A 56399-nucleotide genomic window follows, 5' to 3' on the forward strand; every position below is an offset into this window, starting at 1 on the left:
CGTCGTGGTGGACGCCCTGTTCGGCATCGGCGCCCGCCCCGGGCTCGAGGGCGCGGCCGCGCACTGGGCGGCCTGGATCGAGCGTGAGCGGCCCGTGGTCGTCGCCGTCGACGTGCCGTCGGGGATCGGCGTCGACGACGGGCGCCTCGACGGACCGGCCGTGCGCGCGGACCACACCGTCACGTTCGGGACCGCCAAGTACGGGCTGCTGCTCGGTCCCGCCGCAGCGCTCGCGGGACGGGTCGACGTCGCCGACATCGGCCTGGACCTGTCGAGGGAGCCGGCGCTGGAGTCCCTCCAGCTGGCCGACGGGGCACGGTTCCGCGAGCAGATCGTCCCGGGAGCGGCCGATCACAAGTACAGCCGCGGGGTGCTGGGCATCCGCGCCGGCTCGCCGCAGTACGCCGGTGCCGCGCACCTGTGCGTCGCCGGGGCCCAGGCGGGCCCGGCGGGGATGGTCCGCTTCGTCGGCGAGCCGGAGCTGTCGCGCCGCGTCGTGGACCGGGCTCCCGAGGTCGTGGCCGCCGACGGCCGTGTCCAGGCCTGGGTGGTCGGACCGGGCGGGCAGGACTCGCCCGAGCCGCTGGCGGCCGCGCTGGCCGACGGGGTCCCGGTCGTCGTCGACGCCACTGCGCTCGGACACCTGCCCGACACCTTCGCCACCGACGCCCTGCTGACGCCCCATGCCGGCGAGCTGGCGGCGATGCTGGGCAGCGACCGCGACGACGTCGAGGCCGACCCGCTCACGCACGCCCGGCGCGCCGCCGAGCGCTGGTCCGCGACCGTCCTGCTCAAGGGGCCGCGCACGCTCGTCGTGTCCGCCGACGGCAGGGTGAGGGTCAACACCTCGGGCACGCCCTGGCTGGGCACCGCCGGGGCCGGCGACGTCCTGGCCGGCTTTGCCGGATCGCTGTTGGCCCGGGGCCTCGATGCCTTCGACGCCGGATCCATCGCCGCGCTCGTGCACGGGCTCGCGGCCGAGCGGCTGGGCGGCCCGTTCGTCGCCTCGGACGTCGCCCGCGCGATGCCGCGGCTGTTGCAGCAGTTCTGTGCCGGACCCGGCCAGGACCACCGAACCGGAGACCTGACATGAACGCCGACCTCCTCGTCGACCTCGACCAGTACCGCGCGAACCTCGCGGCGCTGCGGGCGTACGCCCCCGACGCGCTGCAGATGGCGGTCGTCAAGGCCAACGCCTACGGCCACGGCATGGTGCCGATGGCGCGCGCGGCGCGTCAGGGCGGGGCCGACTGGCTGGGCGTCGCCACCCCGGCGGAGGCACTGGAGCTGCGTGCGGCCGGCGACCGCGGCCCGCTGCTGTGCTGGTTGGCGGTGCCCGGGGCGCCGTTCGCCGAGCTGGTCGCCGCGGATGTCGAGGTCACCGCCTCGGGGGTCGACCAGTTGCAGGCGATCGCCGCCGCCGGCGACCGGCCCCGCGTCCAGCTGAAGGTCGACACCGGCCTGTCGCGCAATGGGGCGTTCGGACCCCAGTGGGACGAGCTCGTCGCGGCCGCGGCCCGGCTCCAGGAGGCCGGCAGCATCGAGGTGTCGGGCATCTGGTCCCACTTCGCCAGCGCCGACGACCCCGACAACCCGTCGAACGACCACCAGGAGTCGGTCTTCCGCGCGGCCGTCGACCAGCTGGCGTCCGCCGGCGTCGATCCGGGCGTGCGGCACCTGGCCAACTCGGCGGCGGCGGTCACCCGGCCGTCGTCGCACTTCGACCTCGTCCGGATGGGCATCGCCTCCTACGGCATCGACCCGGACCCGGCCGTCCACGTGCCCGAGGTCCGTCCCGTGCTGACGGCGCGCACGGTCCTGGCGAACGTCAAGCGGGTCCCGGCGGGTGCCTCCGTGTCGTACGGCTGGCGCTGGACCGCCGACCGCGAGACGACCCTGGGGCTCGTCCCGGTCGGATACGGCGAGGGCATCCACCGCACGGCCTCGAACCGGGCCGAGGTGGGGTTCGACGGGAAGCGTGCACCCGTCCGTGGGACGATCTGCATGGACCAGTTGGTCGTCGACCTGGGCGACCGACCCGCCCGGATCGGTGATCCGGTCACGGTGTTCGGGCCCGGAGACGACGGCGAGCCGACCGCTCAGGACTGGGCGGACGCCGCGGGGACGATCGCCTACGAGATCGTGACGCGGCTGGCCGGACGCTGGTCCCGCACCTACCGAGGAGAACGATGACGTCGGTCGCAGGACGGGTCGCCGCCACCGCGGGTGCCTTCGCGGCGGCGGGCGTCGCGGGTGCCGCCGCGACGGTGTTGAAGAACCGCAAGACCCACCAACGACGGCTGTCGCGCGGTGACGACGTCGAGTTCGGCACGGTCCGGGGCGACTCCTACTACGTCTCGGCCTCCGACGACGTCCCCATCCACGTCGAGATCGACGAAGGGCCCGGGCCGACGATCGTGTTCGTGCACGGGTGGATGTGCGACCTCGACACGTGGCACTTCCAGCGACTGGCCCTGCGCGGCCACGCCCGGCTGGTCTTCATGGAGTTGCGCTCGCACGGCCGGTCCGGCCGCAGCGGGCCCCGGAACTCGTCGCTGCACGACATGGCCGACGACCTCCACCGGGTGATCGACGCCCACGCCCCCGAGGGGCCGGTCGTGCTGGTCGGCCACTCGATGGGCGGCATGGCGGTCATGCAGCTGGCCCAACTGGCTCCCGAGCTGTTCGAGGACCGCGTCGCCGGGGTGGTGCTGGTCAGCACCAGCGCGGGCAAGCTCATGCGCCGCAGTCCGGCGCTGCGCTTCGTCGTGCCCATGATCAAGGCCGCCACCCCGCTGTTGGACTGGGGCCGCGAGTTCAACAGCTACGCCATCATCCGGCGGTGGGCCTTCGGCCCGCACGCGCAAGCGGCCCGGGTCGACATGGCCGACGAGATGATCCTGCGCGCCCCCACCACCGTGATCCTGAACTTCTACGACAACTTCGTCGAGCTCGACCTCGGGGCCGGGCTGGACGCGATCTCGCAGTGCCGCACGTCGGTGGTGTGCGGCACGAAGGACGTCATGACGCCGCTGAGCCACAGTCGCTGGCTGGCCCGGCACATCGCCGGTGCCGAGCTCGTTCCCGTCAACGACGCGGGGCACATGGTGATGCTCGAGGAGTGCGAGCAGGTGACGGAGGCGATCGAGCGCGTCCTCAAGGACATCGCATGAGCAGCGCGGACATGGAGGAGCAGCGGTGAGCACCGAGCTGGACGTCGAGCTGGTCGGGGCCGATCGGGCGGCGGAGGTGCTCCAGGTCATCCACCGCGCCTTCGCGACGCGGCCGGCGCTCGACCCGCCCGCCACGGCGGGGGACGAGACGCTCGAGACCGTGGCCGCGACGCTCGAACGCGACGGTGGGCTGCTGGCCACGCGCCGCGGGCTGCCCATGGGCGCGATCTTGTTCGACCGGAGCCGGCCGGGGATGCTCGGCCTCAAGCGCGTCAGCGTCGATCCCCTCGGACGCGACCGGGGTGTGGCCTCGGTGATGGTCGGTGTCGCCGAGGACGTCGCCGAGGAGGGGGAGATGGACGGCATCTGGCTGCACGTCCGCGAGGAGCTGCCCGACAACATCCGCTTCTGGAGCCACCGGCACTACCTGCCGGTGCGCCAGGACGGTCGCACGATCGAGATGGGCAAGACGCTGTGGCTGGCGCGCGAGGTGCCCGACGCCGATGCGATGCGCGACCTCGCGGCGCGGGTGGCGACGCTCCTGCGTGCCGGTGACCTGCTCGTCCTGACCGGCGATCTCGGCGCGGGCAAGACGACCTTCACCCAGGGCCTCGGCGAGGCGCTGGGCGTGCGCGGCCCGGTCACGTCGCCGACGTTCGTCATCGCGCGGACCCATCCCAGCGAGGTCGGTGGACCGGCGCTGGTGCACGTCGACGCCTACCGGCTGGGCAGTGCCGCCGAGATCGACGACATCGACCTGGACGCCACGACCGACGAGTCGGTCACGGTCGTCGAGTGGGGTGCCGGCATGGCCGAGCAGCTCTCGGACAGCTGGCTGTCCGTCGCCATCGAGACGCGGCTCGCCGGCCCCGGCGATCCCCTGGGCACGGCGTCGGGCGTCGAGTCCGACGAGATGCGCGTCGTGACGATCCGTCCGCGCGGCCGGCGCTGGCTGGAAGTCCCGCTGCGCAGCACGCTGCTGGGCTGACGCTGCGGCCGGTGCCTGGCGTGGTCCCCGTTCGGCCCGCAACTACGCTGGTGTCGTGCTGCTGCTCGCGTTCGACACCGCCACCCCGGCGATCTCCGTCGCCGTTCATGACGGCTCCTCCGTCGTCGCCGAGGCGACGGGCGAGGGGACCATGGCCCACGGAGAGCTGCTGGCCCCCGCGATCAGCGAGGCGCTCCAGCGAGCCGGTGCGACCGCCGCCGACCTGACCGACGTCGCCGTCGGAGTGGGCCCGGGTCCGTTCACCGGCCTGCGCGTCGGCGTCGTCACGGCGCTGACGCTCGGCCAGACGCTGGGCCTCACGACCCACGGCGTGTGCTCGCTCGACATCCTCGCCGCCGAGGCCGCCTCGCTGTTCGACTCCGAATTCGTCGTGGCCACGGATGCGCGGCGCAAGGAGGTCTACTGGGGGCGCTTCACGGCCGAGGGGGTCCGGGTCGCCGGACCCGAGGTCGACTTCGCCGAGACCGTCGCCGCCCTGGGGCTCCCGGTCGTCGGCCGCGGTGGACAGCTGTACGCCGATCGTCTGGACTGGTTCGAGGACGCGCCGCTGGACCCGTCCGCCGCCGCGCTGGCCACCCTGGTCGCCGGCGGGGGAGCGGTCCAGCTGCCGCTGGAGCCGCTGTACCTGCGCCGACCCGACGCGACACCCCAGGTCGCCCCCAAGCTCGTATGATCCGCGCGGCCGGCCTCCGCGACCTGGACACCCTCGAGTCGATCGAGAAGGCCAGCTTCGGTCCCGACGCCTGGACGGCCGCCCAGGTCCGCGACGAGCTCGTCGCGGACCGGATCGTGCTGGCACTGGTCGACGAGTTCGGGGTTCGCGGCTATGCCTCGCTGCGACTCTTCGCCCCCGACGCCGAGCTGATGCGGATCGCGGTCGGCCTGGGCTCGCGCCGTGAGGGCGTGGGCTCGCGGCTGCTCGCCGCGGTCCAGGACACGGCGCGGGCGCGCGGCGCCGAGCGGTTGCTGCTCGAGGTCGCCGACGACAACGAGGCGGCCCTGGCGATGTACCGCGGTGCGGGGTACGACGAGATCGGCCGCCGTCGCGCCTACTACCGGTCCGGGGCCGACGCCGTGCTGATGGAGCTGCGGCTGTCATGAGTGACGTGATGGAGTCCATCCGCTCGTGGCCGTGGGCCTGGGCGTGGCTCGCCTTCTTCGTGATCGTCCTGCTGCGCGCGGGCGGCACCTACGGGATCGGCCGGGCCGTCGCGGCCGGCCTCCTGCGCGATCGTCGCCCGGGGCCCCGCGTGCGCCTGGCGATGGCGCAGGTCGAGCGCTGGGGTCCGCCGGCCGTCACCGTGAGCTTCTTCACGGTGGGCGCCCAGACCGCCGTCAACCTCGGCGCGGGCCTGGCCAAGATGACGTTTCCCCGCTATCTGACGGGCCTGGTGCCCGGCGCCGTGATCTGGGCGACGATCTGGTCGACGATCGGCATGAGTGCCTTCCTGGCGGTCTTCACCGGGGGTGCCGAGCGTGCCTCATGGCTCCTCGTCCTGGTCGTGGCGGTCGTCCTCGTCGTGCTCCTGCGCCGGTCGATACGGCACTCGACACCCGCGGCGGAGCGCTTCCGGGACTGACCTCGAGCCCGCTGCGAGCCCTTTAACGCCATGGCATGGTGGAGGTATGAGTGATCCGCGTAATCCTGCCCCGGCACCTGCCCAGTACCCGACCCAGCAGCAGAACGACGACACGCTCATGAACCGTGAGCCGTTCGATCCGTTGGACGAGGGCATCAGCCCGCCCGAGCGCTGGTCCCCCGGCGAGGGTTTCGGCACGACGGTCGAAGAACAGCTCGAGGGGGAGTCCTTCGACCTGCGGCTCTCGCAGGAGGTGCCCGACGTCGATCCCGATGCCGAGTGGAGCGAGGAGAACCTCGACGACGGCGAGGTCGGCGGAGCCCGCTCCGGCCGTCTGGTGGACCCCGACGGCGGCATCGGCGAGGACCGGGTGGCCGAGCTCGTCGGTGAGGACGTCGGCATCGACGGTGCCGCTGCGAGCGCCGAGGAGGCTGCCGTCCACGTCGTCGAGGACGAGTGACGAGACCCCGGCCGGGTGAACGCGCGTGCACTAGGGTTCTGGCATGCGCGACCTGACGTATCCGCCGGTCATCGGCACGGCCAAGACGCTGTTCCGCGTGCTGGGAATGAAGTTCCAGACCTCCGGCACCGAGCACATCCCGCGCGAGGGCGGAGCCATCCTGGCCTCCAACCACGTCAGCTACGTCGACTTCATCTTCAACGGGCTGGCGGCGGTGCCCTCGGGGCGCCTCGTGCGCTTCATGGCGAAGAAGGAGGCCTTCGACCACAAGGTCTCCGGCCCGCTGATGCGCTCGATGCACCACATCCCCGTCGATCGCGCGCAGGGCGAGGGCTCGCTGCACGCGGCGGCCGACTACGCCCGCGCCGGTGAGATCGTCGGGATCTTCCCCGAGGCGACCATCAGCCGCTCGATGGAGGTCAAGGAGATCAAGACCGGCGCCGTCCGTGCGGCCGCCGAGGCCGGGGTCCCCCTGATCCCGATGGTCGTGTGGGGCACCCAGCTGCTCAAGACCAAGGACCACGAGGCCGACCTGTGGGGTCGCGGCAAGACCGTCGCGCTCCACGTCGGTGCGCCGATCCCGGTCACGGGCGAGGATCCCGTCGCCGAGACCGAGCAGTTGCACGCGGCGCTGGCCGCCCTGCTCGACAAGGCCATCCGCGAGTACCCGATCTCGCCCGAGGGTCAGTGGTGGGCTCCGGCCCGGTACGGCGGCACCGCCCCGACGCCCGAGGAGGCCCGCCGCCTCGATCTCGAGGAGAAGGCGGCTCGCGAGGCCAAGCGCGCCCAGCGCAGTTGAGTCTTCGCCCGCCTGAGAGAATGGGCGGGTGAGTGAGCCGCTGGTGCTGGGCATCGAGTCCTCCTGTGACGAGACCGGCGTGGGCATCGTGCGGGGCACCACCCTGCTGGCCCACGCGGTCGCCTCGAGCGTGGAGGAGCACGTGCGCTTCGGTGGCGTCGTGCCCGAGGTCGCCAGCCGCGCCCATCTCGAGGCGATGGTGCCCACGCTCGAGCAGGCCTACGAGCAGGCCGGGGTCGACGTCCGCGACGTCGACGCGATCGCCGTCACGAGCGGCCCGGGGCTGACCGGCGCACTGCTGGTGGGCGTCGCCGCCGCCAAGGCCCTCGCGCTGGCCCACGACAAGCCCCTCTACGGCGTCAATCACCTGGCCGCGCACGTCGCGGTCGACCAGCTCGAGCACGGCCGGTACACCGAGCCGGCCATCGCGCTGCTGGTCAGCGGCGGTCACACCGAGCTGCTGCTGGTCAACGACATCGCCACCGACATCACCTTGCTGGGCGGCACGATCGACGATGCCGCCGGCGAAGCCTTCGACAAGGTCGCGCGCCTGCTGGGCCTGCCGTACCCCGGGGGACCCGAGATCGACCGGGTCGCCCGCGACGGCGACCCCAAGGCGATCGCCTTCCCGCGCGGCCTCACCACCGGCCGTGACCTCGACCGTTACCGGTGGGACTTCTCGTTCTCCGGTCTCAAGAGCGCCGTGGCGCGCCACGTGCAGCACGAGCAGCGGATGGGCCGCCCGGTCGCCGTCGCCGACGTGGCCGCCTCGTTCCAGGACGCGGTCTGCGATGTCCTCAGCCGCAAGGCGATCAAGGCGTGCGTCGACCACGACGTGCCGCGCCTGATCATGGGCGGCGGCGTCGCGGCCAACGGCCGGCTGCGCCACTTCGTGCTGGAGCGGGCCGCGAAGGCCGGTGTCGAGGTCCGCATCCCCCCGCCGTCGCTGTGCACCGACAACGGCGCCATGGTCGCTGCGCTCGGCGCTGAGGTCGTCCGCCGCGGCATCGCGCCCTCGCCGCTGGACCTGCCGGTCGACTCGAGCCTGCCGGTCACCCGCATCGTCGCCTGACCCGCTGGCGAATCCTCGCCCCCCGGCCCCGAGATTTGCTCCCCTTCCGACGTTTCAGGCCCGTTGAAACGTCGAAAAGAGAGCAAATCTCGGGAGGAGGGCGGGCGGTCAGGGTCGGCGGCGGTGGAACCGCACGAGGTCGCCGGGGCGCACCTGGGCCAGGGCATCGGTGTCGACGACGACGCCGATGACGGGGTAGCCGCCCGTCACGGGGTGGTCCGGCCCCAGCACCACGGGGCGGCCCGAGCTGGTCACCTGGATGCTGCCGCGCACGACGGGCTCGCTCTCGAGTTCACCAAGGCGGGCACGCTCGAGCAGAGGACCCTCGAGCCGGACGCCGATGCGATCCGAGACCGGGTCGACCCGCCACGGGCAGGACAGCAGGGTGGTGATCGCCGCGGGGGTGAACCAGTCGTCGCGCGGGCCGAGGACCACGCCGACGCCGACGTCCGCGGCGGCGAGGTAGGCGGGCACGCTCTCCAGCGAGACCGCGCCATGGGGTGGGCCGACGACCAGCTCGTCACCCGGTGACAGCGGCGCCGGACCCAGCGCGGCCATCGTGTCGAAGGAGCGGCTGCCCAGCACGGGCTCGGGCACGAAGCCCCCGCCGACGCCGACGGTCCAGCGCATCCCGACGGTGGGTGCACCCAGCCGCAGGACGTCGCCACGGCGCAGCGAGAGCACGCGACCGGAGGCGACGGGCCGCCCGTCGACGGACACGGGCCCCACGGCACCGGTCACGGCGACGACGTGGGGTGCGGTGGCGACGACGGCCAGGCCACCGCCGACGGCCTCGAGCACGGCACAGCCCTCCGGGTTGCCCACCAGGCGGTTGGCCGCGTGGAGAGCGCGCTGGTCGAAGGCCCCCGACGGGCCGACGCCCAGGTCGGCCAGCCCGGGGCGCCCCCGGTCCTGCACCAGCGTCAGCGGCCCCGGCTCCAGCACGCGCAGGCTCATCGGTCGACCGCCACGAATCGCACGAGGTCACCGGGACGCAGCAGGGCCGGATCGTCACGGCCGAGGTCCCACAGCGGCGCGTCCGTCCGGCCGATGAGCTGCCAGCCGCCGGGGGAGGAGCGGGGATAGATGCCGCTGAACGGCCCGGCCAGTGCGACGGAGCCCGCGTCGACCCGCGGCCGCGGCTGGTCGAGGCGTGGCACCTCGAGCCGGGGGTCACCGCCGGTCAGATAGGCGAATCCCGGCGCGAAGCCGGCGAACCCGACGGTCCAGGGCGATCCGGTGTGCCGGCGGACGACCTCGTCGACGGCCAGGCCGCAGTGGCGGCCGACGTCCGCGAGGTCGGGCCCGTCGTAGACGACCTCGACCTCCATCTCGCGCCCTCGGACGACCTCGAGGTCGGACACCTCCGTCGACGCGACCAGAGCACGCAGCTCGTCGGGCCGCCCTCGGAGCAGGACCGTGCGCGCTCCGAGCGCGGGGGCGTGTTCGCGCAGGGCCGCGTGCCAGCGGCGGGCCTCCTCGGCGTCCTCGCAGTCGAGCAGGACGGCGGCCTCGCCGCAGGGCAGGACGCGCACGTCAGCCGAACGCCCGGACGTGGACGGCGTGGTGGGCCATGAGGTCGCGGACGCGGCCGAGCAGCAGCTCAGCGCCAGGGCTGTCGCTGTGGACGCAGACCGAGTCGACGGCGTCCACGAGGGACAGCGCCTGCTGTGCGGCGGCGTCGGGGTCGGTGAGGACGGCGCCGGCCTCGCTGCGCGGGACGAGCGAGCCGTCACCGGCGTAGGCGCGGTCGGCGAATCCCTCGTGCACGGTCGCGACACCGGCCTCCCGTGCCAACTGGAGCGCCAGCGAGCCCGGCATCCCGACCAGGGGCAGTGGCAGGGCATCGCCCAGGAGGGCCTCCACGACCGCCGCGGCCTGGGCCGGGTCGTGACTGATCCGGTGGTAGAGCGCGCCATGGGGCTTGACGTAGCTGACGACGCCGCCGAACGGGGCGGCCAGCGCCCGGAGGTGGTCGATCTGTCGACGCACCTCCTCGGCCAGATCCCGCGGGGCGAGGTCCATGTCGCGCCGGCCGAAGCCCTCGCGGTCCGGGTAACCGACCTGGGCGCCGATGGCGACGCCGTGCTCGACGGCCGCGCTGCAGGTGGACGCGATCAGGTCGTCGTCGCCGGCGTACGCGCCGCAGCAGACGTTGGCACTGGTGACGAGGGCGAGCAGTCGGCGGTCCTCGCCGGAGGCCCATCGCTCGGCCGACTCGCCCAGGTCCACGTTGAGGTCGACGCTGGCGGGCATGGCCCGACGCTACCGGTCAGCGACACCGCTCGACCAGGAAGGCGCGACCCTCGCCGGCGACGCGGGTCAGCACGACCGTGGCGGACCGCGACCCCGTGAGCTTCAGTCGCGCGATGAGCCGCTCGGGGACGATGTCGACGCCGCGCTTCTTGACGGTGAGCGTCCCGATGTCGCGCTCGCGCAGGGCCGTCCGCAACTGCTTCTCGCGGAAGGGCAGCTCCGCCTCGACCCGGAACGCGCGGCCGTACGGCTCGGCCTCGGGGGAGTCCGTCGTGACCCACGCGATGTGCGGATCGAGCAGGTGTCCGCCGAGGTCGTCCGCCAGTTCGGCGACGAGCCCCGCGCGGATGACGGCGTCGTCCGGCTCGACCAGATGGGACAACACGGGACCGGTGGCGGCGACGGTGCCGCGGTCGACCATCGTCGCCCCCGACGGCAGCATCGTGGCCCGGCGTGCGGGGCCGGGACCGAAGCCCTCGCCCCACAGGCAGGCCTCGACCAGATCGCCGCCGTCGGACACCCACTCGGCCTGCACGCCGGGTGGCACCGCGTCGTGGGCGATGCCGGGCATCACCTTGGCGACGGCGCGTCCGCGCAGCAGACCGGTCACGAAGTCCCACGACGGGACGAGCGCGTCCAGCCGGAACGTGCGACCCGTGCCGTCGCGGCGGGCCGGATCGACGAATGCCACCTCGTCGGGCTCGAGCGTCGTCGTGGTGGCATCGCCCACCTCGACGGTCCCGTCGAGGTCCAGTGCCGCGAGGTTCGCCCGGGCGATCCGGGCGCGGACGGGGTCCTGCTCGATGCCGCGGACCGCAAGCCCGGCGCGCGCCAGAGCGATGAGGTCGCCACCGATCCCGCACCCGAGATCGACGACGCGCGTGCCGCCGAGCTCGACCAGGCGGGCGGCCCGGTGCGCGGCGACGGGAGAACGGGTGGACTGCTCGAGGGCGTCCGGCGTGAAGTACATCCGCGCGGCATCCTCGCCGAACTTCGCCGTCGCTCGCCGCCGCAGTGCGTGCTGCGACATGGCGGCGGCGACCAGCTCCGCAGGGTGGTCACGACGCAGCCGGGTGCCGAGCGCCAGATCGGACTCGGAGCCCGAGTGCTCGGCGATGTGCCCCAAGAGGATCTGGCCCTCGTCGTCGAGCAGTGACTCGAAGGTCGCCAGGTCCATGGGTCACATTGTCCCCGCGTCCGGCCCTCAGGTCGTCGCGGCCCGGTCCTCCTCCTCGGTGACCAACGTGGCGACCTCGTCGTCGACGGGATCGGACAGGTAGCGCTCGAGGCTGTCGTCCAGCTCCTGCAGCCACGGAGTGTGGTGGACCGAGGCCATCGTGCCGGTGAGGACGGAGGGGTAGACCTTGTCCCGGTAGGTGAGGACGTCCTCCTGCTTGTCCGCCTTCCACGCGAGGAAGATCTCGACCACGCGGTCCAGGTCGAACGCGGGGTAGTCCGTCAGGTCGATCAGGTCGCGGATGTAGTCGGCCTGGAACCGGATCTCGTCGCCGGCGGTCTGCAGGGACGCGAAGCGCTCGCGCCACGCGTCGATGTCGCGCCGCTGCTCGGCAGCATCGGGCAGGGCGATCCGGCCCATGATCACGTCGCGGACGTACCAGGCCTGCGCGTCGAACATGTTGAACGTGAACCACTGGTCCTGGGCGCCGAGGTAGAACAGCCGGTCGTTCGCCTCGGAGACCACGCCGCGGTACAGGTGGTCCGGGTACAGGCAGTTCGGCGAGTCCAGGGCGAGGTCCGACGGCAGGAACGGGTAGTGGTGCAGGTAGCCGGTGCACAGCACGACGGCGTCGAAGCGCCGCGTCTCACCGTTGGAGAAGTGCACGACCGAGCCGTCGAACCGCTCGACGAGCGGCAGCTCCTCCATGCCCTCGGGCCAGTCGAACCCCATCGGCGCGGTGCGATAGCTGAAGGTGACGGACCGGGCGCCCATCTTGAACGACTGCACGCCGATGTCCTCGGCCGAGTAGCTGGCGCCGATCAGCAGGACGTCCTGGCCGGCGAGCCCTTCGGCGCCGCGGAAGTCGTGCGCGTGGCAGAGGCGACCGGGGAACGTCTCGATGCCGGTGAAGTACGGCGTGTTCGGGGTGCTGAAGTGACCCGAGCCCACGACGACGTGGTCGAACTCCCGCGCGGACGTCGTGCCGGTCTCGAGGTCCTCGACGGTGACGGTGAACCGCTCGGTCTGCGGATCGAAGTCGACCCAGCGCACGACGGTGGAGAATTGGACGTACTTCTTCACTCCGCTGTTCTCGGCGCGGCCGTTGATGTAGTCCCAGAGCACCTCGCGAGGCGGGTACGACGAGATCGGCCGGCCGAAGTGATCGTCGAAGGTGTACTCGGCGAACTCGAGGGCCTCCTTCGGGCCGTTCGACCACAGGTGGCGATACATGCTCGAGTGGACCGGCTCGCCGTGCTCGTCCAGGCCGGTCCGCCAGGTGTAGTTCCACTGCCCGCCCCAGTCGGCTTGCTTCTCGTAACAGACGATTTCGGGGATCTCGGCGCCGGCTCGCGCCGCCGATTCGAAGGCCCTCAGTTGGGCCATCCCGCTGGGTCCTGCTCCGATGATCGCAACGCTCTGGGTCAAGTCTTCCTCTCCGGCCACGCAGGCCCGGGTTCAGGGGCGCGCGACCCGGGGGCGGCGCCGCATGGTCCGGTGCCGCGTCGATGGACCGGCACCAGGGGCCATCCATCGTAGTGGGGGCGGGTCGTCGGTCGGCCGGGGTGCTGCGTGGACCCTCGGCGCGGCGTGCCTCTGTCGGGGCTAAATCAAAGTTGAATTCATGTTTGACTAAATCGGGAACGGCCCCCAGAATGCGGTGAGACCCAGATCACACGACCGAAGGACATGCCGTGCACCAGAAGACCATTTCGTCGGCACTGGCGGCGGCGCTCGCCGCCGTCACCCTGACGGCGTGCAGCGGCGGTGGAGACACGACGGACGTCGCCGCCGGCGAGGCCCCGAAGGACATCACCCTCGCCGTACGGAACGACGTCGACACCTTCGACCCGGCCCTGAGCGCCTATGAGAACGGCGCGAGCCAGGTCTACGAGGCGCTCTACGACACGTTGATCCGCATCGACCTGAAGTCCGGGGAGTACGTCCCGGCGATCGCGTCGAGCTGGAAGAACACGCCCACGCGCGCCGAGTTCGTCATCAAGGAGAACCTGACCTGCAGCGACGGATCGCCGCTGAAGCCCTCGGACGTCGCGGCGTCGATCGAGCGCCTCGCCGACCCCTCGACGGGCTCGGTCCTGACGGGCCGCATGTTCGGCGCGGCGGGCGTGAAGTCGGTCGTGGCCGATGACGAGGCCCACACGCTGGCCATCGAGCTCAAGGGCCCGCACATCGACATGCTCGACGGTCTGCGCAGTGCCTTCATCGTCTGCCCGTCCGGTCTGGCGGACACCGAGAAGCTCGCGACGGTGCCGGCGGGCTCGGGGCCGTACCGGTTGGCGTCCAGCACTCGCGGCGACTCCTACGTCCTCGAGCGGTGGGACTCCCCGGCGGTCGAGGAGGACGCCTCGCTGCCGGAGCGCATCACGATGAAGATCGTGACCGCCGACTCCACGCGTGCCAACCTCTTCGAGACCGACGCGGCGGACATCGTCTCGATCGTCGGCAGGGACGCCGCGCGACTGACGAAGGAGCACGAGCCGATCAAGGGCCGGGCCAACGGCACCGAGTCGCTCATGTTCAACCAGCGCCCGGGTCGCCCCGGCGCCGATCCGCAGGTGCGGCGCATCATCGCGCAGGCGGTCGACGCCGAGGGCTATGCGAAGGCCGCATCGTTCGGTGTCGCCGACCCGATCAGGACGATGCTCTCGCCGACGATGGAGTGCTACGACGAGACGAACGAGCAGCACACGCTGCCGTTCGACGCCGCCGCGGCCAAGGCTGCTCTGGCTGACGCCGGCTATGGTCCCGGCGGCAAGACGCTGTCGGTGATCGTCGTCGGCATGGAGTCGCAGAACTCCGGTCCGGAGTACCTCGCCGAGGCGCTGCGCGACATCGGCATCGACGTCGAGGTCAAGAACGGCAGCCTGGCGCAGTTGGTCGCCATCGTCTACGAGGAGCGGGAGCCGTGGGACCTCGTGGTCTTCCCGATGATCTCGGAGGCACGCAGTCCGTTCCCGATGGTGACCAAGACCAGCTCGAACCTCGGTGAAGGTGGCTCGTACAACTACGGGCGCATCAAGAACGAGCAGTACGACGCCCTGGTCGAGCGCGTGGCCGGTGAGGACGGCGACCAGCGCTGCGCCACGTGGTCGGAGGCCGAGGAGTCCCTGCTGAAGCGCCACGACGTCGTTCCGCTGTTGTGGTCGACGGCGGACTACTTCAGCAAGGACCTCGAGTTCGACGCCGGATACCGGGTGCTCAACCTGCGCACGATCCGGGCCAAGGGCTGAGACCGGCGGGGGGCCGGGCCGAGGCCCGGCCCCCGTCGCGCTCCGGGTGCTTGGCACTCCGTTGGGGTGAGTGCCAGCCGGTGCTACGCTGAGGTCTGGCACTCCCCCCGGGTGAGTGCCAACCCGAACGTTACTCATCCGAAAGGGGAGGTCGACCAGTGTCGGTCACCATCAAGCCGCTCGAAGATCGCATCGTCATCAAGGCCGGAGAGGCCGAGCAGACCACCGCGTCGGGTCTCGTCATCCCCGACACCGCCAAGGAGAAGCCGCAGGAGGGCGAGGTCGTGGCCGTGGGCCCCGGTCGCGTCAGCGACAGCGGCGAGCGCATCCCCGTCGACGTTGCCGTCGGCGACAAGGTCCTCTTCAGCAAGTACGGCGGCACCGAGGTCAAGCACGGCGGCGAGGAGTTCCTCATCCTCAACGCCCGTGACGTCCTCGCCGTCATCGCCTGAGTCCACCCGCCCAACCTCTTCAGGGAGCACTCATGCCCAAGATTCTGGAATTCGACGAGGGCGCACGCCGCGCCCTCGAACGTGGTGTCGACAAGCTTGCCGACACCGTCAAGGTGACCCTCGGCCCCAAGGGCCGTTACGTCGTCCTCGACAAGAAGTGGGGCGCCCCCACGATCACGAACGACGGCGTGTCCGTCGCGCGTGAGATCGAGCTGGACGACCCGTTCGAGAACCTCGGCGCGCAGCTGGCCAAGGAAGTCGCCACCAAGACGAACGACGTCGCCGGTGACGGCACCACGACCGCCACGGTCCTGGCCCAGGCCATGGTCCACGAGGGCCTGCGCCACGTCGCGGCCGGCGCGAACCCGGTCGGCCTGAAGAAGGGCATCGAGAAGGCCGTCGAGGCCGTCACCGCCGAGCTGCACGAGCGTGCTCGCGTGATCGACTCGGTGGCCGACATGGCCGCCGTCGCCACGGTCTCGAGCCGTGACTCGGTGATCGGCGAGCTCATCGCCGAGGCCTTCGACAAGGTCGGCAAGGACGGTGTCATCACCGTCGAGGAGTCCAACACCATGGGCACCGACCTCGAGTTCACCGAGGGCATGCAGTTCGACAAGGGCTACCTGTCCCCGTACATGGTGACCGACACCGAGCGCATGGAGGCCGTCCTCGACGATCCCTACATCCTCGTCAACCAGGGCAAGATCTCGGCCGTGGCCGACCTCCTGCCGCTGCTGGAGAAGGTCGTCCAGTCGGGCAAGAGCCTGTTCATCATCGCCGAGGACATCGAGGGCGAGGCCCTGTCCACGATCGTGGTGAACAAGATCCGCGGCACGTTCACGTCCGTCGCGGTCAAGGCTCCGGCCTTCGGTGATCGCCGCAAGGCGATGCTGCAGGACATCGCGACCCTGACCGGCGCGACCGTCGTCACCACCGACGTCGGCCTCAAGCTCGACCAGGTCGGCCTCGAGGTGCTGGGCACCGCCCGTCGCGTCGTCGTCACCAAGGACGACACGACGATCATCGACGGCGGCGGCGACCAGGCCGAGGTCGAGGGCCGCGTGGCCCAGATCAAGGCCGAGTTCGAGCAGACCGACTCCGAGTGGGATCGCGAGAAGCTCCAGGAGCGCCTCGCCAAGCTGGCCGGTGGCGTCTGCGTCATCCGCGTCGGCGCGGCCACCGAGGTCGAGCTCAAGGAGAAGAAGCACCGCATCGAGGACGCCGTCTCGGCGACCCGCGCGGCCATCGAGGAGGGCATCGTCCCCGGCGGTGGCTCGGCGCTGGTCCACGCGGTCGCCGTGCTGGACAAGGACCTGGACCTGACCGGCGACGAGGCCCTGGGCGTGCGTATCGTCCGCAAGGGTGCCGACGCCCCGCTGGAGTGGATCGCCCGCAACGGCGGCGTCTCCGGCGAGGTCGTGGTGTCGAAGGTGCGCGAGTCGGGCGAGGGCTACAACGCCGCGACCGACGAGTACGGTGACCTGCTCGCGCAGGGCATCCTCGACCCGGTCAAGGTCACGCGTTCGGCTCTGGCGAACGCCGCCTCGATCGCGGCCATGCTGCTCACCACCGAGACTCTCGTGGTGGACAAGCCGGCCGATGAGGGCGACGAGCACGCCGGTCACAATCACTGATCGACTGCTCTGCACGACGAAGGCCCCGGGCGCTGCCCGGGGCCTTCGTCGTCCCCTGGGTGAGACGGGGGAGGACAGCGCGGGACGAGCCCAATAACCTAGGTCCCGACCCGGTGTCCGCTCCCGTTGATAGGACGTCTCCCATGACAACGCCAGTGACCACCTGCCCGTGGTGGTGCACCGATCACCGCACCGGAGCGACGGCAGAGGACGAACAGCACGCCCGAACGTTCCCCGTGCCCGGCGGGGCGTGGGTCGTGATCCTGCTGGGCGCTCTGCCCGCCGATCGCCCCGAGCTCGCCTATGCGGCCGAGTCCTACGCGAGGTCGCCGGACCAGGGGCGGGCCTTCGCCGCGGCCCTGCGCGACGCGGCCGACCTGTTCGAGCAGGTCCTCGCCGAATGGCACCGCCGCGACGGGTCCGCCGGCGGCGACGGGGTCAGCGCTTGCCGGACTCCATGAACTCGCGCACCTGCACCATGAGGTCGCCCAGTTCCAGGCCGAGGGCGGCCTCCAGGGCGAGGATCGTGTCCAGGCTCGGGTTGGCCGACGATCGTCCGACGGAGTTGTTGTTGCGGTTGTTCTCGAGGTTCTGGATCTGGTTGCGACTCAGGCCGGACTGGTGCGCCAGCTCCTCCTGCGTCATCGAGAGCTCCTCGCGGCGCCGGCGCAGCCAGGCCGCGAATGCTCCTGCGACTTCGGCCGTCCGGTCGGAAGGGGTGCGCTTGGGCATGCACAACATCATGGGCCCAATGGGGCACGAGTACAGCCCAATGCAGTAGGTCGTGACCTGCCTGCTGTCCAGCCCGCGGGAAACCCCGTGACGCGCCTCACATCCTATGTTACATTCACAATGTCACATCCGATGACCGAGGAGACCGCCATGACCGTCACCGACGATCGCGCCGCCGTCGAGTTCCGCCAGTCCATCGACATGGACACCGAGCTCGAGCGTCTGCTCGAGTCGGCCGCCGTCCTGTCGTACGACCCCGATCAGGAGATCGACTGGGCCAAGCCCCTCGATCCGACCAAGTACGGGCTCAACCCCGAGTGGTCGACGCTCTACGGCACGGCGCTGTGGGACCGGATGAGCGAGCAGCAGCGGATCGACCTCACCCGTCACGAGGTCGGCTCCATCATGAGCACCGGCATCTGGTTCGAGACGATGCTGCAGTCGATGGTCCTGCGCTCGCAGTACTCGGCCGACTACGGCGACCCGGAGTTCCGCTTCGCCCTCACCGAGATCGCCGACGAGTGCCGCCACTCGCTGATGTTCAGCAAGACCTGCAGCAAGATGGGCGTCCCGCACTACCGTCCGCGCCGCCTCTTCCACGAGCTGGCCCGCGTCTTCCGCACCACCGCCAACGGCGAGATGTCCTACGCGGCGATCCTGGTCGCCGAGGAGGTCCTCGACGTCATGCAGCGCGATTGGATGCGCGGCGAGAACGTGCTCGAGGAGGTGCGCACGAGCAGCAAGATCCACGTGGTCGAGGAGGCGCGCCACATGAAGTTCGCGCGCCTGGAGATCCGCGAGCACCTCTCCGGCATCTCCAAGCCGCGCCGGCACCTGGCCGCACTGGCCATCGCGATCGTGGCGGCCATCATCGTCGACTCGCTGGTCAACGACGACGTCTACGCCAACGTCGGCCTCGATCCCGAGGAGGCCAAGGCGGCCGTCAAGGCCAACACCCACCACCAGAACCTCATGCGGATGAGCTGTGTCCACCTCATGGACTTCCTCTCCGAGGTCGGCCTGCTGACGCCGTCGGCGATGCGGATCTACCGCACCGTCCACATGCTCTGAGCGCCCGCCGACGCACCGCCGACCCCTCGAGAGACCACCGTGGCCTACGCGATCACCCAGTCCTGCTGCAAGGACGCCTCGTGCGTCTCGGTCTGCCCCGTGGACTGCATCCATCCCACGCCGGACGAGCCCGACTTCGGCACGGCCGAGATCCTGTACGTCGATCCGCAGGTCTGCATCGACTGCGGCGCCTGTGCCGACGCGTGCCCGGTCGCGGCCCCCAAGGCCATCGACCTGCTGCGTGGCTCCGAGGCGGTGTTCGCCCAGTTGAACGCGGCGTACTTCGAGCAGCGTCCCGAGCGCGAGAGCCCGCAGACCCACACGTGGGACGAGATGGGCGGGGATTTGGTGCGCCCGTTGTCCATCGCCATCGTGGGCACCGGCCCGGCAGCGGCCTACGCGGCCCGCGAGCTGCTGCTCTCGACCGACGCGAAGATCACGATGATCGACAGGTTGCCCGTGCCGGGTGGGCTGGTGCGCGGGGGAGTGGCCCCCGACCACACCGACACCAAGAAGTTCGCCGAGCTCTTCCACTGGGCCTACAAGCACCCCCGCACGAAGATGGTGATGAACGTCGAGGTGGGCCGCGACATCTCGCACCAGGAGGTGCTGCAGCACCACGACGCCGTCATCTACGGCGTCGGCGCGCGACGCGACCGCGAGCTCGGGGTCCCCGGTGAGGACCTGGCCGGCGTCTACGCGGCACCGGACGTCGTCGGCTGGTACAACGGCGCGCTCGACATCGACACGACCGGCGTCGTCCTCGCCGGTGACCGGGTGGTGGTCGTGGGCAACGGCAACGTCGCCCTCGACCTGGCGCGGCTGCTGTTGCACGACCCCGCCGTGCTGGCGCGGACCGACATGCCCGATCACGCCGTGAAGGCGTTCCGCGACCTCGACGTCCGCGAAGTCGTCCTGCTCGGTCGGCGTGGTCCCTCGGCCGCCGCGTTCACCCGGCCCGAGCTGCTGATGATGCCGCCGGGGATCGACGTGGTGGTGGCGCGCGACGAGTTCACCGAGGGCGAGCTGGCCGAGGCCGAGCCGGACTCCAACGCCGCGGTGCTGGCCGCCCTGCCGCTGGTCGACGTCGACCTGACGGCGCCGCCGAGCGAGCGCCGCCGGCTCGTGTTCGCCTTCGGTCGTCAGGTGGTCTCGGTCGAGGGCGAGCAGCGGGTCGAGGCCGTGCAGGTCGCCCCGTCCGGCGTGTCCGAGCAGGCCGTCACGGTGCCCTGCGGCACCTTGATCCGCGCCACCGGTCACCGGGGCACCCCGGTGCCGGGGCTGCCGTTCGACGAGGAGACCGCGACCGTGCCGAACGAGTCGGGCCGGGTCGTCGATCCGGCGAGCGGGCAGCAGGTGCCCGGCACCTACGTCGTGGGGTGGATCAAGCGCGGCGCGAACGGGGGGATCGGCACCAACCGCACCTGCGCCCACGAGACGATCGCCGCGATCGTCGCCGACGCGAACGCAGGGCGGATCGCGCCGCCGCCGCGCCCCCGGCGCGCCTTCGGAGCGTTCGTGCGGATGCGCGTCGACCACGTCGTGGGACGCCGTCGCATGCTCGCGATCGAGAAGGCCGAGGAGAAGCGAGGTGCCCGGGAGGGGCGTCCGCGGGTCAAGTTCGAGTCCGTCGACCAGATGCTGAAGGTCAGCCCCGTCACGCCCGTGCACTGACGTCGCGGATCACGTCCGGGCCGGTCGGAAGGCCGTTCGGCCGCGAGTAGACTTGGCCCATGGTGGGCATCCCCGACAAGTTCGCGTCCCTTGGTCTGACCTACGACGACGTCCTGCTCCTCCCCGGAGAGACGGACGTCATCCCCAGCGAGGTCGACACGACGACCCGGCTGACGCGGGAGATCTCCCTGCGGATCCCGCTGCTGTCGAGCGCGATGGACACCGTCACCGAGTCCCGGATGGCGATCGCGATGGCCCGTGAGGGCGGCATCGGCATCCTGCACCGCAACCTCTCGATCGACGACCAGGCCTACCAGGTCGATCTCGTCAAGCGCACCCAGACGGGCATGATCCCCAATCCCGTCACCATCGGGCCCAAGGCGACCCTCGAGGAGCTCGACGAGCGCTGCGGCGAGTACCGCGTCTCGGGGCTTCCGGTCGTCGACGAGGACAACACCCTGTTGGGCATCGTCACGAACCGCGACCTGCGCTTCACGCCCGTCGCCGAGTGGTCCACCACCCTCGTCCACGACGTCATGACGCACATGCCGCTGATCACCGGTCCGGTCGGCATCAGCCGTGAGGACGCCTCCGCGCTGCTGCGCCAGCACAAGCGCGAGCGCCTGCCGATCGTCGACGCCGACGGCAAGCTGGCCGGACTCATCACGGTCAAGGACTTCGTGAAGTCCGAGCAGTTCCCGATGGCCAGCAAGGACGCCGAGGGGCGTCTGCTGGTGGGTGCCGCGGTCGGCTTCTTCGGTGACGCCTACGAGCGTGCCGGACGGCTCATGGAGGCCGGCGTCGACGTGCTCGTGGTCGACACCGCCCACGGTCACGCCCGCGCCCTGCTCGACATGGTCCGCAAGCTGAAGGCCGATCCCGCTTTCGCGAACGTCCAGGTCATCGGTGGCAACGTCGCCACGCGCGACGGCGCCCAGGCGCTCGTCGACGCGGGCGTGGACGCGGTCAAGGTCGGCGTCGGCCCGGGCTCGATCTGCACCACCCGCGTCGTCGCGGGTGTCGGCGTGCCGCAGATCTCGGCCGTCTACGAGGCCTCCCTGGCGGCCGAGCCCGCGGGTGTGCCGGTCATCGCCGACGGCGGCCTGCAGTACTCCGGCGACATCGCCAAGGCGCTCGTCGCCGGTGCCGAGAGCGTCATGGTCGGGTCCCTGTTGGCCGGCTGCGAGGAGAGCCCCGGCGAGCTGATCTTCGTCGCGGGCAAGCAGTACAAGACCTACCGCGGCATGGGCTCGGTCGGCGCGATGGCCTCGCGCGGCAAGAAGTCCTACTCCAAGGACCGCTACTTCCAGGCCGACGTCACGAACGACGAGAAGATCGTGCCCGAGGGCATCGAGGGGCGCGTCGCCTACCGCGGCCCGCTGTCGTCGGTGGCCCACCAGCTGATCGGCGGCCTGCACCAGTCGATGTTCTACGTCGGCTCGCGCACCATCCCCGAGCTGCGGGAGCGCGGCCGGTTCGTCCGGATCACCACGGCCGGACTCAAGGAGAGCCACCCGCACGACATCCAGATGACCGTCGAGGCGCCCAACTACACGATCCTGTGACGTCGGGGCGTCTTGAGCGCCCGATAGGCTGTCAGCCGTGAGCATCGACATCGGATTGGCCAAGCGCGGTCGCCAGGGTTACCACTTCGACGACATCGCGATCGTCCCGAGTCGGCGGACGCGCGACCCGCACGAGGTCTCCACCGACTGGCAGATCGACGCCTACCGGTTCGACCTGCCGATCATCGCGGCGCCGATGGACTCGGTCATGAGTCCCGAGACCGCGATCGCCCTGGGCAAGTTCGGCGGCCTGGGCGTGCTGAACCTCGAGGGTCTGTGGACCCGGTACGAGGATCCGCTGCCGCTGCTGGAGGAGATCGCCCGGATCGAGCCGGCGCAGGTCACCCCGCGCCTGCAGCAGATCTACAGCGAGCCGATCAAGGCCGAGCTCATCACCGCTCGCCTGCACGAGATCCGCGCGGCTGGTGTCACCGTCGCCGGGGCCCTGAGCCCGGGTCACACCAAGCAGTTCGCCGACGCGGTCGTCCAGGCCGGCGTCGACCTGTTCGTCATCCGCGGCACCACGGTCTCGGCCGAGCACGTGTCGGGCAACGCCGAGCCGCTGAACCTCAAGGAGTTCATCTACGAGCTCGACGTGCCGGTCATCGTCGGCGGGTGCGCGACGCACCAGGCCGCGCTGCACCTCATGCGCACCGGCGCCGCCGGCGTGCTGGTCGGCTTCGGCGGTGGCGCCACGCACACGACCCGCAGCGTCCTGGGCGTGGCCGTGCCGATGGCGTCGGCCGTCTCCGACGTCGCCGCTGCGCGGCGCGACTACCTCGACGAGTCCGGTGGCCGCTACGTGCACGTCATCGCCGACGGATCGATCGGTCGCAGCGGCGACCTGACGAAGGCCTTCGCCTGCGGCGCCGACGCCGTCATGATCGGCTCGCCGTTCGCGCGCGCGACCGACGCGCCCGGTCGCGGGTTCCACTGGGGCGCCGAGGCCTGGCACGGCGACCTTCCCCGCGGCGAGCGGGTCGAGATCGGCACGGTGGGCTCGCTCGAGCAGGTGCTGTTCGGTCCCTCGAACGTCCCCGACGGCACGATGAACCTGGTCGGCGCGCTGCGCCGGGCCATGGCCACCACCGGCTACACCGATCTCAAGGAGTTCCAGCGGATCGAGGTCGTGCTCGGGTGACGCTGACGGTCGCCACGGGTCAGTTCGCCTCGCAGGGCGACGTCGAGGCCGACATCGCCACGGTGGTCCGGGCCGTCGAGTTGGCCCGTGGCGCCGACCTGCTGGTCCTGCCCGAGCTCTTCCTGGGCGGCTACCGGATGCCGCCGATCGTCGTGGGCGAGACCGATCCGCGGCTGCGTCCCATCGAGACGGCCGCGGCCGAGGCCGCCATGGTGGTGCTGGTCGGAGCCTGCCTCGACGGGCCCGACGGCTTCACGATCTCGACGCTGGCGTTCGGCCTCGGCGACGATCCCGCCGGCCGCCGCGTGTACGACAAGCAGAACCCGTGCGATGCCGAGAACGAGCACGTCGTCCCCGGTGTCGACAGCGTGATCATCGACGTCCGGGGGTGGTCCGTGGGCCTGTCGATCTGTTACGACGGGTGCTTCCCCGAGCACGCGCGCGCCGTCGCCCTGGCCGGTGCGGAGGTGTACGCCGCCTCGGTCGCGTACTTCACCGGCAGTGCCCACCGGCGCGAGCTGTACTACCGGGCCCGCGCGCTCGAGAACGGCATGTACGCGGTCGTCAGCGGGCTGACGGGGTCGGTGGCCGGCGCGGACTTCGACGGTGGCAGCGCCGTGTACGACCCCGAAGGGCGCGTCGTCGCTGAGGTCGGAACGGGGGAGGGCGTCGCGGTCGCCACGCTCGACCGCCCCCTGCTCAAGGCGACGAGGGCTCAGCACGCGATGCTCGCCGACCTGCGCGAGCCGGGACCGGTGGTGCGACGGTGAGCGCCCGGATCGTCGAGGTCGACTTCCTCGACCCGCGTGCGGTCGCGCTGCGGGCCCGGATGTCCCAGGAGATGAGCGACCTCTACGGACGGCCTCGCCACACGGTCGGCGCCGAGGACATCGATCCCGACGCGGTGATCGCCTGTCTCCTCGTCCTCGACGGCGACGAGCCGGTCGGCACGGTCAGCCTGCGCCGGCTGCGCGACCTGGTCGAGATCAAGCGCATGTTCCTGCTGCCGAGCACGCGGGGCACGGGACTGGCGCCCCGGCTGCTGGCCGAGATCGAAGCGCGAGCGGCCCGGGTCACCGACCGGGTCGTGCTGCACACGGGCGAGCGGCAGCGCGCCGCGATCGCGCTGTACGAGCGCTCGGGATACGCGCCCATCGAGGTCTACCCGCCCTACGACCAGGTGCCGGAGTCGCTCTGCTTCGCCAAGACCCTGGCGGCGCAGCAGCCGGCGTAGGGGCGTTCGCTCTATGTGACATGGAGTGTGTCACATTCGGTTACTTCGCGGTATCGTCCTCTCATGCCTGATGTCGCCCAGATCACAGTCAGCCCCGCGCGGATCGCCGAACTCACGGCCCTCATCCGGGCGACGGGCACCGAGACGCGCACGACCGTCACCCCGCTCACGGGCGCCGACATCGCCACGGTCCCGGTCTCGACCGAGCAGGACGTGCTCGACGCCTTCGCGGTCGCCCGCGTCGCCCAGCGGGCCTGGGCCCGGACGTCGTTGCGGCGTCGCAAGCGGGCGCTGCTGCGGTTGCACGACCTGATCCTGAAGAACCGCGAGGAGCTGCTCGATCTCGTGCAGCTGGAGTCGGGCAAGGCTCGGGCGCACGCGTTCGACGAGGTGCTCCACACCGCGCTGACCGGCCGCTACTACGGCCGCCGGCTCTCGCGCATCCTCGGCCCGCACCGGATCGCGGGTGCGTACCCCGTGCTCACCGGGATCCGCCAGTACCACCAGCCCAAGGGCGTCGTCGGGCTCATCACGCCGTGGAACTACCCGCTGTCGATGGCGCTGGTCGACGGACTGGCCGCCGTGGCCGCCGGCAACGCCGTCGTCCACAAGCCCGACAGCCAGGCGCCGCTCACGGCGCTCGCGATCATCCAGCTGATGCACCGCGCCGGCTTCCCGAAGGACCTGTGGCAGGTCGTCAGCGGCGCGGGATCGACGATCGGGTCGACGATCATCGACAACTCCGACTACATCTGCTTCACCGGTTCGACCGCCACCGGCAAGCGCATCGCCGCGCAGTGCTCCGAGCGGCTCATCGGCTGCTCGCTCGAGCTCGGCGGCAAGAACCCGATGATCGTCCTGCCCGGCGCCGACGTCCAGAAGACGGTCGAGGGCACGATCAACGCCGCGTTCAGCTCGGCCGGTCAGCTCTGCGTGTCCATCGAGCGCATCTACGTCCACGAGTCGATCTACGACCAGTACCGCGACGCGCTCGCCGAGCGGCTCGAGCGGCTGAGCTACGGCGCGAACGCCGACTGGGAGGCCGAGATGGGGACGCTCGTGTCGCCCGCGCAGCTGGCCACCATCGAGAAGCACGTCGCCGACGCGATCGACCACGGAGCCACCGTCGTCTCGGGCGGCCGGGCCCGCCCCGACATCGCACCGTGGTTCCACGAGCCCACCGTGCTCGAGAACGTGCCCGAGACCGCACTGTGCTTCGCCGAGGAGACCTTCGGTCCGCTCGTGTCGCTGTACCCGTACCGTGGCGTCGGCGAGGCGATCGCGCAGGCGAACGACACCGTCTACGGCCTCAACGCCAGCGTCTGGGGACCGGTCCGCCGGGCCCGCAAGGTGGCTCCGAGGATCCAGGCGGGCACCGTCAACGTCAACGAGGGCTTCGCCGCCACGTTCGGCAGCATCGGCGCGCCCATGGGCGGGATGAAGCAGTCCGGCACCGGGCGCCGTCAGGGCGCCGAGGGCCTGCTGCGCTTCACCGAGAGCCAGTCCGTCGGCGTCCAGCGGCTCGTGCCGGTCGGCGGCCCGCCGCAGCTGTCCAAGCGCACCTTCACCACCGTGCTGACGGTCGGGCTGGTGCTGATGCGCCGATTCAGCCGGAAGGCCTGAGAGGGATCACCATGAGCGAGTTCGACTACGACGTCGTCATCGTCGGATCCGGGTTCGGCGGCAGCGTCTCGGCGCTGCGGCTGACCGAGAAGGGCTACAAGGTCCTCGTGCTGGAGTCCGGCCGCCGGTTCGCCGACGACCAGTTCGCCAAGAACTCCTGGCACCTGCGCGACTACCTGTGGGCGCCGAAGCTGGGCTGCTACGGCATCCAGCGGATCAACCTGCTGCGCAACTCGCTGGTGCTCGCCGGCGCGGGGGTGGGCGGTGGCTCGCTGGTGTATGCGAACACCCTCTACGAGCCGCTCGACCCGTTCTACGAGGACCCGGCCTGGAGCCACATCACCGACTGGAAGAGCGAGCTCGCGCCGTACTACGACCAGGCCAAGCGCATGCTCGGCGTGAACACGGTCGCGAAGATGACGCCCGCGGACCGCGTGGTCAAGGAGGCCGCCGACCGGTTGGGCTACGGCGACACGTTCCACTTCGCCCCGGTCGGCGTACTGTTCGGCGAGGAGGAGGGCCAGGACGTCGGCGACCCGTACTTCGGTGGCGCCGGACCGGCTCGCAGGACCTGCATCAACTGCGGTGAGTGCATGTCGGGCTGCAGGCACAACGCCAAGAACACGCTGGTCAAGAACTACCTGTACCTGGCCGAGCAGGCCGGCGCCGAGGTCCGCGAGCTCACGACCGTGGTCGACGTGCGGCCCCGCGCCGGAGGCGGTTACGAGGTGCACTCGAAGTCCACGAAGAAGTGGCGCGGCACGCAGCCGGTCATCCGGGCCGAGCAGGTCGTGTTCTCGGCCGCCTCCCTGGGCACGCAGCGGCTGCTGCACCGCCTGCGCGACTCCGGCAGCCTGCCGAACATCTCCGATCGCCTGGGCCTGCTGACCCGGACGAACTCCGAGGCGCTGATGGGCTCGGTCGCGATGCACCGCGAGGTCGACTACACCCGGGGCGTCGCGATCACCTCCTCGATCCACCCCGACCCCACGACGCACATCGAGCCGGTCCGGTACGGCAAGGGCTCGAACGTGATGATGTTCGTCCAGATGGTGCTCTCCACCGACGGCAGCGGACACGATGAGCCCAAGCTGCGGACGGTCCTCAAGAACATCGTCAAGCTCGGCCCGCGCCTGCCCAAGCTCTACGACGCGTTCCACTGGTCCGAGCGCACCGTGATCGCCCTCGTGATGCAGGCCCGCGACAACTCGATCACGACCTACACGAAGCGCCGGCTGTTCGGCGGTCGCAAGATGACCACGAAGCAGGGCACGGGCGAGCCCAACCCGACCTACATCGCGTCGGCGCACCGCGCCGTGACCGAGATGGCCGACTACATGGACGGGGTGCCCGGCGGCATCGTCACCGAGCCCATCGGCATCCCCATGACCGCGCACTTCCTGGGCGGGTGTGCCATCGGCAACTCCCCGCAGACCGGCGTCATCGACCCCTACCAGCGCCTGTACGGCCACGAGGGACTGCACGTGATCGACGGCGCGGCCATCACGGCCAACCTGGGCGTGAACCCCTCGCTGACGATCACGGCGCAGGCCGAGCGGGCCGTGGCGCTCTGGCCGAACCGCGGCGAGCCCGACCAGCGGCCGGCGCTGGGCCAGCCGTACCGCCGGCTCGAGCCGGTCATGCCCAAGAACCCGGTCGTCCCGGTCGACGCCCCCGCGGCCTACCGGCTGCCCATCGTCGGGGTGTCTTGAGGCGCTGGTTTACCACGGTCCCGTGGTAAACCAGCGCCTCCCAAGGGAAACTTCCCTGGGGACGAGCCAGATTGCCTGGGGAAGTCACCCGAGGGGAAGGTGAACCGCATTCCTGCCGAACTGCCGACGGGAATGTTCCAATGAAGCCGCGAGTTCGTGGGCCCACGTGCGGACGCGGGAAGCAGCGAGTTCGTTCCACGTCCATCGGGACATTCCCCGTCCCGTGGCGCGGACGAGGTCTTCACGCCGCTTCTCCCGGATGAGGGCTTCCCGCCCATCGCCGTACGCGCTGTACTTCCTCATCCCATCGAACTCGCCCACGTGACGATGGAGTTCCCACTCGAAGTCGACGCGCGCCAGGGTGCTGCCGTCGGCGTTGGTGATGGTCGCTTGAAGCTCAGGACGGGGTACACCGTGGCGCCAGAGGTGGTAGAGGGAGCGCGATTCGCCGACCGACTCGATTCGTCCGTCGGCCAGACGGATGGCCAGGCGGGCGTGTGAGTAGCCCGGCCAGCGATTGAAGCGGGTCTCGAGATCGAGCAGCTCCTCCTTCGTCGACAACCCGGCGTGAAGGGCCGATGAAACGGCCACCACACCAGACTCGGTACCGTCGAGAGAGGCGAGTTCGAACAGGGAACGAGCGGGGGAAACGGCGCGAACTCCCTCCACGCGAGTCAACTCCCCTGAGGGCACCTCGGCTTCGTGGTGGACCACACCGGCCTCGCGGCGACCGCCTTTGCCGTCGAGATGGGTCACGTGCACGTGGCGAAAGGCCGGCCGGTACATCTCGATCCCGTGCAGGGCCGCGGCGGAGTGGTGAGAGAGCGCCACGCCGGGACCCAGGCGATCGAGTACGGCTCTGCAGTGGACGAGATGGCGTTCCACAACGCTGAGTGCGTCGTAAACCTGGCGGTCGACGTAGGTTCCATGACGCAGCCTGGTCAAGAACGACTGGTGTACGAGCAGGCGGATCATCCGGTCGCTGTAACCCATGGAGACCAAATCCCTGCGCAGGAGATGTCCGCCGTTGGTCGCGAGTGCATCGCGCAGTTCTGCATGCATGGCCTGAGGCTGTCGGCTGGTTCGCCCGAGGAGAACGGCCTCAGCGGAGCCTGTTGATCTCGGAAGTGCTCACCGCGGGCCTGTGGAGAGTGCTTCCCTGGGCAAGTGCGCGCTGCCCCAGGGAAGTTTCCCCAGGGAGGCGGCGGTTTACCACGGCACCGTGGTAAACCGTCAGTCCCGCAGCGGCCGGAAGACGCCCGCGGGGGTCAGGACGAGGTCGACGGGCCGGTCGTGCGTCTCGTGGGGGACGTGGGGGAGGAGCTCGTCCTCGAACACCAGCGCGCACACCACGCCGTCGAAGCCGGCCAGCGCGCGGTCGTAGTAGCCGGCGCCCCGGCCGAGCCGGTTGCCGCCGTGGTCAACGGCCAGTGCCGGGACGAGCGCGATGTCGCAGGTCGCCAGGGCGTCGGGACCCAGGTCCGCGCCGACGGGCTCGGGGACGCCGAGCGATCCGGCGCGGACGGCGTCGGTCGCGTGCTCGACCCACGTCAGGGAGCGATCCGGATGACTCACGGGCACCAGCACCGTGACCTGCCGATCCTGCAGCCATTGCAGGAGAGGAGCGGTGCCCGGCTCGCTGGGCATGGAGAGGTAGGCCGCCACCCGGGCCGCGCGGGCCAAGGCCGGCAACGCGGCCGCGTGCAGGGCGATCGCCTCGGCGGCGGCCGCCCGATCCTGGGGTGATCTCGTGCGCCGCCCCGCGGCCAGTGACGTGCGCAACTGAACCTTCTCACTGATCACGTCGGCCGACATGCCGCTAGCCTAGGCCCGATGAAAGCACTGGCAGACGCACAGGACAAGATGCGCTCGGACGGACTTCCCGAGCAGGCGATCGACGTCTTCACGGCGTTCTACCACCAGCTGGAGGAAGGTGCGTCGGGCCTGATCCCCGAGTCCGACGTCGATCCGCTGACCGATGTCGAGAGCATCGCGCGTCTGGACTTCGACGACGAGACCCTGCGCCGCGCGGCCGCCGAGACGGTCGTCATCAAGCTCAACGGCGGACTCGGCACGACGATGGGCATGAAGCAGGCCAAGTCGCTGTTGCCGATCAAGCACCGGCTGAGCTTCCTGGACCTGATCGTCGACCAGGTCTGGCACGTGCGGTCCACCCTCGGCGTGGACCTGCCGCTGCTGTTCATGAACAGCTTCCGCACCCGCGACGACACCCTGGCCGCGCTGGCGCGCTACCCCGAGCTCAAGGTCGGCGATCTGCCGTTGGACTTCGTCCAGAACCGTGAGCCGCGGCTGGACGCCGAGACCCTCGAGCCCGTCGAGTGGCCGGCCGATCCCTCGCTGGAGTGGTGCCCGCCCGGCCACGCCGACCTCTACACCGCGCTGGACGCGTCCGGTGTGCTCGACCAGCTGATCGAGGCGGGGTATCGCTATGCCTCGATCTCGAACGCCGACAACCTCGGTGCCGTGCCCGATCCCGCGATGATGGCGTGGTTCGCGGAGACGGGCGCGCCCTACGCCGCCGAGGTGTGCCGGCGCACGCCGGCCGACGTCAAGGGCGGACACCTCGTCGTGCGCAAGTCCGACGGCCGCCTGATCCTGCGCGAGACCGCGCAGATCGCCCCGGAGGACCGCGAGGCCGCCGCCGACCTGCACGTGCACAAGTACTTCCACACGAACAATCTGTGGTTCGACCTGCACGCGCTGCGTGCCGAGCTCGACCGGGCGAACGGCGTGCTCGACCTGCCGCTGATCCGCAACCAGAAGCGGGTCGACCCGACCGATCCCGCCAGCCCCGAGGTGATCCAGATCGAGTCCGCGATGGGCGCGGCGATCTCGGTGTTCGAGGGTGCGACGGCGATCGAGGTCGACCGGGCGCGGTTCCTGCCCGTCAAGACGACCGACGACCTGCTGTTGCTGCGCTCCGACGTCTACGACGTGGGCCCGGACTACCAGCTGCGCGCCCGTCTCGACGACGTTCCGGCGGTCGATCTGGACAAGCGCTACTTCGGCGCGATCGCCGAGTTCGACAAGCGACTGCCGTTCTCGGTGTCGTTGCTGTACGCCACGTCCCTGACCGTGCGCGGCGACTGGAGCTTCGGTGAAGGCGTCGTCGTGCGCGGCGATGTCGTGCTCGAGGACGAGGGCCGACCGCGCCACGTGGCGTCCGGAACCGTGCTGTCCGGGATCTGAGTCCGTCCGCCGGTTAGGCTGGCACGCATGTCGTCAGGTCAACTGCCCCCGCGGACGCGTCCCGTCAGCGTGGCCCCCGGTCGCCTGACGGTCGAAGACCATCTCGAGACCATCTTGCGTGGCGTCGGCCCGTTGGCGGCCTACGACCAGCCGGTCGTCGAGTCGCTGGGCCTGAGCCTGCACGAGGACGTCCTGGCCAATGAGGACCTGCCACGGTTCTCCTCGGCTGCCGTCGACGGGTACGCCGTCAACGCCACCGACGTCGTCGGGGCCCGTCCCGGCGAGCCGGTCGAGTTGCCGGTCGTGGCCGAGATCGTCGCCGGCCTGGGCAAGCCGTTCGCCATCAGCGCCGGCTCGTGCGTGCGGATCATGGCCGGAGCGCCGCTGCCGCGCGGCGCCGACGCCGTCGTGCCGGCCGACTCGACCGACGGAGGGCGCACCAAGGTCGCGATCGGCCGCGCCGTGCTGGCCGGGGCGGGCGTGCGCCACGCGGCCGGAGACCTCTCCCGCGGCGCCGTCGCGCTTCCCGAGGGAGCCGTGCTCGGCCCCCGCGAGATCGGACTGCTCGCCGCGATCGGCCGCGACCGCGTCCGGGCCCGTCCGCGTCCGCGCGTCGTGGTCATGTCGACCGGTCGTGAGCTGCGTGAGCCCGGAGCCCACCTCGAGGTGGACTCCGTGTTCGACGCGAACTCCTCCATGCTCGCCGCCGCCGTTCGCGACCTCGGCGCCATCGCCTACCGCGTCGGCGTCGTCGATGACGATCCGGCCGTCTTCAAGCGGGTGCTCTCCGACCAGTTGGTGCGTGCCGACCTGGTCGTCACGACCGGCGGCATCACCGGCGACGACCGGGCCCTGGTCAAGCGCACGCTGACCGAGGTCGGCGAGGTGGCGTTCTCCGACGTCGCCATGACCCCGGGCCGCACCCACGGGTTCGGCCGGGTCTTCGAGGAGCAGACGCCCGTCATCACGCTGCCCGGCGACCCCGTGTCGGCCTATGTCGGGTTCGAGGTCTTCGTGGTGCCGGCGATCCGGCGGATGCTCGGGCGCACGCCCTACCGCCGCCCGCAGGTGCACGCGGTCCTGGCCGAGGACCTGAGGTCCGACACGGGGCTGCGCGAGTACCGCCCGGCGTTCTTCGAGGTCACGCACCGAGGCGCCAAGGTCACCCCGCTGCCGCACACCGGCCCGCACCTGGTCGGAGCGCTGGCCAAGGCCAACGCGTTGATCGTCGTGGGCGAGGACGAGAGCGCGCTCAATCTCGGCGACACCGTCCGCACCCTGGTGCTGGACCGCAACTTCTGATGGCTCGCGGCTGGCCGGCGACACTGTCGGACGGACTCATCGGCGTGCGGCCGCTCGTGCGCCGCGACGCCTCCGCCTGGGCCCGGCTGCGCACCGAGAACCTCGAGTGGCTGGGTCCGTGGGAGGCCACGCTGCCCCGGGGCGAGGGCGTCGCGCCGGAGTCGTACGGCGCGACGATCGGCGCCCTGCGGCGGCGCGCCCGCGAGGGCACCGCGATGCCGTTCGCGATCACCTGGGCCGGGACGATGGTCGGTCAGGTGACGGTCAGCGGGATCACGCGCGGCTCGGCGTTGTGGGCCAGCATCGGCTACTGGGTGGCGCGCAGTCACGCGGGCCGGGGCGTCACTCCCACCGCCGTCGCGCTCGTGTGCGACCACCTGTTCACGCAGGTCGGGCTCCATCGGATCGAGATCTCCATCCGCCCCGAGAACGCCGCGAGCCTACGGGTCGTCGAGAAGCTGGGTTTCGCCGAGTTCGGGCTGGCGCCGCGCTACCTGCACATCGCGGGGGACTGGCGCGACCACCGACTGTTCCAATTGCTGCGAGAAGACGCGCCCGACGGGGTCCTGCACCGGCTGCGCCACGGCTCTGCCGACAGCTGAGTGACGCACGCCCGACGAACTCCGGGGCGACACGCCCCCGTCCCTCCCACGGATCACGTCCGTCACGACCTACGGTTTCAAACGTGGAGGGTTCCAGCGGACTGATCGTCGCATTCGTCGTCGCACTGTGGGCGGCGTACTTCGTCCCGCTCGTCCTGCGTCGCTACGACGAGGCGGGCAAGAACTCGTCCCTCGACCAGGACGGACCGACCCGACGTGTGGTCGAGCCCCGTCGCGTCACCGTCACCGCCCAGGAGCGTCCCGTCGAGCAGAAGCGCCCGGCGCCGGCCGCCCCGGCCCCCCTGAAGAGGACTTCCCCTCGTGTCGACCGGACTTCTCCGGCGGTCGACACGCAGCGTCCGCGCGTCACGCGCGAAGCCGCTCGCATCGCCGCCCGCCGTCGCCGCAACGTGCTGCTGACGCTGGTCGCCGTGCTGGCGGTGCTCTCCGGTCTCGCGATCGCTCGTGTCACCGCGGTGTGGACCCCGGCCATCGGTGTCGGCCTGATCGTCGCCTGGCTCGTGTTGTGCCGCGTCATGGTCCGCCAGGAGCGTGGCATCGGTCGCCAGAGTGAGGGTCGTTCGTCGGCCGGCCTGGGTGCCGCTGCTCGTCGCCTGCGCGCTGTCCCGGCCGCCACCGGTCGTCTGTTCAGCTGGGCGTCGGGCCGCGTCACCGAGGGCGGCTCGAAGGCTGCCGTCGGCGGCACCGCCGCCGACGAGGAGATGACCGTCGTCGTCTCCGACCAGGTCGAGGACTACGACCCGAACCGCCGCAACGTCATGGAGATGGACGCCCCGCTGGGTGCCGACGCCTTGGACGAGCAGCTGCAGATCGCGGTCCCCAGCGTCTCGGCCACCACCGGCGAGCCGGTCTGGGATCCGCTGCCGATCACGGTTCCGACGTACGTCAGCAAGCCGCGTGCCGGTCGCACCGTGCGCACCATCGAGTTCGGTCAGCCCGGCGCCTGGACGTCCGGTCACGTCGAGGGTGAGCAGACCGAACTGCCCGGCATCGCAGGCGATGAGGGCGACACCGGCACCGAGCAGCGCGCCGTCGGTCACTGACCTGCGGCACGCAGACCGACCCGCGGATGTGATCGGCGGAACGGTTTTGCTAGGCTGGACCACGGCCTTGGGGCATTGGCGCAGTTGGTAGCGCGCTTCGTTCGCATCGAAGAGGTCAGGAGTTCGAATCTCCTATGCTCCACCCGAGACGGCGCCTCCGGATTCTTCCGGGGGCGCCGTCGTCGTTCAGCCTGCGGCCCGCCGCGGCGTCGTTTCCCGCCGCGTAGGCTCGGGCCGTGCGCGGTCCCGACATCCCCTCCACGCCTGTGTCGGCACTGGGGCCCGTGCTGCTCGTCCTGATCGGCGGCGCGGTGGGCACGCTCGTGCGGGCCGTGCTCGAGGACACGTTCGCGGCGGGCCCGGGGGAGTGGCCCTGGACCACCTTCGCCATCAACGTGTCCGGATCGTTCCTGCTGGGCGCGCTCGTGTCGGCGCTCGCGGTACGCGGTGACGACAGCGGTGGGCGTCGCCGAGTGCGGCTTGCCGTGGGCACCGGCGTCCTCGGCGGCTTCACGACGTACAGCACGTTCATCGTCGAGGTCGACGAGTTGCTGCGCGACGGGGCGCTCGGTCTGGGCGCGGCCTACGCGCTGGGCAGTGTCGTCGCCGGTGTCCTGGCGGCGGGGCTGGGCGTGCTGCTCGGGGGCGCGCGGACGACGTCGGTCGATCCGGACGAGGCCGGCCGATGATCGGCCTCGTGGTGCTGGCCGGAGGGCTCGGCGCGGTGCTGCGGTTCGTCGTGGATGCATGGGTGGCGCGTGTGGTCCGTTCGCGGGTGCCCCTCGGAACCCTCGTCGTCAATGTCACCGGCTCGTTCCTGCTCGGACTCGTCGTGGCGCTCAGTGGCGACCATGGCGTCGGTGCGGACGTCCGCTCGGTGGTCGGGACGGGTCTGCTGGGCGGGTACACGACCTTCTCGGCAGCGAGTGTCGAAGCGGTGAGCCTGGCCCGGCAGCGCGGCTCCCGTGCCCTCGTGACGGCGACTGTGCACGCGGCCGCGATGCTCGTCTGCAGCCTCCTCGCGGCCGGGCTCGGCCTCTGGTTCGGGGGACGCTGACGCCAGGGCGATCTACAGGGCGATCTCCGGCTTGATCTGCGACACCTTCCAGATCCTTCGTCGATAGGCCGCGAGGGCCGTCAGGGCCACCGATCCCACCACGTACGCCGCGAGCACCGCGATGTCGCGCGGCAGGCTGTCGAGCGCCGCGTCGTACATCAGGTGTCGGATGCCGTCGATGGCGTAGGACATCGGCAGGACGTGGTGGGCGGCCTGCAGCGCGCCGGGCAAGGTCTGCCACGGGAACGTGCCGCCGGCGCTGGCCAATTGCAGGACCAGCAGGACCAGCCCGAGGAACTGACCGACCGGCCCGAGCCACGCGTTGAGGCAGTGCACGATGGCCACGAAGGCCGCGGCCACCAGCATGAGGAACAGCGCGACCTGCGCGGCACGGAGCACGTCGATGCCCACCACCGACACCACGACGCCGAGCATGACGAGCACCTGCACGGCCGCGAGGAGCGCGGGGGTGAGCCAGCCACCGAGAGCCGTGCGCAACGGGGACTGACGCGCGGCGATGGCGCGGTTGGACAGCGGCCGCACCAGCAGGAACATGACGTAGCTGCCGACCCAGGTGCCGATGCACAGGAAGAACGGAGCCAGTCCGGCGCCGTAGCTGTCGGCGGACGCCTGGGCGACGTCCCGGGTCTGGATCGGCGAGGCGATGGCCTCGGCGGCCTCGTCGCGGCGCTCACGGCCGAGGTCCGGGACCGAGTTGATGCCGTCCTCCAGCCCGGTCGCCAGGCGCTGGGACCCCGCGCGGGCCGTGCCCAGCCCGGTGGTCAGCTCGTCGGCGCCCGATGCCAGCTTCCTCGCCCCGTTCTCGGCCTCGAGCTGCCCGCTGACGAGCCGGGCGCTGCCGGACTCGGCGGTCGTGAGGCCGTTCTTGAGCGTCGCGGTGCCGTTCGCGACCTTCTCGGCGCCGGCGGCCAGCTCGTCGATCTGGGCGTCCGTGGCCTGGACCTTGTCGTTGAGCTGGTTCAGCGGTGCTCCGAGCTGGTCGACCTGCGCCAGGATCCGGCGCTGCTGGGCCGGAGTGAGTCCGGCGTCGTCCAGGAGCTCGGCGATGTCGGCCCGCGCCTGCGGGAGCGCCTCATTGGCCGTCTTGGAGGCGGCCGCGATGTCGTCGGCCACCGTCGCGATCTTCTCGTTGCCGGCGGCCACCTGGCGCGACCCGCTCTCGAGCTCGGCCGTGCCCGAGGCGGCACTGCTGATGCCTCGGCCGAGCGTGCGCTGGCCCTCGAGCAGGGTCGCCTGCCCGTCGGCCAGCTTCGTGGCGCCGGTGGCGAGCCGCTCGCTGCCCTTCTCCGCCTCGGCGATGCCCTGGGTCAGCTTCTCGGCGCCGGCTCCGGCCTCCTGCAGCTTGTCGTGCAGGGTCGAGAAGCCCAGCAGGAACGCGGCAGCGGCCTTCTCGCCGACGTTCTGGTCGATCGACGCGCTGACCCTCGACAGGACCTGGTCGGCGATCGTGGCCGAGAGGTAGTTGTTCGCCTCGTTCGTGGTCAGGATCAGCGTGCCCTTCTTGGGGTCGAAGTCCGCCGTCGAGGCGAGCGCCTCGGAGAACCCCCGGGGAATGGTCAGGGCGAACAGGTACTCGCCGTTCTCGACACCGCGGTCCGCGTCGGCGGCGGACACCTCGCGCCAGTCGAACGAGCCGTCCTTCACCAGGTCGCGAGCCACCTCGCGGCCGGCGTCGATGCGCCCGCTCTGCTTGCTCTCGGCGGGCTGGTCCTCGACGACGAGCGCGGCCTCGACGGTGGTGAGGCGGCCGTACGGGTCGTGATTGGCCCACAGGTAGAGCGAGGCGTAGAGGGTCGGGATCAGGATCACGGCCGCGATGGCCAGCCGGGGGAGCAGTCCGGCACTGAGCCTCAGGAGCTCGGTGAGGGCGAGCCGCAGCGATGTCATCAGGACCTCCCGAGGGTGGCGTGCGAGTGGTCGACACCCTGCAGGGTGGTCGTGGTCAGCTGCAGGCACACGGCGTAGCCGGAGTCGGCCAGCTCGCGGGCCACCCCGAGGGCCTCGTCGGCCTGCACGCCGTAACGGTCGGGACAACACAGGACGAGGGCGCGGACGCCGGGGCGCTGGGCGGCGAGATACGCGAGCAGCTGGAACCGCAACGCGGCCGGCACGTCCTCGACGCGCGTGCGACGCCAGTCCTCGGCGCCGTACTGGCTCAGCGTCTCGCGCACGTGCCTCGGCCGGGCGGGCAGGCGCGCCATCGCCAGCTCCTCGCCGATCGCCGTCGACAGCGACACGACCTCGTCGGGCTCGGAGACCGCCGGCACGTCGACGACGGCCACCTCGCGGCGCAGCCGCTGCCCGTCCGCCTCGCCGTCGACCAGGACCTGCCCCGAGGACGGGACCATCCGGCCGGCCACGACGAGGCTGAAAGCCGTGTGGCCCGTCCCCGGCGGCCCGTCGATGATCGTGACGGCTCCGGACTCGATCGTCGCTGAGGTGGGGCGCAGCAGGGGCGAATGAGGGCCGTCCACCGCGACAGCCAGGGATTCGATGCGCATGGGACCTCGCTACGGCAGTCGGTTCCCTCCACTGTGACCCAGCGTGGCGGGAACCGAAACCGGAGAGCGACGCCCGCCGGACCCCGGCCGCGTCAGAGCACGAGCTCGGCCATGAGGCGCAAGGTGGCCTCGTCGCCCCCGACCATGAGCGTCGTGACGACGGACTCGCGCCAGGCGGCGAGATCGTCGCGGATCTTCTCCTTCGGTCCGATCAGGGCGATCTTCTCGACGAGGTCGAGGGGGACGGCGGCCGTGGCCTCGTCCTTGCGACCCTCCAGGTACAGGTCCTGGATCTTCGTGCAGACCTCCTCGAACCCCAGGCGCGCGACGGCGTCGAAGTGGAAGTTGGCGCCCTTCGCGCCCATGCCGCCGACGTACAGCGCGATGAACGGACGGATCCAGTCGGCTGCCGCCTCCAGGTCGTCGGACACGATGACCTGCACCGGGCAGGCGACCTCGAACTGGTCGCGCGGCAACCGCTCGGGCGAGCGCAGCGCGAAGCCGGCCTCGAGCGCGTCATGGGCGAACGTCGCGTCGTGCGGCGAGTAGAAGAACGGGATCCAGCCGTCGGCGATCTCGGCCGAGAGGGCGATGTTCTTCGGCCCTTCGGCGGCCAGCAGGAGGGGGATCTGATCGCGGACCGGGTGCAGCGTCGAACGCAGCGACTTGCCCAGGCCGGTGGACTTCAGGCCGTACTTGTCGACGTAGGGGATCTGGATCTGGGCGCCGTCGTGGGCGACCTTCTCGCGGGCGATCGCCTGACGCAGCACGTCGAAGTACTCGCGGGTGCGCGCCAGCGGGCGCGGGTAGGGCTGGCCGTACCAACCCTCCACGACCTGTGGGCCCGAGACGCCCAGCCCGAGCATCATCCGGCCGCCCGAGAGGTGATCGAGGGTCATGGCGGCCATCGCGGTGGCCGTGGGGGTGCGGGCGGACATCTGGACGATGCCGGTGCCGAGCTTGATCCGCTCGGTCGAGGCGCCCAGCCAGGCCAGCGGCGTCAGGGCGTCGGAGCCGTAGGCCTCCGCGGTCCAGACCGAGTCGTAGCCCAGCTCCTCGGCCAGGGCGACCTGCGCGGCCTGTCCCGGCGGCTGTCCCTTGCCCCAGTAGCCGAGGCTGAGTCCGAGCTTCATCCGTCTGCACCTCCCATGAGCGGGCGCACGTCGCCCGTGTCGTGGCTCACGCTGCCACATCGAGGGCCGCCGCGTCCCGGATGGTCCCGAGGTGGGTCAGCGTCGGGCGCGTCGGCGGACCCCCAGCACGACGACGGCGCCCAGGCCCACGGGGATCAGCCACGGTGTCAGCAGTCCGGCGACGGTGACCAGCCCGTCCACGGTGGCGACGAGGGCGTTCCAGCCGCGCGTGAGGCCCCCACTGAAGCCCTCACCGGGCTCGACCGGGCGCGCGGTGTCCCGGGGCGTCACGAGCACCTCGATGGTGGCCAGGGAGGTCTGGTCGCGCAGTGCGCGGCGCTGGCCCTGCAGCGCCTCGAGATCTCCCTGGCGCTGGGTGAGCTGGGCCTCGGCGTCGAGCAGGTCTCGGGTCGACGAGGACTCCGCGATGATCGCCCGCAACCGCCGGATCGACGTCTCCAGCGACGCGATGCGCGCGTCGACGTCCGCGATCGTGGCCGCCTCGTCGGTGCGCTCGAGGTATACCGAGGACGGCGCGCCGAGGGAGTCGAGCTCGCGCCGGAGCGCCTCGACGCCGTCGGCGGGCACGCGCACGGTGAGTGAGGCCGAGCCCTCCGCGCCGCCCTCGATGGTCTCGGCGTCGATGCGTCCCAGGCGCCCCGCGACGAACGTGCGGATCACCGCGACCGCGTCGCGCACGTCGTCGACCTCGACCGACATCGAGCCCGTCGTGACGACGGTCGTGAGCGGCGGGACCTCCGCGTCGGCAGCGGTGTCGTCCGCCTCGGCGCCCGCGTCCGACCGGGCACTCGGCGCCTCCGCCGCGGCCGTGTCATCGGCGGTGTTCGCCTTCGAGTCGCTCGAGGACCCGCCGAGCTCGCTCACTCCCACTCCGACGCCACCCACGACGACGACCGCCGCGGCGACGGCGCCCGCGAAGGCCGCCCGCACGCGCCGGCGCCGGTGCCGCGTGGCGCCCTCGTGCTCGGCGACCGCGTCCATCACGCCCACGCGCATCCGCTCGATCCGCTCCGGCTCGAGCACCGGCAGCTCCGTCCCGGTCATCAGGCACGCTCCTCTCGCAGGTCGCTGCGCAGGCGGGTCCGCAATCGCGACACGCGGTTGCGGACGGCTCCGTGGGTCACGCCGACTGCGGCGGCCGCCTGCTCGTAGGTCAGGTCACCGTCGACACACAGTTCGTACAACCGGCGATCGATGGGAGAGAGGCGGGCCACCGCCGCCTCGATGGCCGCCGCGACCGCTGCCTCCTCCAGGCGGCCGGAGGGATCGGCGTCGGGATCGACCGGCTCGTGCTCCAGCGCGACGGCGCGACGGCGCGCACGCTTGCGACGGGTGTTGAGCGCGGTGTACCGCGCCGTGACCATGAGCCACGGCAGGATCGAGCGGTCGGCGATCGTGATGTCGCCGATGCGCCGCCAGGCCGTGACGAACGTGTCCTGGCAGACGTCCTCGGCCTCGTCGGCGTCGCCGACGACCCGGTGCGCCTGCCAGTAGACGGCACCGACGTGCCGGTCGAACAGCGTGCCGAACGCGAACGTGTCGCCGCGTCGGGCCCGCGCCAGCAGCGCCGCGTCGCTCAGCGGAGCGTCATGCGCCTCGGGCTGGGCCGGTCCGGCCATCGTCTCGATCCTTGCCTCCACGACCTCTCATGTCGCGGTGCAGCGCATCGTCTCAGATCCAGCGGTCCCACCACATGCGTTCGCGCCACTGGTCGTACGTGATGATCCGGTTGGCCAGGATCGGGTAGAAGTACCAGAACATCGCGATGACGATGCCCACGTAGGCCGCGATGCCGCCCCACCACAGTCGGTCCGGGATGCGGCGGCGGATCGCGGCGAACACCAGGCACAGCGCCACGATCATGAACGGCACGATCGCGACGGCGTAGAAGGTGAAGATCGGGCGGCCCGAGGTGATCCACCACGGCGCCCACGTGGCCACGACGGCGACCAGCGGCAGGCTCCAGCGCCACGTGGGGTTGCGGATCCAGGCCACGAGCGCCGTGACCAGACCGAGCGTGCCGACCCACCAGATCGCGGGGTTGCCCAGCGTCAGCACCTGCCGGACGCACTTGGACTCGGCCGCCGCGCCACAGGCGGAGGCGGCGATGTCGAAGTTCGAGGAGACGTTCGTGGGCCGCCACTGGATGAGCCAGCCGAAGGCGTTGGTCTCGTAGGGGTGGGTCTTGGTCGCGAGGTAGTCGCCGGTGTGGAAGTTCCAGGTCATGACGTGGAAGCTCCACAGCGAGCGGAACGCGTCGATCAACCCGCCCAACGGGCCACGGGTGGGGTTGCTGACGCTGCCCCAGACCGGCTCGTCGCCGTAGCCGTGCCCGAAGCGCGTCTCGAAGGCGTCGTGGTTCAGCAGCCAGCCGGTCCAGCTGAGGAGGTAGACCACCAGCGCGACGCCGACGAGCGAGACGAAGGCGGGGAGGCCGGCACGCAGCACCCGCGTCACCGCCTCCTGCCACGTCGCGACCCGGCCTCGGGCCCACACGTCCCACACCACGACCGTGATGCCGAACGCCGCCAGCACGTACAGACCGCTCCACTTGGTCGCGATCGCCAGGCCGAAGCAGGCGCCGGCCGCCAGTTGCCAGGGGCGCAGCCAGATCCACGCATCGGGTCCGACCTCGCGCAGCTTGCGGGTGAGCCAGTCGCGGTCGGCGGCCAGGCAGGCGGTGGCGCAGACCAGCCAGAACGCGAGGAAGACGTCGAGCAGAGCGATGCGCGACATCGTGAAATGCAACCCGTCGAGGGTCAGCAGCAGGCCCGCCAGGCAGCCCAGCGCGATCGAGCCGGTGAGCCGCAGCACGAGGCGGGCCAGCACCAGGACCGTGAGGGAGCCGATGACGACGGCGCCGAAGCGCCACCCCAGCGGCGTCAGGCCGAACAGCTTCTCGCCGAACGCGATGAGCCATTTGCCACCGTCGGGGTGCACGACCCAGGTCGGGTCCTGGGTGAACACGTCGGTCTCACCGTTGATGATCCGGCCGTTCGCGTCATCGACGGCGTCGCGTGCGTACCCGCCGTGCAGGAGCCCCCAGGCGTCCTTGGCGTAGTACGTCTCGTCGAACGTCAGCGAGTTCGGGCTCGAGACCTTCCAGATCCGCAGGAGAAAGGCCAGCAACGCCACGGCGATCGGCCCGATCCATCCCCAGGCGCGCAGGCTGATGTTGTCGAGCAGAGTCACCCGGCACACCCTAGCCAGACTGGGAGCCGAGCGGGAGTGCCATCGAACTCGCAGTTACATCGGGCCCGTTCGCGCCGTGTGCCGCCGTGGCAGGATCGAGGGGTGCTGATCCTCGCCGGGACCCCCATCGGAACCGTGGCGGACGCCTCCGGGCGCCTCGCCCCCGCGTTGGCCGAGGCCGACGTCGTCGCGGCCGAGGACACCCGCCGCTTCCGGCGGCTGGCTGCCGACCTGGGCGTCGAGGTCACCGCTCGCGTCGTCTCGTACTTCGAGGGCAACGAGGAGCAGCGCACGGCCGAGCTGATGGACGACCTGCGCGCCGGCCGGACCGTCGTCCTGGTGACCGATGCCGGGATGCCGAGCGTGTCGGACCCGGGCTACCGGATCGTCGCCGCGGCCGTGGCCGAGGACCTGCCGGTCACCGCGATCCCGGGCCCCTCGGCCGTGCTGACGGCGCTGGCGGTCTCAGGGCTGCCGGTGGACCGCTTCTGCTTTGAGGGCTTTCCGCCCCGCAAGGCGGGGGAGCGCGCTCGGGTGCTCGGCACCCTCGCGACCGACCCGCGCACGATGGTCTTCTTCGAGTCCCCGCACCGCACCGCGGCGACCCTGGCGGCGATGGCCGAGGCATTCGGGCCCGACCGTCGCGCAGCCGTCTGCCGCGAGCTGACGAAGACGTACGAGGAGGTCGTGCGCGGTCCGCTGTCCGACCTCGCGCAGTGGGCCGGCGACGGTGATCGCGTGCGCGGCGAGATCACGATCGTCGTCTCCGGCGCGGAACCGGCGGCCCCCGAGGACCTCGACGAGACCGACCTCGCGGCGCTGGTCGAGCAGACCCGAGCCGAGGGCCTCAGCACGAAGGACGCGATCGCCGACGTCGCGCGGCGTACCGGAATCGCCCGCAAGGTGGTCTATGCCGCCGCCCACGCCCCGAAGGAGTCCTCATGAGCCAGCCGCTGAAGCTCGGGTACAAGGCCTCGGCCGAGCAGTTCGGTCCCCGTGACCTGGTCGAGTACGCCGTGGCCGCCGAGGCGCACGGCATGGAGTCGGTCTGGACCAGCGACCACTTCCAGCCGTGGCGCCACGTGGGCGGCCACGCCCCGTTCTCGCTCGCGTGGATGACCGCGGTGGGCGAGCGGACCCACTCCGTGGTCATCGGCACGTCCGTGATGACGCCGACGTTCCGCTACAACCCCGCCGTCATCGCCCAGGCGTTCGCCACGATGGGATGCCTGTACCCGGGTCGGATCGTGCTGGGCGTCGGCACCGGTGAGGCGCTCAACGAGATCGCCACCGGCTTCCGCGGTGCGGGCGAGCAGGACTGGCCCGAGTTCAAGGAGCGGTTCGCGCGGCTGCGCGAGTCGGTGCGCCTCATGCGGGCCCTGTGGTCCGACGAGCGGGTGTCCTTCGAGGGCGAGTACTACTCGACGCACGACGCCTCGATCTACGACCGCCCCGACGAGCCGATCCCGGTCTACATCGCGGCCGGCGGACCGGTCGTGGCGAAGTACGCCGGACGCATGGGAGACGGCTCGATCTGCACCTCGGGCAAGGGGCCCGAGCTCTACACCGAGAAGCTGCTGCCGGCGATGCGCGAGGGCGCCGAGGCCGCGGGGCGCGCCCCGCAGGAGGCTGACCGGATGATCGAGATCAAGCTCTCCTACGACACCGATCCCGAGCTGGCGCTGGAGAACACGCGCTTCTGGTCGCCGCTGTCGCTCACGCCCGAGCAGAAGCACTCCATCACCGACCCGGTCGAGATGGAGAAGGCGGCCGACGCGCTGCCGATCGAGCAGATCGCCAAGCGCTGGATCGTGGGCTCGGATCCCGACGAGGTCGTCGAGATGATCGGCCAGTACGTCGACTGGGGCTTCAACCACCTCGTGTTCCACGCGCCGGGGAACGACCAGAACCGCTTCCTCGAGCTGTTCGAGCGTGACCTGGCCCCGCGCCTGCGCGACCGCTGACCGCCGGGACGAGCCGCCGCCGGAGGGCTCACTAGACTCGGGAGCGTGCCCGAACCTCGTTTCTACGCCACGACGCCGATCTACTACGTGAACGACGCGCCCCACATCGGGCACGGCTACACCACCACGATCGGCGACGTCCTGACCCGCTGGCACCGCCAGCGCGGCGAGCGCGTCTGGTTCCTGACCGGCGTCGACGAGCACGGCCAGAAGGTCCTGCGCAAGGCCGAGGCCAACGGCGTGTCCCCGCAGGAGTGGGTCGACCGCCTCGTCGAGAACGAGTGGCTGCCGATGCTGCAGACGATCGACGCCGCCAACGACGACTTCATCCGCACGACCGAGCAGCGCCACGAGAAGGGCGCCCAGGCGTTCTGGCAGGCCCTGCACGACCGCGGCGAGGTCTACCGCGGCGAGTTCTCGGGCTGGTACAGCGTGGGCTCCGAGGAGTTCGTCGCCGACGAGTACGTGGCCGACGGCGAGGGCGAGGACGAGGGCTTCAAGATCTCGACGCTCGACGGCAGCCGCCTCGAGCACGTCACCGAGGAGAACTACTTCTTCCCGCTGAGCAAGTACGCCGACAAGCTGCTCGAGCTGTACGAGGCGCGTCCCGACTTCGTGCAGCCGGAGTCGGCGCGCAACGAGGTGCTCGCGTTCGTGCGCGGCGGCCTGAAGGACCTGTCGATCTCGCGGTCGACGTTCGACTGGGGCATCCCGCTGCCGTGGGACGACTCGCACGTCATGTACGTCTGGATCGAGGCGCTGCTGAACTACGTCACGGCGGCCGGCTACGGCGTCGACGACGAGCGGTTCGAGGACCTGTGGCCCGCGAACGTGCACCTGGTCGGCAAGGACATCGTGCGCTTCCACGCGGTCATCTGGCCGGCCCTGCTGATGGCCGCGGGGCTGCCCGTGCCGCACCGGGTCTTCGCGCACGGCTGGCTCCTGGTGGGCGGCCAGAAGATGAGCAAGAGCAAGGCCAACGGCATCCACCCGAACGAGATCGTGGCCACGTTCGGCTCCGACGCCTACCGCTACTACTTCACGCGGGCGCTGACGTTCGGCAGCGACGGGTCGATCTCGTGGGAGGACATCGGCGCGCGGTACCACGCCGAGCTCGCCAACGGCTTCGGCAACCTCGCGTCCCGCGTGGCCGCCATGATCGGCAAGTACTTCGACGGCGAGCTGCCGGCTGCCGGCGAGCTGGGCCCGGCCGAGCAGCACATCGTCGAGACCGTGGCGACGGCCGTGGCCGAGGCCGACGAGGCGATGGAGCGCATCGCGCCGCAGGACGCCCTCACCGCGATCTGGCGCATCGTCGACGCCCTCAACCTGTACATCACCGAGTCCGAGCCGTGGGCCGTCGCCAAGGACGAGTCGCAGCGCGAGCGCCTGGGCACCATCCTCAACACCGCGGCCGAGGGCCTGCGCGTCCTGGCGGTCACCCTGCACCCGGTCATGCCCAAGGCGACCACCTCCCTGTGGGAGTCCCTCGGTGCCGAGCCCGACCTCGGCCCGGTCGCCGACCAGCGCCTCGACGAGGTGGCGACGTGGGGCCGGCTGCGCCCGGGCGCCACCGTGACCAAGGTGCCGTCGCTGTTCCCGCGCATCGATCTCGCGCAGGACTGAGCCGTGAGCCTCACCGAGGGCTGGCCGCAGGCGCCCGAGCCGTTGCCGCGGCCGGTCGTCGACAACCACTGCCACCTCGACACGCGGATCCGCGGGGGAGCCCTGATCCCCGTCGACGAGGCACTCGATCGTGCCGCCGCCGTCGGCGTGACGCGCACCGTCCAGGTCGGGTGCGACCTCGAGAGCTCGCGGTGGGCGGTCGAGGTCGCCCGGCAGCAGCCCAGCGTCGTCGCCGCCGTGGCGATGCACCCCAACGACGCCGCTCGCAGCGCGACGCTCGAGGACGATCTCGCTGAGATCGACCGCCTCGCGGCCGACCCCGTGGTCCGTGCCGTCGGCGAGACCGGTCTGGACTACTTCCGCACCGGCGCCGAGGGCCGGCCGGCCCAGCAGTACTCGTTCCGTCGTCACATCCGGATCGCCAAGCGGCACGACCGCACGCTGGTGATCCACGATCGCGACGCGCACGACGACGTGCTCTCGCTCCTCGACGACGAGGGTGTGCCCGAGCGGGTCGTCATGCACTGCTTCAGCGGTGACGCCGACGTCGCGCGACGCTGCCTGGACCGCGGCGCCTACCTGTCCTTCGCGGGAACGGTCACCTTCAAGAACGCCGAGTACCTGCGCGACGCCCTGCGGATCGCGCCGCGCGACCGCATCCTCGTCGAGACCGACGCGCCGTTCCTGACGCCCATGCCGCACCGGGGCGAGCCGAACGCGTCCTTCCTGATTCCGCACACGGTGCGGTTCATGGCCGAGGTGCTCGACACCGACCTCGCGCAGCTGTGCGACGCCATCGCCGAGAACACCGATCGGGCGTTCGGCGGACACTGGTCCGAGCGCGGCGATATCGTGGCCTGAACCACAGAACTTGATATCGCAGTCCCCGTCACGCATGGTGGATTGGTTGCATCTCCGAAACCCTGAGGTTGTTTGTGCCCCGTCTGTTACCTGAAGTCACTGCCAAGAACGCGCTCGTCATGGGTGCCCTGGCGACCGGTCTGGTCGTTGCCATCGGCGGCGTCGTCCACGCCTCCACCTACGACCAGCTCGTCCGTGTCGACGTCGACGGCGTGGTCACCGAAGTGCGGACCGAGAGCGACTCCGTCGCCGATCTGCTCGACGAGAAGAACGTCACCGTGGCCGCCACCGACAAGGTCAGCCCGGCTCCCGTCACCGAGCTCGACGACGGCGACGTCGTCAAGGTGCGCCGCGCCAAGGCCGTCACGCTGGTCGTCGACGGCAAGATCAGCCAGCGCACCGTCCACGACGTCGATGTCGCCGGAGCGCTCGACACGCTCGGCGTCGAGCCGAAGGAGGGGGCCGTCTTCTCGATGGCGCCCGACGAGCGTCTGAGCCGCGACGGCAACAGCGTCGTGGTCAGCAACCCCAAGGCCGTCACCTTGAAGGTCGACGGCGAGAAGAAGACGCTCACCACCGCGGCTCCCACCGTGCATTCCCTGCTCGAGCAGCACGGGGTCGAGGTCGGCAAGCTCGACGAGGTCAAGCCGGGCCTCGGCTCGTACCTCAAGCCGCGCCAGGCGCTGCGCGTCGTCCGGATCAAGAAGGTCACGCGCACCGAGAAGATCCCGGTCGACCACAAGGTCACCTACTCCTCCGACCCGTCGCTGTTCAAGGGCGACACCGAGGTCGTCAGGGAGGGTCGCGACGGTCTCGACCGCGCGAAGGTCGAGCTGATCCTGGCCGACGGCAAGCTCCGCGAGCGCCGGGTCATCTCCCGCAACTCGGTCCGTCCGCCGGTCACCGGTGTGGTGAAGCGCGGCACGAAGGCCAAGCCCGCACCCGAGACCCCCGACTCGTCGATCGACGGCGGCGTCTGGGACCGGATCGCCAAGTGCGAGTCCGGCGGCAACTGGAGCATCAACACCGGCAACGGCTACTACGGCGGCCTGCAGTTCTCGCTCGCCACGTGGCGCAGCGTCGGCGGCCCGGGCTACCCGCACGAGCAGAGCAAGGCGACCCAGATCAAGTACGCCAAGATCCTGCAGGCGCGTTCGGGCTGGGGCCAGTGGTCCTGCGCGGCCAAGGTCGGTATCCGCTGAACGACTCCCGCCCGGACGAAACCGTCCGCCTGCTCGGCGCTGCCGACATCCGTCGGCTCGCCGAGGAGGCAGGAGTGCGTCCCACCAAGCAGCGTGGCCAGAACTTCGTCATCGACGGCAACACGGTCCGGCGCATCGTCGACGTCTCGGGCGTGGGCCCGGACGACGTCGTCGTCGAGATCGGGCCCGGTCTGGGCTCGCTGACGCTGGCCCTGCTGGACCGCGCCCGCCACGTGACGGCGGTCGAGATCGACGAGGCGTTGGCCGCGCGGCTCCCGGCGACGATCGAGCAGTTCGCGCCCGGCGCGGCCGACCGCTTCGACCTCGTGCAGGCCGACGCCATGCGGGTCACCGAGTTGCCCGGGCCGGCGCCGACCGCGCTGGTCGCGAACCTGCCGTACAACGTGTCGGTGCCGGTCCTGTTGCACTTCCTCGAGACGTTCCCGTCGCTGCGCACCGTCCTGGTGATGGTGCAGGCCGAGGTGGCACACCGCCTCGCGGCCGGACCGGGATCGCGGACCTACGGCATCCCCAGCGTCAAGGCCGCCTGGTACGCCGACGTGCGACTGGCCGGCAACATCGGCCGCAACGTCTTCTGGCCCGCGCCGAACGTCGATTCGGCACTGGTCGCGATGACCCGTCACGAGCCGCTGCCGGGCGACCGCGCGGCGGTCTTCCGGGTCGTCGACGCCGCGTTCGCGCAGCGTCGCAAGACGCTGCGGGCCGCGCTGGCGGGTGTGGCCGGCGGCGGCCCCGCGGCCGAGGCGGCCCTGACGGCGGCGGGGATCGATCCCCGCACCCGGGGTGAGCAGTTGACGGTCGAGCAGTTCGCCGCCGTCGCTGCGTCGCTGGCCTCGGCCGGCCGTTAGGTTGGGGACCGTGGTGTCCAAGGTGACCGTGCGTGTTCCGGCCAAGATCAACCTGTGTCTGGGGGTGGGTCGTCCGCGCCCGGACGGCTTCCATCCGTTGGCCACGGTCTACCAGGCCGTCGACCTGCACGACGAGCTGCGGATCACCGCCCGCGACGACGGTGAGATCACCGTGGCGGTGCACACCGAGGTCGCCCTGCCCGAGGGCTCGGTCGTCCCCGAGAGCGACGACAACCTCGCCGTGCGGGCCGCGCGCCTGCTGCGCAAGCAGTTGGGCGACGAGAGCCTCGGCGCCGACATCGTGATCCGCAAGGTCATCCCGGTCGCCGGCGGCATGGCCGGGGGTTCGGCCGACGCCGCCGCCGCGCTGGTGGGCTGCAACGAGCTCTGGGGCGGCGGCCTGTCCAAGTTCGACCTCGAGCCCTTCGCGGCCGAGCTCGGCAGTGACGTCCCGTTCCTGCTGCACGGCGGCATCGCCATCGGTGGCGGCCGGGGCGAGACCGTCAGTCCTGTCCTGGCCCGCGGCGGCTACCACTGGGTGTTCGCCACGGCCGCCGAAGGCCTCTCGACCGCGGCCGTCTACGCCGAGTTCGACCGGCTCGCGCCCGACGCCCCCGCCGAGCCCGAGGTGCCCGACGCGCTGCTCAACGCGCTGCGGGCCGGCGACGCCCATGCGCTCGGACTGGCCCTGAGCAACGACCTCACCGAGGCCGCGCTGTCGCTGCGGCCCGAGTTGGCCGACACGCTCGACGTGGGGCTCCGGGCCGGTGCGTTGGGCGCGATCATCTCGGGCTCCGGCCCGACGACCGTGTTCCTGGCGGCCTCCGAGCAGCACGCGCTCGACCTGGCGATGGCGCTGACCAGCGCGGTGAACGCGGCCGACGTCATCCAGTCCCACGGGCCCGTCTCCGGGGCGCGACTCGTCTGATGCCTCCTCTCGTCGTCGCCGAGCGCATCGGCCAGTCCTTCCCGTCCGGAACCGTCCTCGAGGACGTCACCCTCGGCGTCGCCGAGGGCGACCGGATCGGCGTCGTCGGCCGCAACGGCGACGGCAAGTCCACGTTGCTGCGGATCCTGTCGAAGACGTTCGCTCCGGACTCCGGCCGCGTCACCTGGCGTCGCGACCTGCAGGTGGGCGTCGTGGAGCAGACCGACCTCCTCGACTCGACCGACACCGCCATCCACGCGGTGGTGGGCGACCGGCTCCAGCACGAATGGGCATCGGACCCGGCGATCCGCGATGTCCTGTCCGGCCTCATGGGCGACATCGACCACGAGGCGATCGTCTCCACGCTGAGCGGCGGGCAGCGCCGCCGCGTGGCGCTGGCGCGCACCCTGGTGCGCCGCTGGGACCTGCTCGTGCTCGACGAGCCCACCAACCACCTCGACCTCGAGGGCGTGACGTGGCTGGCCGAGCACGTGAAGCGCCGTACCGAGGCGCTCCTGGTCGTCACGCACGACCGGTGGTTCCTCGACGAGGTGTGCACGCTGACGTGGGAGGTCCACGACGCCCGCGTGGACGCCTACGAGGGCGGCTATGCCGCCTACGTGCTGCAACGCGTCGAGCGCGACCGCCAGGCGGCCGCCTCGGAGGAGCGTCGCCAGAACCTCATGCGCAAGGAGCTGGCCTGGCTGCGTCGCGGTGCTCCGGCCCGCACGTCGAAGCCGAAGTTCCGCATCGACGCGGCCAACGAGCTGATCGAGCGTGAGCCGCCCGTCCGCGACTCCGTGTCGCTGGCCAAGCTGGCCACGGCGCGCCTGGGCAAGGACGTCGTCGACCTGCTCGACGTCTCGGTCGAGTACGACGGACGACCCGTGCTGCGCGACGTCGAGTGGCGGATCGCGCCGGGGGAGCGTGCCGGGATCCTGGGCGCCAACGGCGCGGGCAAGAGCACCCTGCTCGGTCTGGTGACCGGCGCCGTGGCTCCGACGTCCGGCCGGGTCAAGCGCGGCAAGACCGTCAAGATCGCCGCGCTGACGCAGGACCTGGCCGATCTCGACGCGGTCGCCGACGACCGCGTCAGCGAGGTCGTCGCCCGGCGACGGACCGCCTATGTCGCCGAGGGCAAGGAGATGACGCCGAGCCAGCTGCTCGAGCGACTGGGCTTCACGTCGGCGCAGCTGACGACTCCCGTCAAGGACCTGTCCGGCGGCCAGCGCCGTCGCCTCCAGCTGCTGCTGATCCTGCTCGACGAGCCGAACGTGCTGATCCTCGACGAGCCGACGAACGACATGGACACCGACATGCTCGCGGCGATCGAGGACCTCCTCGACACGTGGCCGGGCACGCTGCTGGTCGTGTCGCACGACCGGTACCTGCTCGAGCGCGTCACGGACCACCAGTTCGCCGTCCTGGACTCCCACCTGCGGCACCTGCCCGGTGGCGTGGAGGAGTACCTGCGGCTGCGCGCCGCGGGCCCGGTCGACGCCCAGCCCTCGGGCCCTGCGCCCGCCGCCGCGAAGCCGCCGGCCGCCACCCAGCGGGGCGGGCAGGCCGAGCGACAGGCCAAGAAGGACGTGGTCCGGCTCGAGCGTCAGATCGAGCGGCTGACCGCCCAGATCTCCGACCTGGAGCGGGCGATGGTCGAGGCCTCGACAGAGCCCGACCGGCTCATGACCCTGGACGCCGAGCGTCGCCCGCTGGTCGAGGAGCTGGAGCGCGCCGAGGAGGCGTGGCTCGAGGTCTCCGCCGCTCTGGAGGGCTGAGTCCGGCGCGGACCCTCAGCCGTTGAAGTGCGCCGTCAGCGTGCGCAGCGCCTGGGCGACGTGCTCACGCTCGGCCTCGGGAAGGTCCTCGAGGATGGCGCTCTCGAGCGCCAGCAGGGTGTCGAGCGCACCGTCGACACGGGCCCGCCCCTCGGCGGTCAGCCGGACGAGCACCCCGCGCCGGTCCGACGGTGCCGGGCGTCGCTGCACGAGTCCCCGGGCCACGAGCCGGTCGACCCGGTTGGTCATGGTCCCGCTGGTGACCATGGTGGCGGCCACGAGCTGGCCGGGGGAGAGCTCGTAGGGCTCGCCCGAGCGCCGCAGCGCCGACAGCACGTCCCACTCCCACACGTCGAGCTCGTGCGTCGCGAAGGCCTGCTTGCGCAGTCGCTCGAGGTGCTTGGCCAGGCGCGTGAGCCGGCTGAAGACCTCCAGGGGAGTCACCTCGGCGTCGGGTCGCTCGACCCGCCACGCCGCGACGATCTCGTCGACCTCGTCCATGGACCTCACGGTAGTCCATCAAGAATCTTGACGTAGAGATAGTTGCGCTCCCTGCGGTCTCGGCCTCTCCGGGCAGGGCCTCCGGTAGCCTGAGACGACCGTCCCCGGTTGGTCTGTCGGCAGGGCCCGCCTGACTTTGAATCAGGATTAGCGACGTAGGTTCGACTCCTACCCGGGGAGCCGACGGCGTCCCCCGCGAATCGCAACGAGCCGGCCCCGCCGGCCACGAGGAGTGATGTGAGCGAGCAGGTCATCGCGATCGTCCTGGCGGCAGGCGCCGGGACCCGCATGAAGTCACGCCGGGCCAAGGTGCTCCATGAGATCGCCGGCCGTCCGATGCTGGGTCACGCCCTCGACGCCGTTCGCGGCGCTGGGGTCGACCGGGTCGTCACGGTGGTCGGTCACGACCGCGAGCAGGTGGAGGCCGCCGTCGCCGAACTGGAGCCGTCGGCGACGATCGCCGTGCAGACGCAGCAGCTCGGCACCGGCGACGCCGTGCGCGTCGCCCTCGACGCCCTCGACGTGAGCGCCGAGACCTACCTGGTCACCTACGCGGACGTGCCGCTGTTGACTGCCGAGACCTTGCGCAGCCTCGTGGACGAGCACCGCGCCGCGAGCCGCGCCGTCACGATCCTGACCTCCGAGCCGCAGGACCCGACGGGCTACGGGCGGATCCTGCGCGACGAGGCCGGCTCGGTCGTCGCGATCCGCGAGCACAAGGACGCCACCGAGGCCGAGCGCGCCACGCGGGAGGTCAACAGCGGCATCCTCGTCGTCGACGGACCCTTCCTCGACCGTGCGGTGCGGGCGCTCAGCACCGAGAACGCGCAGGGCGAGCTGTACCTCACCGACATCGTTGGCCAGGCCGTCGCCGAGGGACTGCCCGTGGGTGCCCACGTGCTCGAGGACGTGTGGCAGACCGAGGGCGTCAACGACCGCCGTCAGCTGGTCCGGCTGGGCCGTGAGCTCAACGCCCGGATCGTCGACCGGTGGCTGGCCGAGGGCGTCACGATCGTCGACCCCGAGACGACCTGGATCGACACGGCCGTGACGATCGGCCGCGACACGACCCTGCTGCCGGGCACCCAGTTGCTGGGCGCCACGACCGTCGGCGAGGGAGTGACGATCGGCCCCGACACCACGCTGCGCAACATCGAGGTCGGTGACGACGCCACCGTCGAGCGCACCCACGGCTCGGACTCGACGATCGGCGCGGGCGCCACGATCGGCCCGTTCGCCTACCTGCGACCCGGTGCGGTCATCGACGACGGCGCCAAGGTCGGCACCTTCGTCGAGATCAAGAACAGCCACATCGGCCCCGGCGCCAAGGTGCCCCATCTGTCCTACATCGGCGACGCCGAGGTGGGGGAGGGCACCAATCTCGGCGCGGGCGCGATCACCGCAAACTACGACGGCGTCCGCAAGCACCGGACGACGATCGGCGCCCAGGTGAAGACCGGGTGCCACAACGTCTTCGTCGCCCCTGTCGAGCTCGGTGACGGGGCCCACACCGGCGCCGGAGCGGTCGTGCGCGAGGACGTGCCGCCGGGGGCGCTGGCGGTGCCGGCGGCCGGACAGAGGACAATCGAAGGGTGGGTCGCGAGTCGGCGGCCGGGCACGCCTTCCGCTGTTGCAGCGGACCAGAACACGCAGGAGACCAGCGGTGGCGACGAACAAGAGCCTCAGTAAGCGCACGCCCACGAGCAACCTCATGTTGTTCTCGGGGCGCGCCCATCCGACGCTGGCCCGTGAGGTGGCCGAGCTGCTCGAGGTCGACCTCGTGCCGACGACGGCCTACGACTTCGCCAACGGCGAGATCTACGTCCGCTTCGACGAGTCGGTCCGCGGCTGCGACGCCTTCGTGATCCAGAGCCACAGCGCTCCGATCAACGAGGCGATCATGGAGCAGCTGATCATGATCGACGCGCTCAAGCGCGCCTCGGCCAAGCGCATCACCGTCGTGCTGCCGTTCTACGGCTACGCGCGCCAGGACAAGAAGCACCTGGGCCGCGAGCCGATCAGCGCCCGCCTGATGGCGGACCTGTTCCTGGCCGCCGGCGCCGACCGGCTGATGACGGTCGACCTGCACACCGCCCAGATCCAGGGCTTCTTCGACGGCCCCGTCGACCACCTGCTGGCCATGCCGATCCTGACCCGTCAGGTCCGCAAGAACTACGGCAAGAAGCCGCTCGCGGTCGTCTCTCCCGACGCGGGCCGCATCAAGGTCGCCGAGCACTGGGCGCGCCAGTTCGACAACGCGCCGCTGGCGTTCATCCACAAGACGCGCGACGTCACGCAGGCGAACGTCACGAAGGCCAACCGCGTCGTCGGCGACGTGGCCGGCCGCACCTGCATCCTGGTCGACGACCTGATCGACACCGGTGGCACGATCTGCCAGGCCGCCGAGGCGCTGAAGGCCGGTGGCGCCGCCGAGGTCGTCATCGCCGCCACGCACGCGGTGTTCTCGGGCAAGGCCGTCGAGCTGCTCAAGAACTCGGTCGCGACCGAGGTCATCGTCACCAACACGCTGCCCCTCAACGAGACGCAGCGCTTCGACAAGCTCACCGTCCTGTCGATCGCGCCGCTGCTGGCACAGGCCGTCTCGGCGGTGTTCGAGGACGGGTCGGTCACGAGCCTGTTCAGCGAATGACGTTCCTGCCGTGACCGTCGGCTCCGTGCTGCGGGCCATGGCCCAGCTCGCGGCGGCCTACGCGGTGGTGGGGGTGATCGGCACGGTGGTGCTGGCGCTGCTGAGCGGCGGTCTGGATGCGAACGGGCTGCTGCCGCTGGTCGTGCTGGCCGTCGCGCTGGGCTTCGCGGCCGTCGTCATCGTCTTCCTGGCTCGGCTCGTGGTCTCCTGGCTGGACGGGCGTGTCGGCGACCCCGTCGACCTCGCCATCATGTTCGTCTCCGGGCTCGTCCTGCTCAGCGGTGCGTTGACCATCGCCTCGCTGGGGCTTTCGGGACTCCTGGTCGCGGCCCTGCTGGCCCTGGCCACGCATGCCGTGCTGACGCGCAACTGGGCCTGACCGGAGCGCCCACGGGCGATTTCAGGTCTTCCACGCCGGTGGGCTAGAATTGTGGGGTTGCCTCGGCGAGGGTCCTTGCGGACCGTGATCGACAGGGTGCTCCACAGGAGTGCTGTGTCGAGCGCCGAGACCAGACCCAGACCTTCCAAGGAGAATTCCCCGTGGCCGAGATCAAGCTTTCCGCCGAGCAGCGCACCGAGTTCGGCAAGGGTGCCGCCCGCCGCATCCGCCGCGAGAACAAGGTTCCCGCCGTCCTCTACGGGCACGGCACCGATCCCGTGCACGTGACCCTGCCCGGCCACGAGACGATGCTGGCGCTGAAGACCGCCAACGCGCTGCTGGCCGTCGAGCTGGACTCCGAGAAGCACCTGGCCATCCCGAAGGACGTCCAGCGCGACCCGCTCAAGGGCTTCATCGAGCACGTCGACCTGCTGATCGTCCGCCGCGGTGAGAAGGTCACCGTCGACATCGCGATCAACGTCGTGGGCGATCCCGAGCCGGGCGTCCTGGTCGTCACCGAGAACGCCAGCGTCTCCCTCGAGGTCGAGGCCACCCACATCCCCACCGAGATCGAGGTCTCGGTCACCGGTCGTCAGATGGGCGAGCAGGTGCTGGCCTCCGACCTCGACCTGCCCGAGGGTGCGGCGCTCGCCGTCGAGGACGACTACATGATCCTCAACCTGACGCACGCGCCGACGGCCGCCGAGGTCGACGCCGAGCTCGAGGGTGCCGAGGCCGACGCCGGCATCGAGCGCGACGAGTCCGAGACGCCCGAGCCGGAGTCCGTCGAGGGCTGATGACCTGGTTGGTCGTCGGACTGGGGAACCCCGGTCCGTCCTATGCCGCCACCCGGCACAACGTCGGGTATCACGTGACCGATGAGCTGGCCGCCCGTATGGGCGGCCGGTTCTCGTCTCTGAAGGCGGCCCGCGCCGACGTCGTGTCGGGTCTGCTCTCGGGGCAGCGGGCCGTCCTGGGACGGTCACGCTCCTACATGAACGAGAGCGGGGGAGCCGTCTCGGCCCTGCTCAAGTACTACGACGTCGCGCCCGAGCAGCTCATCGTCATCCACGACGAGCTGGACCTGCCGCTGGGCTCGTTGCGCTGCAAGCTCGGCGGCGGCGACAACGGCCACAACGGCCTGAAGTCGATCCGCCAGTCCATCGGGACCGGCGACTTCCTGCGCGTGCGCTTCGGCATCGGCCGCCCGCCGGGACAGCAGACGGTGCACGACTTCGTGCTCAAGCCGTTCGCCAAGCCCGAGCGCACCGAGGCCGACATCGTCGTCCAGGAGGCCGCCGACGCGGTCGAGAGCCTGATCTCGGTCGGCCTGGTCAAGACGCAGAGCGCCTTCAACTCCTGACGTCGGACGGCTCCGGTGCCGGTCGGATCACGGGCTGGGGGGCTCCGCCGGGGCCTGGCCGGGTTCCCATGCGGGCGGCGATCTCGTCGCAGACGTCCGTGACCAGTCGACGCGTGAACGGCATCAGCCGCGGGTGGCTCGTGCTGCTGCCGACGTGCGCGTCGCGCAGCGCCAGGCCGGTCGCGGGACGACGGCGGTCGAGGTGCTCGCGGGTCCAGTGGTGGCCGGGCCAGTTCTCGTTCGCTGCCCGCCAGCGGCGGCGGTGCAGCGTCTGGACGAGCTCGGCCAGGGTCGCCGGCGAGGAACCGGTCGCGGGCAACTGCGAGAGCAGGCGCTCGACCTCGATCAGGGTGAAGGTCCGGTTGCGCAGCGTCGGCTGGGACAGCGCCACCAGCGAGCTCTCGCGGGGCGAGGTCGTGAGGATCAGGTCGGCGCGGTGCAGCCACGCCTCCCTCAGCGGGGTCGCGCGGTGGCCTGCAGCGAAGTCCGCACCGCCGGCCGTGCCGGAGATGCTGGTCTCGACGTGGTGGCACAGCTTCTCGCCCGCGACCGCGTCGGTG

57 protein-coding genes and 2 tRNA genes (2 of these 59 cut by a window edge) are annotated in these 56399 nt (G+C 71.1%); 43 read left to right on the top strand and 16 right to left on the bottom strand.

The annotated features are described in order from the left end of the window. The 10 genes in view from GL325_RS14495 to tsaD are tightly spaced (at most 55 nt apart) and all read left to right on the top strand, a layout consistent with a single transcriptional unit that may run on beyond the window. Positions 1-1093, top strand: partial view of an NAD(P)H-hydrate epimerase gene (locus GL325_RS14495; RefSeq protein WP_187769974.1) — the 3' portion only. 323 nt of this gene lie to the left of the window's left edge; 1093 of the gene's 1416 nt are visible here — the last part of the coding sequence; its start codon lies beyond the left edge, outside the window; it ends in the stop codon at positions 1091-1093. Beyond that, positions 1090-2193, top strand: a complete 1104-nt coding sequence (gene alr / locus GL325_RS14500) for an alanine racemase (protein ID WP_154595752.1) — start codon at positions 1090-1092, stop codon at positions 2191-2193. Before GL325_RS14495 ends, alr begins: the two co-directional genes overlap by 4 nt. Then, positions 2190-3173 carry an alpha/beta fold hydrolase gene (locus GL325_RS14505; RefSeq protein WP_154595751.1) on the top strand — a complete coding sequence of 328 codons (984 nt, stop codon included), beginning with the start codon at positions 2190-2192 and terminating at the stop codon, positions 3171-3173. Before alr ends, GL325_RS14505 begins: the two co-directional genes overlap by 4 nt. A 25-nt stretch (positions 3174-3198) precedes the next feature. Beyond that, positions 3199-4161, top strand: a complete 963-nt coding sequence (gene tsaE / locus GL325_RS14510; RefSeq protein ID WP_255956229.1) for a tRNA (adenosine(37)-N6)-threonylcarbamoyltransferase complex ATPase subunit type 1 TsaE — start codon at positions 3199-3201, stop codon at positions 4159-4161. A gap of 55 nt (positions 4162-4216) precedes the next feature. Further along, positions 4217-4855 carry a tRNA (adenosine(37)-N6)-threonylcarbamoyltransferase complex dimerization subunit type 1 TsaB gene (gene tsaB / locus GL325_RS14515; protein ID WP_187769975.1) on the top strand — a complete coding sequence of 213 codons (639 nt, stop codon included), beginning with the start codon at positions 4217-4219 and terminating at the stop codon, positions 4853-4855. Continuing rightward, positions 4852-5283 carry a GNAT family N-acetyltransferase gene (locus GL325_RS14520; protein WP_187769976.1) on the top strand — a complete coding sequence of 144 codons (432 nt, stop codon included), beginning with the start codon at positions 4852-4854 and terminating at the stop codon, positions 5281-5283. The genes tsaB and GL325_RS14520 overlap by 4 nt, the downstream gene beginning before the upstream one ends. Beyond that, the gene (locus GL325_RS14525; RefSeq protein ID WP_223111313.1) at positions 5280-5762 is read left to right on the top strand and encodes a DedA family protein; all 483 of its coding nucleotides are present in this window, start codon (positions 5280-5282) and stop codon (positions 5760-5762) included. Before GL325_RS14520 ends, GL325_RS14525 begins: the two co-directional genes overlap by 4 nt. Positions 5763-5808: 46 nt before the next feature. Further along, the gene (locus GL325_RS14530; RefSeq protein WP_154595749.1) at positions 5809-6222 is read left to right on the top strand and encodes a DUF5709 domain-containing protein; all 414 of its coding nucleotides are present in this window, start codon (positions 5809-5811) and stop codon (positions 6220-6222) included. 43 nt (positions 6223-6265) lie between these two features. Next, on the top strand, positions 6266-7021 hold the full coding sequence (locus GL325_RS14535) for a 1-acyl-sn-glycerol-3-phosphate acyltransferase (RefSeq protein ID WP_154595748.1): 756 nt from the start codon (positions 6266-6268) through the stop codon (positions 7019-7021). A gap of 28 nt (positions 7022-7049) precedes the next feature. Beyond that, complete coding sequence (gene tsaD / locus GL325_RS14540) at positions 7050-8093, top strand: tRNA (adenosine(37)-N6)-threonylcarbamoyltransferase complex transferase subunit TsaD (RefSeq protein ID WP_222865836.1); 1044 nt, start codon at positions 7050-7052, stop codon at positions 8091-8093. 108 nt (positions 8094-8201) lie between these two features. On the opposite strand, the gene GL325_RS14545 is transcribed toward tsaD, so the two are convergent. The 5 genes from GL325_RS14545 to GL325_RS14565 are packed head-to-tail and all read right to left on the bottom strand — an operon-like array spanning position 8202 to position 12972. Next, positions 8202-9050 carry a biotin-dependent carboxyltransferase family protein gene (locus tag GL325_RS14545; protein ID WP_187769977.1) on the bottom strand — a complete coding sequence of 283 codons (849 nt, stop codon included), beginning with the start codon at positions 9048-9050 and terminating at the stop codon, positions 8202-8204. Further along, positions 9047-9628 (bottom strand): allophanate hydrolase subunit 1, encoded by a 582-nt coding sequence (locus GL325_RS14550; protein ID WP_187769978.1) that lies wholly within the window; start codon positions 9626-9628, stop codon positions 9047-9049. Before GL325_RS14550 ends, GL325_RS14545 begins: the two co-directional genes overlap by 4 nt. 1 nt (position 9629) lies before the next feature. Next, a complete protein-coding gene (locus GL325_RS14555; protein ID WP_187769979.1) occupies positions 9630-10349 on the bottom strand; it encodes a 5-oxoprolinase subunit PxpA in 720 nt (239 codons plus the stop codon). Between the two features lie 16 nt (positions 10350-10365). Continuing rightward, a complete protein-coding gene (locus tag GL325_RS14560; protein WP_187769980.1) occupies positions 10366-11526 on the bottom strand; it encodes a methyltransferase domain-containing protein in 1161 nt (386 codons plus the stop codon). A gap of 27 nt (positions 11527-11553) precedes the next feature. Further along, entirely contained in the window at positions 11554-12972 is a 1419-nt protein-coding gene (locus GL325_RS14565) for an NAD(P)/FAD-dependent oxidoreductase (protein WP_255956230.1), read from the bottom strand. Between the two features lie 248 nt (positions 12973-13220). Here GL325_RS14565 and GL325_RS14570 point away from each other — a divergent pair, with 248 nt between their 5' ends. The 4 genes from GL325_RS14570 to GL325_RS14585 all read left to right on the top strand — a co-directional run bounded on the left by GL325_RS14570 (position 13221) and on the right by GL325_RS14585 (position 17324). Further along, entirely contained in the window at positions 13221-14777 is a 1557-nt protein-coding gene (locus tag GL325_RS14570; protein WP_187769982.1) for an ABC transporter substrate-binding protein, read from the top strand. 158 nt (positions 14778-14935) lie between these two features. Further along, positions 14936-15229 carry a co-chaperone GroES gene (groES, locus tag GL325_RS14575; protein WP_078698994.1) on the top strand — a complete coding sequence of 98 codons (294 nt, stop codon included), beginning with the start codon at positions 14936-14938 and terminating at the stop codon, positions 15227-15229. Positions 15230-15261: 32 nt separating this feature from the next. Further along, the gene (gene groL, locus GL325_RS14580) at positions 15262-16863 is read left to right on the top strand and encodes a chaperonin GroEL (RefSeq protein ID WP_187769983.1); all 1602 of its coding nucleotides are present in this window, start codon (positions 15262-15264) and stop codon (positions 16861-16863) included. A 143-nt stretch (positions 16864-17006) separates the two neighbouring features. Beyond that, complete coding sequence (locus GL325_RS14585; RefSeq protein WP_187769984.1) at positions 17007-17324, top strand: hypothetical protein; 318 nt, start codon at positions 17007-17009, stop codon at positions 17322-17324. On the opposite strand, the gene GL325_RS14590 is transcribed toward GL325_RS14585, so the two are convergent. After that, on the bottom strand, positions 17302-17595 hold the full coding sequence (locus GL325_RS14590; RefSeq protein ID WP_187411742.1) for a helix-turn-helix domain-containing protein: 294 nt from the start codon (positions 17593-17595) through the stop codon (positions 17302-17304). The two genes, GL325_RS14585 and GL325_RS14590, sit on opposite strands and share 23 nt — an antisense overlap. 150 nt (positions 17596-17745) lie before the next feature. Between GL325_RS14590 and GL325_RS14595 the strand changes: the two genes are divergently transcribed. From GL325_RS14595 to GL325_RS14630, 8 genes are all read left to right on the top strand, one after another. Then, complete coding sequence (locus tag GL325_RS14595; protein ID WP_187769985.1) at positions 17746-18666, top strand: diiron oxygenase; 921 nt, start codon at positions 17746-17748, stop codon at positions 18664-18666. Positions 18667-18705: 39 nt separating this feature from the next. Next, positions 18706-20340: an FAD-dependent oxidoreductase gene (locus GL325_RS14600; protein WP_187769986.1), complete on the top strand. Its 1635-nt coding sequence runs from the start codon at positions 18706-18708 to the stop codon at positions 20338-20340. A gap of 59 nt (positions 20341-20399) precedes the next feature. Next, positions 20400-21905, top strand: a complete 1506-nt coding sequence (gene guaB, locus GL325_RS14605; RefSeq protein ID WP_154595739.1) for an IMP dehydrogenase — start codon at positions 20400-20402, stop codon at positions 21903-21905. A 43-nt stretch (positions 21906-21948) separates the two neighbouring features. Then, the gene (locus GL325_RS14610; protein ID WP_222865905.1) at positions 21949-23046 is read left to right on the top strand and encodes a GuaB3 family IMP dehydrogenase-related protein; all 1098 of its coding nucleotides are present in this window, start codon (positions 21949-21951) and stop codon (positions 23044-23046) included. Next, positions 23043-23816, top strand: coding sequence for a carbon-nitrogen hydrolase family protein (locus GL325_RS14615; RefSeq protein ID WP_187769987.1), 774 nt, complete (start codon positions 23043-23045; stop codon positions 23814-23816). The genes GL325_RS14610 and GL325_RS14615 overlap by 4 nt, the downstream gene beginning before the upstream one ends. Beyond that, positions 23813-24280 (top strand): GNAT family N-acetyltransferase, encoded by a 468-nt coding sequence (locus tag GL325_RS14620; RefSeq protein WP_154595736.1) that lies wholly within the window; start codon positions 23813-23815, stop codon positions 24278-24280. Before GL325_RS14615 ends, GL325_RS14620 begins: the two co-directional genes overlap by 4 nt. Positions 24281-24343: 63 nt before the next feature. Further along, on the top strand, positions 24344-25903 hold the full coding sequence (locus tag GL325_RS14625; RefSeq protein ID WP_154595735.1) for a succinic semialdehyde dehydrogenase: 1560 nt from the start codon (positions 24344-24346) through the stop codon (positions 25901-25903). 11 nt (positions 25904-25914) lie between these two features. Then, positions 25915-27615, top strand: a complete 1701-nt coding sequence (locus GL325_RS14630; RefSeq protein WP_187769988.1) for a GMC family oxidoreductase — start codon at positions 25915-25917, stop codon at positions 27613-27615. An 84-nt stretch (positions 27616-27699) separates the two neighbouring features. Here GL325_RS14630 and GL325_RS14635 read toward each other — a convergent pair whose 3' ends face one another. Next, positions 27700-28677 carry a hypothetical protein gene (locus GL325_RS14635; RefSeq protein ID WP_187769989.1) on the bottom strand — a complete coding sequence of 326 codons (978 nt, stop codon included), beginning with the start codon at positions 28675-28677 and terminating at the stop codon, positions 27700-27702. Positions 28678-28848: 171 nt separating this feature from the next. After that, positions 28849-29430, bottom strand: coding sequence for a 5-formyltetrahydrofolate cyclo-ligase (locus GL325_RS14640; protein ID WP_187769990.1), 582 nt, complete (start codon positions 29428-29430; stop codon positions 28849-28851). Between the two features lie 18 nt (positions 29431-29448). Between GL325_RS14640 and GL325_RS14645 the strand changes: the two genes are divergently transcribed. From GL325_RS14645 to GL325_RS14675, 7 genes are all read left to right on the top strand, one after another. Next, entirely contained in the window at positions 29449-30825 is a 1377-nt protein-coding gene (locus GL325_RS14645; RefSeq protein ID WP_187769991.1) for a UTP--glucose-1-phosphate uridylyltransferase, read from the top strand. Positions 30826-30852: 27 nt separating this feature from the next. Then, the gene (gene glp / locus GL325_RS14650) at positions 30853-32127 is read left to right on the top strand and encodes a gephyrin-like molybdotransferase Glp (RefSeq protein ID WP_154595730.1); all 1275 of its coding nucleotides are present in this window, start codon (positions 30853-30855) and stop codon (positions 32125-32127) included. Then, positions 32127-32729, top strand: a complete 603-nt coding sequence (locus tag GL325_RS14655) for a GNAT family N-acetyltransferase (protein ID WP_187769992.1) — start codon at positions 32127-32129, stop codon at positions 32727-32729. Before glp ends, GL325_RS14655 begins: the two co-directional genes overlap by 1 nt. An 83-nt stretch (positions 32730-32812) precedes the next feature. Beyond that, complete coding sequence (locus GL325_RS14660; RefSeq protein WP_187769993.1) at positions 32813-33793, top strand: hypothetical protein; 981 nt, start codon at positions 32813-32815, stop codon at positions 33791-33793. Positions 33794-33862: 69 nt separating this feature from the next. Continuing rightward, positions 33863-33935, top strand: a tRNA-Ala gene (locus GL325_RS14665). 94 nt (positions 33936-34029) lie between these two features. Continuing rightward, the gene (locus GL325_RS14670) at positions 34030-34482 is read left to right on the top strand and encodes a CrcB family protein (RefSeq protein ID WP_255956231.1); all 453 of its coding nucleotides are present in this window, start codon (positions 34030-34032) and stop codon (positions 34480-34482) included. Beyond that, positions 34479-34850 (top strand): CrcB family protein, encoded by a 372-nt coding sequence (locus GL325_RS14675; protein ID WP_187769994.1) that lies wholly within the window; start codon positions 34479-34481, stop codon positions 34848-34850. The genes GL325_RS14670 and GL325_RS14675 overlap by 4 nt, the downstream gene beginning before the upstream one ends. A gap of 12 nt (positions 34851-34862) precedes the next feature. On the opposite strand, the gene GL325_RS14680 is transcribed toward GL325_RS14675, so the two are convergent. The 6 genes from GL325_RS14680 to GL325_RS14705 all read right to left on the bottom strand — a co-directional run bounded on the left by GL325_RS14680 (position 34863) and on the right by GL325_RS14705 (position 41718). After that, entirely contained in the window at positions 34863-36758 is a 1896-nt protein-coding gene (locus tag GL325_RS14680) for a YhgE/Pip domain-containing protein (protein ID WP_187769995.1), read from the bottom strand. Then, positions 36758-37372 (bottom strand): ATP-binding cassette domain-containing protein, encoded by a 615-nt coding sequence (locus GL325_RS14685; protein ID WP_154595725.1) that lies wholly within the window; start codon positions 37370-37372, stop codon positions 36758-36760. Before GL325_RS14685 ends, GL325_RS14680 begins: the two co-directional genes overlap by 1 nt. Before the next feature lie 92 nt (positions 37373-37464). After that, a complete protein-coding gene (locus GL325_RS14690) occupies positions 37465-38505 on the bottom strand; it encodes an LLM class F420-dependent oxidoreductase (RefSeq protein WP_187769996.1) in 1041 nt (346 codons plus the stop codon). 96 nt (positions 38506-38601) lie between these two features. Next, a complete protein-coding gene (locus GL325_RS14695) occupies positions 38602-39570 on the bottom strand; it encodes a DUF4349 domain-containing protein (protein WP_187769997.1) in 969 nt (322 codons plus the stop codon). Then, positions 39570-40145 (bottom strand): RNA polymerase sigma factor, encoded by a 576-nt coding sequence (locus GL325_RS14700; RefSeq protein WP_187769998.1) that lies wholly within the window; start codon positions 40143-40145, stop codon positions 39570-39572. Before GL325_RS14700 ends, GL325_RS14695 begins: the two co-directional genes overlap by 1 nt. A 52-nt stretch (positions 40146-40197) precedes the next feature. Continuing rightward, a complete protein-coding gene (locus tag GL325_RS14705) occupies positions 40198-41718 on the bottom strand; it encodes a phospholipid carrier-dependent glycosyltransferase (RefSeq protein ID WP_187769999.1) in 1521 nt (506 codons plus the stop codon). A gap of 102 nt (positions 41719-41820) precedes the next feature. Between GL325_RS14705 and rsmI the strand changes: the two genes are divergently transcribed. The 8 genes from rsmI to GL325_RS14750 all read left to right on the top strand — a co-directional run bounded on the left by rsmI (position 41821) and on the right by GL325_RS14750 (position 50946). Next, positions 41821-42663, top strand: a complete 843-nt coding sequence (rsmI, locus tag GL325_RS14710; protein WP_187770000.1) for a 16S rRNA (cytidine(1402)-2'-O)-methyltransferase — start codon at positions 41821-41823, stop codon at positions 42661-42663. Beyond that, positions 42660-43682: a glucose-6-phosphate dehydrogenase (coenzyme-F420) gene (gene fgd / locus GL325_RS14715; protein WP_187770001.1), complete on the top strand. Its 1023-nt coding sequence runs from the start codon at positions 42660-42662 to the stop codon at positions 43680-43682. The genes rsmI and fgd overlap by 4 nt, the downstream gene beginning before the upstream one ends. A gap of 45 nt (positions 43683-43727) precedes the next feature. After that, the gene (metG, locus tag GL325_RS14720) at positions 43728-45308 is read left to right on the top strand and encodes a methionine--tRNA ligase (RefSeq protein ID WP_187770002.1); all 1581 of its coding nucleotides are present in this window, start codon (positions 43728-43730) and stop codon (positions 45306-45308) included. 3 nt (positions 45309-45311) lie between these two features. Further along, a complete protein-coding gene (locus GL325_RS14725) occupies positions 45312-46169 on the top strand; it encodes a TatD family hydrolase (RefSeq protein ID WP_187770003.1) in 858 nt (285 codons plus the stop codon). A 119-nt stretch (positions 46170-46288) separates the two neighbouring features. Further along, the gene (locus GL325_RS14730; protein WP_187770004.1) at positions 46289-47371 is read left to right on the top strand and encodes a resuscitation-promoting factor; all 1083 of its coding nucleotides are present in this window, start codon (positions 46289-46291) and stop codon (positions 47369-47371) included. Then, on the top strand, positions 47344-48240 hold the full coding sequence (rsmA, locus tag GL325_RS14740) for a 16S rRNA (adenine(1518)-N(6)/adenine(1519)-N(6))-dimethyltransferase RsmA (RefSeq protein ID WP_255499614.1): 897 nt from the start codon (positions 47344-47346) through the stop codon (positions 48238-48240). The genes GL325_RS14730 and rsmA overlap by 28 nt, the downstream gene beginning before the upstream one ends. Positions 48241-48253: 13 nt before the next feature. Further along, positions 48254-49168, top strand: coding sequence for a 4-(cytidine 5'-diphospho)-2-C-methyl-D-erythritol kinase (locus GL325_RS14745; protein ID WP_255956234.1), 915 nt, complete (start codon positions 48254-48256; stop codon positions 49166-49168). Continuing rightward, on the top strand, positions 49168-50946 hold the full coding sequence (locus GL325_RS14750) for an ABC-F family ATP-binding cassette domain-containing protein (protein WP_187770005.1): 1779 nt from the start codon (positions 49168-49170) through the stop codon (positions 50944-50946). Before GL325_RS14745 ends, GL325_RS14750 begins: the two co-directional genes overlap by 1 nt. Before the next feature lie 15 nt (positions 50947-50961). On the opposite strand, the gene GL325_RS14755 is transcribed toward GL325_RS14750, so the two are convergent. After that, positions 50962-51447: a MarR family winged helix-turn-helix transcriptional regulator gene (locus GL325_RS14755; RefSeq protein ID WP_154595717.1), complete on the bottom strand. Its 486-nt coding sequence runs from the start codon at positions 51445-51447 to the stop codon at positions 50962-50964. A gap of 101 nt (positions 51448-51548) precedes the next feature. On the opposite strand from GL325_RS14755, the gene GL325_RS14760 reads away from it, so the two are divergent. From GL325_RS14760 to pth, 6 genes are all read left to right on the top strand, one after another. Next, positions 51549-51627 (top strand) — tRNA-Gln (locus GL325_RS14760). A gap of 57 nt (positions 51628-51684) precedes the next feature. Continuing rightward, positions 51685-53136 carry a bifunctional UDP-N-acetylglucosamine diphosphorylase/glucosamine-1-phosphate N-acetyltransferase GlmU gene (gene glmU / locus GL325_RS14765; protein ID WP_187770006.1) on the top strand — a complete coding sequence of 484 codons (1452 nt, stop codon included), beginning with the start codon at positions 51685-51687 and terminating at the stop codon, positions 53134-53136. 22 nt (positions 53137-53158) lie between these two features. Next, positions 53159-54097: a ribose-phosphate diphosphokinase gene (locus tag GL325_RS14770; protein ID WP_154596306.1), complete on the top strand. Its 939-nt coding sequence runs from the start codon at positions 53159-53161 to the stop codon at positions 54095-54097. Between the two features lie 10 nt (positions 54098-54107). Then, positions 54108-54476 carry a hypothetical protein gene (locus tag GL325_RS14775; RefSeq protein WP_187770007.1) on the top strand — a complete coding sequence of 123 codons (369 nt, stop codon included), beginning with the start codon at positions 54108-54110 and terminating at the stop codon, positions 54474-54476. 161 nt (positions 54477-54637) lie between these two features. Beyond that, positions 54638-55273 carry a 50S ribosomal protein L25/general stress protein Ctc gene (locus GL325_RS14780; RefSeq protein ID WP_187411749.1) on the top strand — a complete coding sequence of 212 codons (636 nt, stop codon included), beginning with the start codon at positions 54638-54640 and terminating at the stop codon, positions 55271-55273. Then, positions 55273-55839 (top strand): aminoacyl-tRNA hydrolase, encoded by a 567-nt coding sequence (gene pth, locus GL325_RS14785; RefSeq protein WP_154595714.1) that lies wholly within the window; start codon positions 55273-55275, stop codon positions 55837-55839. Before GL325_RS14780 ends, pth begins: the two co-directional genes overlap by 1 nt. On the opposite strand, the gene GL325_RS14790 is transcribed toward pth, so the two are convergent. Further along, positions 55829-56399 carry the 3' portion of a hypothetical protein gene (locus tag GL325_RS14790; protein ID WP_187770008.1) on the bottom strand. Its footprint extends 128 nt past the window's final position, so the window shows 571 of its 699 coding nt (coding positions 129-699); its start codon lies off the right edge, out of view; it ends in the stop codon at positions 55829-55831. The genes pth and GL325_RS14790 overlap by 11 nt on opposite strands.

It is taken from the genome of Aeromicrobium sp. 636 (assembly GCF_024433585.1).
GTDB classification, from domain to species: Bacteria; Actinomycetota; Actinomycetes; order Propionibacteriales; family Nocardioidaceae; genus Aeromicrobium; species Aeromicrobium senzhongii.

Excerpts from the sequence above, each read along its gene's own strand:
- alr (WP_154595752.1), top strand. The coding sequence starts at position 1,090 with ATGAACGCCGACCTCCTCGTCGACCTCGACCAGTACCGCGCGAACCTC.
- GL325_RS14505 (WP_154595751.1), top strand. The coding sequence starts at position 2,190 with ATGACGTCGGTCGCAGGACGGGTCGCCGCCACCGCGGGTGCCTTCGCG.
- GL325_RS14520 (WP_187769976.1), top strand. The coding sequence starts at position 4,852 with ATGATCCGCGCGGCCGGCCTCCGCGACCTGGACACCCTCGAGTCGATC.
- GL325_RS14525 (WP_223111313.1), top strand. The coding sequence starts at position 5,280 with ATGAGTGACGTGATGGAGTCCATCCGCTCGTGGCCGTGGGCCTGGGCG.
- GL325_RS14530 (WP_154595749.1), top strand. The coding sequence starts at position 5,809 with ATGAGTGATCCGCGTAATCCTGCCCCGGCACCTGCCCAGTACCCGACC.
- GL325_RS14535 (WP_154595748.1), top strand. The coding sequence starts at position 6,266 with ATGCGCGACCTGACGTATCCGCCGGTCATCGGCACGGCCAAGACGCTG.
- GL325_RS14545 (WP_187769977.1), bottom strand. The coding sequence starts at position 9,050 with ATGAGCCTGCGCGTGCTGGAGCCGGGGCCGCTGACGCTGGTGCAGGAC.
- GL325_RS14555 (WP_187769979.1), bottom strand. The coding sequence starts at position 10,349 with ATGCCCGCCAGCGTCGACCTCAACGTGGACCTGGGCGAGTCGGCCGAG.
- GL325_RS14560 (WP_187769980.1), bottom strand. The coding sequence starts at position 11,526 with ATGGACCTGGCGACCTTCGAGTCACTGCTCGACGACGAGGGCCAGATC.
- groL (WP_187769983.1), top strand. The coding sequence starts at position 15,262 with ATGCCCAAGATTCTGGAATTCGACGAGGGCGCACGCCGCGCCCTCGAA.
- GL325_RS14585 (WP_187769984.1), top strand. The coding sequence starts at position 17,007 with ATGACAACGCCAGTGACCACCTGCCCGTGGTGGTGCACCGATCACCGC.
- GL325_RS14590 (WP_187411742.1), bottom strand. The coding sequence starts at position 17,595 with ATGCCCAAGCGCACCCCTTCCGACCGGACGGCCGAAGTCGCAGGAGCA.
- GL325_RS14595 (WP_187769985.1), top strand. The coding sequence starts at position 17,746 with ATGACCGTCACCGACGATCGCGCCGCCGTCGAGTTCCGCCAGTCCATC.
- guaB (WP_154595739.1), top strand. The coding sequence starts at position 20,400 with ATGGTGGGCATCCCCGACAAGTTCGCGTCCCTTGGTCTGACCTACGAC.
- GL325_RS14625 (WP_154595735.1), top strand. The coding sequence starts at position 24,344 with ATGCCTGATGTCGCCCAGATCACAGTCAGCCCCGCGCGGATCGCCGAA.
- GL325_RS14630 (WP_187769988.1), top strand. The coding sequence starts at position 25,915 with ATGAGCGAGTTCGACTACGACGTCGTCATCGTCGGATCCGGGTTCGGC.
- GL325_RS14635 (WP_187769989.1), bottom strand. The coding sequence starts at position 28,677 with ATGCATGCAGAACTGCGCGATGCACTCGCGACCAACGGCGGACATCTC.
- GL325_RS14640 (WP_187769990.1), bottom strand. The coding sequence starts at position 29,430 with ATGTCGGCCGACGTGATCAGTGAGAAGGTTCAGTTGCGCACGTCACTG.
- GL325_RS14645 (WP_187769991.1), top strand. The coding sequence starts at position 29,449 with ATGAAAGCACTGGCAGACGCACAGGACAAGATGCGCTCGGACGGACTT.
- glp (WP_154595730.1), top strand. The coding sequence starts at position 30,853 with ATGTCGTCAGGTCAACTGCCCCCGCGGACGCGTCCCGTCAGCGTGGCC.
- GL325_RS14655 (WP_187769992.1), top strand. The coding sequence starts at position 32,127 with ATGGCTCGCGGCTGGCCGGCGACACTGTCGGACGGACTCATCGGCGTG.
- GL325_RS14675 (WP_187769994.1), top strand. The coding sequence starts at position 34,479 with ATGATCGGCCTCGTGGTGCTGGCCGGAGGGCTCGGCGCGGTGCTGCGG.
- GL325_RS14680 (WP_187769995.1), bottom strand. The coding sequence starts at position 36,758 with ATGACATCGCTGCGGCTCGCCCTCACCGAGCTCCTGAGGCTCAGTGCC.
- GL325_RS14685 (WP_154595725.1), bottom strand. The coding sequence starts at position 37,372 with ATGCGCATCGAATCCCTGGCTGTCGCGGTGGACGGCCCTCATTCGCCC.
- GL325_RS14690 (WP_187769996.1), bottom strand. The coding sequence starts at position 38,505 with ATGAAGCTCGGACTCAGCCTCGGCTACTGGGGCAAGGGACAGCCGCCG.
- GL325_RS14695 (WP_187769997.1), bottom strand. The coding sequence starts at position 39,570 with ATGACCGGGACGGAGCTGCCGGTGCTCGAGCCGGAGCGGATCGAGCGG.
- GL325_RS14700 (WP_187769998.1), bottom strand. The coding sequence starts at position 40,145 with ATGGCCGGACCGGCCCAGCCCGAGGCGCATGACGCTCCGCTGAGCGAC.
- fgd (WP_187770001.1), top strand. The coding sequence starts at position 42,660 with ATGAGCCAGCCGCTGAAGCTCGGGTACAAGGCCTCGGCCGAGCAGTTC.
- GL325_RS14730 (WP_187770004.1), top strand. The coding sequence starts at position 46,289 with ATGGGTGCCCTGGCGACCGGTCTGGTCGTTGCCATCGGCGGCGTCGTC.
- GL325_RS14750 (WP_187770005.1), top strand. The coding sequence starts at position 49,168 with ATGCCTCCTCTCGTCGTCGCCGAGCGCATCGGCCAGTCCTTCCCGTCC.
- GL325_RS14755 (WP_154595717.1), bottom strand. The coding sequence starts at position 51,447 with ATGGACGAGGTCGACGAGATCGTCGCGGCGTGGCGGGTCGAGCGACCC.
- GL325_RS14770 (WP_154596306.1), top strand. The coding sequence starts at position 53,159 with ATGTTGTTCTCGGGGCGCGCCCATCCGACGCTGGCCCGTGAGGTGGCC.
- pth (WP_154595714.1), top strand. The coding sequence starts at position 55,273 with ATGACCTGGTTGGTCGTCGGACTGGGGAACCCCGGTCCGTCCTATGCC.